We start from the raw sequence: 54,230 nt of genomic DNA, 5'->3' as shown, positions 1-54,230 counted from the left end.
CTGGCCCAGCGTGGCCGCGAGGTGGCGGTGATCGAGGCGAAACGGGTCGGCGCGGGCACCACGGCCGCGTCGACGGCGAAAGTCTCGCTCCTGCAAGGCACCCGGGCCCAGACCATCGCCCGCAGGCACGGCATCGCGACCCTCTCGCGCTATATCGCCGCCAATCTCGACGGGTTCGACTGGTTGCTGGATTTCTGCGCCGGACGCGACCTCGCCGTCGAGCGCGTGGCCGCCTACACCTATGCCCAGAACGAATCCGAGATGTCCGCTGTCCGGGCGGAATTCGAGGCGACGCGCTCGGCCGGTCTGCCCACCGACCTCGTCGACGACGTCGACGTGCCGTTTCCGCTCCACGGTGCCGTGCGGCTGCGCGAGCAGGCCCAGCTCGACCCGATGGCCTTCCTGGCCGCCCTCGCCGCCGAAGTCGAAACCCAGGGCGGGTCGATCTTCGAATCGACGCGCGCACAGCGGCTTCGCCACCACGACGGCCGGGTGGTGATCGGTACCGAACACGGCGAGGTGGATGCGAACCACGTCGTCGTCGCGACCGGAACACCGATCTTCGATCGGGGCGGCTACTTCGCCCGCGTCACCGCCCAGCGTTCCTATCTGGCCGCGTTCAAGGTGCCGGGGCCGGTGCCGGAGGAGATGTATATCAGCGCGGGACAGCCGATTCGGTCGCTGCGCCGCTACCCGGCCGACGACGTGCTCCTGGTCGGCGGCAGCGGTCACGAGGTCGGCCGCGAGGATTCCGCGGAAGCCCACGTGCGGGACCTGCTCGACTGGACCGGCCGGTGGTTCCCCGGCGCGGAATTGCTGCACCGCTGGTCGGCGCAGGATTACCACCCCGTGGGCGAACTTCCCTACGTCGGCCCGCTCGTGCCCGGTCGGGAGGAAGTTCTCGTCGCCACCGGTTTCGCCAAGTGGGGTTTCACCAACGGTGCCGCCGCCGCCCTCGCCCTCGCGGGCCGCATCACCGGCGACGCTCCGAAATGGGCCGACACCCTCTCGGCCTGGCGGCTCGGCGAAGTCGTCTCCCTCCCGGCGGGCGCCCGCGCCAACGCGACCGTCGCCCGCTACCTGTCCACCGGCTGGCTGCACCTGCTCGGCGCCGACGAGCACAGCGTCCCTCCCGAAGGCTGCGGCCGCGTCGAACGTCACGGGCTGCATCCCACCGCCGTCTCCACCGTCGACGGCGTCACCACCGAGATCTCCGCGATCTGCCCCCACCTGGGCGGCATCCTCCATTGGAACGACGCCGAACGTACCTGGGACTGCCCCCTGCACGGCTCCCGCTTCGAACCCGACGGCGCCGTCATCGAAGGCCCGGCCACCCACCCCCTCTCCCCGCGCTGAGCTGGACACCCGATCACCACGCTCCGGCGGCGGTGTCTCGCGAGAGCGTCGCATCATCAGAGCGTGGCGCTCGGGTGTCCGGGGCGGGTATGCGCTGGTCTGGGCATTGCTCGCCCGGGGCGGAAGGAGATCTGTCCGGGTGTGCGATGAGTCACCTCGCGGCGGGTGAGCAGATCGGCAGGCGTGGGCCGCACCTGGGGTTTTACGCGGGCGTAGCGGGGGTGTGACGTCTTCGCCACAGGTCAGGGTGCCCTTGCCAAGGTGACCCTTATTAGATTTAGGGAAGTAATTCCGCCACACTGGTGTTGTGAAAACCGTGGGTTTGCGGACAGGCGTGGAAGGGACCGGTCGTAAGACGACCGGCGCCCGGTCGTCTGCCGTGCCCGCGCACGAAGGGCAGACCCGGGCCGCCATCGTCCAGTTGCTGCTCGAGCAGGGTCCGATCACCGCCACCGCCATCAGTGCCGAACTCGGGCTCGCGCCCGCGGGGGTGCGCAGGCACCTCGACGCGCTGATCGACGCAGGTCAGGCGCGCGCGAGCCGGTCGGCGCCGTGGCAGCAGAAGGGGCGCGGCAGGCCCGCCAAGCAGTACCAGCTCACCGCCGCGGGCCGTGGCAACCTCGGCCACGCCTACGACGACCTGGCAGGTGCGGCGATCCGTCAGCTCGGGGAGATCGGCGGCGACGAGGCGATCAGCGAGTTCGCCCGCAAACGGGTGCGCACGATCGTCGACGGCATCGAGCCGGTCGCCGAGCACAGTGCCCCCGTGATCGAGGCCAAGGTCGAAGAGATCGCCGAGGCGTTCGCCGACGCCGGTTTCGCCGCGACCACCCGCCAGGTGGGTGCCGGTGTGCAGATCTGCCAGCATCATTGCCCGGTGGCCCACGTGGCCGAGGAGTTCCCGCAGCTGTGCGCCGCCGAACTGGACGCTTTCCGCGACCTGCTCGGCACCCACGTACAGCGACTTGCGACGATCGCCAACGGCGATTGCGCCTGCACCACCCATGTGCCGCTGGTCGCGGTGCCGAAAATCCCATCCGCCGCACAGCCCGCGGCGGGACGAACGAACGACTCCGGAAGGAGTGCCGAATGACGACGACCACCGACCAGGTGCAACCGCTGACCCAGGACGAGACCATCGCCTCGCTGGGTAACTACGGTTACGGCTGGGCCGATTCGGATGTGGCCGGTGCCAGTGCGCAACGCGGCCTGTCGGAGGCTGTCGTTCGCGACATCTCGGCCAAGAAGAGCGAGCCCGAGTGGATGCTCGACATCCGTCTCAAGGCCCTGCGCATCTTCGACCGCAAGCCCATGCCGAACTGGGGTTCCAACCTCGACGGCATCGACTTCGACAACATCAAGTACTTCGTCCGCTCCTCGGAGAAGCAGGCCGAGAGCTGGGAAGACCTGCCCGAGGACATCAAGAACACCTACGACAAGCTGGGCATCCCCGAGGCCGAGAAGCAGCGCCTCGTGTCCGGTGTCGCCGCGCAGTACGAGTCCGAGGTCGTCTACCACTCCATCCGTGAGGACCTGGAGAAGCAGGGCGTCATCTTCCTCGACACCGACACCGCGCTCAAGGAGCACCCGGAGATCTTCCAGGAGTACTTCGGTTCGGTGATCCCCGCCGGCGACAACAAGTTCTCCGCGCTCAACACCGCCGTGTGGTCGGGTGGCTCGTTCATCTACGTGCCGCCGGGCGTGCACGTCGACATCCCGCTGCAGGCCTACTTCCGGATCAACACCGAGAACATGGGCCAGTTCGAGCGGACGCTGATCATCGTCGACGAGGACGCCTACGTCCACTACGTCGAGGGCTGCACCGCGCCGATCTACAAGTCCGACTCGCTGCACTCCGCGGTCGTCGAGATCATCGTGAAGAAGGGCGGCCGCTGCCGCTACACGACCATCCAGAACTGGTCCAACAACGTCTACAACCTGGTCACCAAGCGGGCCAAGGCCGAGGCGGGCGCCACCATGGAGTGGGTCGACGGCAACATCGGCTCCAAGGTCACCATGAAGTACCCGGCGGTCTGGATGACCGGTGAGCACGCGCACGGCGAGGTCCTCTCCGTCGCTTTCGCCGGCCCCGGCCAGCACCAGGACACCGGCGCCAAGATGCTGCACCTGGCCCCGCACACCTCCTCGACCATCGTGTCGAAGTCGGTGGCGCGTGGCGGCGGTCGCGCGTCGTACCGCGGCCTGGTCCAGGTGAACAAGGGTGCCTACGGCTCCAAGTCGACGGTGAAGTGTGACGCGCTGCTGGTCGACACGATCAGCCGCTCCGACACCTACCCCTACGTCGACATCCGCGAGGACGACGTGACCATGGGCCACGAGGCCACGGTCTCCAAGGTGTCCGAGGATCAGCTGTTCTACCTGATGAGCCGCGGTCTCACCGAGGACGAGGCGATGGCCATGGTGGTGCGCGGCTTCGTGGAGCCCATCGCCAAGGAACTGCCGATGGAATACGCACTGGAACTGAACCGGCTCATCGAGCTGCAGATGGAAGGGGCCGTGGGCTGATGTCGACGCTCGAGACGCCGACCCAGAACCCGGGCGCGGGCGCCGCGGTCAACAAGGGCGAGGTCTTCACCTCGTTCGACGTGGATCAGTTCGAGATCCCGTCGGGTCGCGACGAGGCGTGGCGGTTCACGCCGCTGCGTCGTCTGCGCGGTCTGCACGACGGTACGGCCGTGGCCGACGGTCAGGCCACCGTCGAGGTGAGCGAAGTCGCCGGTGTCACCGTGGAAACGGTCGACCGCACCGACGCCCGGCTCGGCCAGGCCGGTACCCCGGCCGATCGCGTTGCCGCCCAGGCCTATTCGGGCTTCGAGACCGCGACCGTCATCACCGTCGGCAAGGAGACCGAGGTTTCCGACCCCGTCACCGTGACCGTCACCGGTCCGGGCGAGGGCAAGACCGCCTACGGTCACCTGCAGATCCGGCTGGACAACTTCGCCGTCGCCACGATCGTGCTCGATCAGCGCGGCAGCGGAACCTACGCCGAGAACGTCGAATTCGTGCTCGGTGACAGCGCCAAGCTCACCGTCGTCGCCGTCCAGGAATGGGCCGACGACGCCGTGCACGTCACCGCGCACCACCTGAAGCTGGGTCGCGACGCGAACCTGCGGCATGTGTCGGCGACCCTCGGCGGCGACCTGGTCCGCCTGTCGGGCACCGTGCGCTACGCCGGTCCCGGCGGCGAGGCCGAGCTGTTCGGTCTGTACTTCGCCGACGCGGGCCAGCACTTCGAGCAGCGGCTGCTGGTCGATCACGCCGAGCCCAACTGCAAGTCCAACGTGCTGTACAAGGGTGCGCTGCAGGGCGATCCGTCCTCGCCGAAGGGCGACGCCCGCACGGTCTGGATCGGCGACGTGCTGATCCGCGCCGCGGCCGAGGGCACCGACACCTACGAGGCGAACCGCAACCTGGTGCTCACCGACGGCGCCCGCGCCGATTCGGTGCCGAACCTGGAGATCGAGACCGGTGAGATCGCCGGTGCCGGACACGCCAGTGCCACCGGCCGCTTCGACGACGAGCAGCTGTTCTACCTGCGCGCTCGTGGCATCCCCGAGGACGTCGCCCGCCGCCTGGTCGTGCGTGGCTTCTTCTTCGAGATCATCCAGAAGGTCACGGTCCCCGAGGTCCGGGAGCGGCTCGAGGCGGCCATCGAGGCCGAGCTCGCCACTGTCGGTATCTGACACCCACTTACTGCAACGAAGGATTCGAATTCGATGACCACCTTGGAAATCAAGGACCTGCACGCGGAGATCACCACCCCCGAGGGTGAGTCCAAGCAGATCCTCAACGGTGTGAACCTGACCGTGCGCTCGGGCGAGACGCACGCCATCATGGGCCCCAACGGGTCGGGCAAGTCCACGTTGTCCTACGTGATCGCCGGACACCCCAAGTACACCGTCACCCAGGGCACCATCACCCTCGACGGCGAGAGCGTCCTGGACATGTCGGTCGACGAGCGCGCCCGCGCCGGCCTGTTCCTGGCCATGCAGTACCCGGTCGAGGTCCCTGGTGTCTCGATGTCGAACTTCCTGCGCACCGCCGCCACCGCCGTGCGCGGTGAGGCGCCGAAGCTGCGCACCTGGGTCAAGGAGGTGAAGGAGTCGATGAAGGAACTCGACATCGACTCGGCCTTCGCCGACCGCTCGGTGAACGAGGGCTTCTCCGGTGGCGAGAAGAAGCGCCACGAGGTGCTGCAGCTGGGTCTGCTCAAGCCGAAGATCGCGATCCTCGACGAGACCGACTCCGGCCTCGACGTCGACGCGCTGCGCATCGTCTCCGACGGCGTGAACCGCTACAAGGAGCGCGAGAACGGCGGCGTCCTGCTGATCACGCACTACACCCGCATCCTGCGCTACATCAAGCCCGACTTCGTGCACGTGTTCGTCAACGGCCGCATCGTCGCCGAAGGCGGCTCCGAGCTGGCCGAGGAACTCGACGCGAACGGGTACGTGCGCTTCACCTCCGCGACCACTGGAGCCTGACAACCATGACCGCTGTGTCCGTCTCGGGGTCGGCCCTCGACGTGGCCCGCATCCGGGCCGACTTCCCTATCCTGCACCGCACGGTGCGGGACGGGAAACCGTTGGTGTACCTGGATTCCGGTGCCACCTCGCAGCGCCCGCTGCAGGTGCTCGACGCCGAGCGCGACTTCCTGCTCACCCGCAACTCGGCGGTGCACCGCGGTGCGCACCAGCTCGCCGAGGAGGCCACCGACTCCTATGAGGACGCGCGGGAGGTCATCGCGCGCTTCGTCGGTGCCGACGCGGGCGAGATCGTGTTCACCAAGAACGCGACCGAGTCGCTGAACCTGGTGGCCAACGCCTTCGGTGACGACCGGTTCCCGTACAAGGTCGGACCCGGTGACAAGATCGTCGTCACCGAGCTCGAACACCACGCGAATCTCGTTCCGTGGCAGGAACTCGCGCGTCGCACCGGTGCCACGCTCGAGTGGTACGGGGTCACCGACGACGGACGCATCGACCTGGATTCGCTCGAACTGTCGCCCGCGACAAAGGTGCTCGCGTTCACCCACCAGTCGAACGTGACCGGTGCGGTGGCTCCGGTGGCCGAATTGGTCCGGCGGGCAAAGGAAGTCGGCGCGCTGGTCGTGCTCGACGCCTGCCAGTCGGTGCCGCACCTCGGGGTCGACTTCCGTGAGCTCGGCGTCGATTTCGCCGCGTTCTCCGGTCACAAGATGTTCGGCCCGATGGGTGTGGGTGGCCTGTACGGCCGTCGGGCGCTGCTCGAGGAGACCCCGCCGTACATCACGGGTGGGTCGATGATCGAGACCGTCACCATGGAGAAGACCACCTACGCGCCGCCGCCGCAGCGTTTCGAGGCGGGCACCCCGATGACCTCGCAGGTCGTCGGTCTGGCCGCCGCGGTGCGGTATCTCGAGGATCTCGGCATGGACGCGATCGCCGCGCACGAACACGCGCTCACCGGTGCCGCGCTCGAGGGGCTGGGCGCCATCGAGGGTGTGCGGATCATCGGACCAACCGAGAACGTGGATCGTGGTGGCGCGGTGTCGTTCGTCGTCGACGGGGTACACGCTCATGACGTGGGCCAGATCCTCGACGACCAGGGTGTCGCCATCCGGGTCGGGCACCACTGCGCGTGGCCGCTGCACCGCCGCTTCGGTGTCGCCGCGACCGCGCGGGCGTCCTTCGCCGCCTACAACACCCTCGACGAGGTCGACGCACTGGTCACGGCCGTGCGGAAGGCTCAGACCTTCTTCGGAGTTGCATAGAACATGCGCATGGAGCAGATGTACCAGGAAGTGATCCTGGACCACTACAAGCACCCGCACCACCGCGGGCTGCGGGAACCGTTCGGTGCCCAGGTGCACCACGTGAACCCGACCTGCGGTGACGAGGTGACCCTGCGCGTGCACATCGACGACGCGGGCGAGGTCGCCGATGTCTCCTACGACGGTCAGGGCTGCTCGATCAGCCAGGCCGCCACCTCGATCCTCACCGATCAGGTGATCGGTCTGCCGGTGCAGCAGGCGCTGAAGGTGGTCGACTCCTACAGCGAGATGATCTCGAGCCGAGGCACCGTCGAGGGCGACGAGGACATGATCGGCGACGGTATCGCCCTCGCCGGTGTCGCCAAGTACCCCGCGCGCGTGAAGTGCGCCCTGCTGGGGTGGATGGCGTTCAAGGACGCCGTCGTGCAGATCGCCTCGGCCGAAGATGCCAAGCCTGCCATGGGGAATGGGGAAGCGTGATGAGTGAGACCAAGGCTGCCGAAGCCACGACCGAAACCGCCGCGCCCACTCCCGAAGCGGAGTTGACGCCGGAGCAGATCCAGCACATCGCCGATCTGGAAGAGGCGATGCGCGATGTGGTCGACCCCGAACTCGGGATCAATGTCGTCGACCTCGGCCTCGTCTACGGCATGTCCGTCGACGACGCCAACATCTGCACCCTCGACATGACGCTCACCTCGGCGGCCTGCCCGCTGACCGACGTCATCGAGGACCAGTCCCGCAACGCCCTGGTGCGTAGCGGCCTGGTCGAGGACCTGAAGATCAACTGGGTCTGGATGCCGCCGTGGGGTCCCGACAAGATCACCGACGACGGCCGCGAGCAGCTGCGCGCCCTCGGATTCACGGTCTAGACAACACGTTTCGCCGCAGGCCCGGACCCCGCGTGGGTGCCGGGCCTGCGGTGTCAGAGGAGAACATTCGAAATCCTCTCTCGGATCCGGTCCCGCCGTTTCTCCGTCGGTGATACGCCGAAGCCGGTGATGTGAGATTCCGCGTTTCGGTTGGCCTTCGGTGCGAATTGCATGATGATCTGGAAGGTTCCGGACTTCCGGAACAGCTTCCAGAGGAGAACATTCGAATGAGTTTCATGAGTAAGGCCGGCTTCGCCGTTGTGGCACTCGGCCTTGCGGCCGGGTCGGTGTTCGGTGCCGGTTCGGCGAGTGCGGCGGGTGACCAGTGGGGCGCCATGGCCGTGGACGCCGACTGGTCGAACTACGGCCGTTCGGTCGACTACCCCACCCGCGCCGAGGCCGAGGCCGCCGCACTGGATCAGTGCGGCGCCGACGGCTGCGCCATCGAGGTGTCCTGGGCGAACGGTTGCCTGGCCCTGGTGGAGAACGATCAGTACATCGCCTGGGGCAAGGGCGCGAACCGCGCCGAGGCCGAGCGGGAGGCCTACCTCGCGCTCACCGAGGGCACCCCGCAGAACCTGCTCGTCAACCTCGGCTCGTCGCAGCTGGCAGGCGGCACTGTGATCGAAACGATCTGCACCACCAACGCGAGCTGACCGCCCCGGCGATCGAGCCCGGATCTCCGAGTGGATCCGGGCTCGTTTGCGTCGGTGGGTCATTCGCCGTGGTCGCCGGTATGACATCTACCCGTGGAGTTGGCTATTACCGATCTTTCGATGATGATCTGGAAGGTTCCGGACTTCCGGAACAGCTTCCAGAGGAGAACATTCGAATGAGTTTCATGAGTAAGGCCGGCTTCGCCGTTGTGGCACTCGGCCTTGCGGCCGGGTCGGTGTTCGGTGCCGGTTCGGCGAGCGCCGCGGGTGACCAGTGGGCGTCGGTCGCACTGAGCGACAACGAGGCCATCTACGGCATCAGCGTGAACGAGGGCAGCGCCGAGGCCGCCATCGCCGCGGCGATCGCCGACTGCCACCTGGCCGACTGCAACGAGGTCATGACCTGGGCCAACGGCTGCGGCGTTCTGGTCCAGAGCAACGACGGCCTCGCGTGGGCGTCCGGTCCGACCCGGGCCGATGCCGAGCGCACGGCCTACGAGAGCCTCACCGAGCTGACCCCGACCGCCATGCTGGCCAACACCGGTTCGGCGAACCTGAGCGGCGCCCACGTCGTCGACGCGATCTGCACCGCCAACGCGCGCTGATCGACACCGAATACCGGGCCCGGATCCGCTCGTGGGATCCGGGCCCGTCGCGTTATCGGGCGGGTTCGGCCGCGAGCGCCGAGGCGATCCAGGCGCCGATCATGTCGGCGGTCTGGTCGATCACCACATCGCGATCCAGACCCTCGTCTTCCATTTCCACCGACCGCAGCGCCGTGGCGAAACCGGCGTTGAGCACCACGAACGCCATCGTGTCGATATCGATGGTCTTGGTGGGGCCGAGCAGGTGGATCAGATACAGCTTGATGATCATGCGCAGCCGCGGCTCGAATTCGGGGATACCGCTGCCGTAGAAGTGCAGGTCGGCGACGAGTGCCCGGACCAGAGGCCCGTTGGCGACGAGAATCTGCACGGCGGTGCGGATCACCTCGGCCACCGAATCGCGCGGTGTCTTGTCCGCGGCGACGGTGAGGAACTTGCTGTATCGGTCCTCCACCTGCAGAAACAAGCTGTCGGTCAGCTCTTTCACGATCTCGTCGCGGTCGTTGAAATACCGGTAGAGCGTGCCGATGCTGATGCCCGCCTCGCTGGCGATCCGGTTGGTCGAGGTATTGCCGATGCCCCGGGTGCCGAAAAGGTGAGCGGATACCTCCAGAATGCGTGCCCGCGTCTCCCGCGCCCGATCCTGTTTCGGACGTTTGCGCTGCTTATCGGCTTGTGGGGGCATCGGTGCACCTCGCGGGAAAGAGGAGTAGAAGGTGAGCGGTTACTCACCCTACAGTCATGTCACGAAGAAGACCTCGGTGTCGGCCATCACGTTGGGACACGTACCGGGGAAGCAGCACCGAACGGTGTGAACGAGGAGGAGTCGACGATGACGATCCCAGTGGACAGGGGGCTGACATCCACGCTGGTCACCCATTTCGTGAACAACGTGGCGACCTGCCGGACGTTGCCCGGTGACGCGATCTCCGGCGAGGTGACCTCGGTGACGAGGATGTGCCTCGAGATCTGCGCCGGGTTGCTCGACGGGCGCGACGAGGAGGCCAAGCTGCACCGGCTCGCGGTCGCGGCGTCGGGGTGGGCGCGCGAGGGCGTGCCCATCGACACGATCCTGCACGCGCTGCACGAGGGTTTCCGGATCGGTTTCGACGCGGCCTGCGCCGGAATGAGCCTGCCCGACGAGTTCCGCCGGCTGATCGCGATCTCGGATGTCTTGTGCACCACCGTGACTCGCGCCTACATCCGCGAGCACCGCGAGATCGCCGGTGAGCACCACACCGCCGTGCACACGCTCACCTCCGCCCTGCTCGCCGGGCAGCCGACCATCACGATGGCCCGCGAGTGCGGGATCGCGGTGGCCGAATCGTATGCGGTACTTGCCCTTTCGATCGGGGAGCATCCCGACGAGCACGATGCCCGGCTGAACTCCTCGGTGGTCGCGCGGCGCAAGTTGCGCCGGGTGCAGGCCGCGCTGGCACACCGGTGCGGGGAGCAGGCGTTGTCGCTGCTCTCGGTCGACGGGGGCACCCTGCTCATTCCGGCCGACCTGCTCGCCGACGATCAGCTCGACGGCCTCGTCGAGGCCCTGTCGCGGGCCGCCCGCGTGGATGTGACGGCGGCGCTGGTGACTTCGCCTGCGGCCGAGATCCCCGACGCGGCGCAGCGCGCGCACGAACTGCTCGACATGGTGGAGCGGCTCGATTGCGAACCCGGCCTGTACCGCTTCGGCGATCTGGCGCTGGAATACCAGCTCACCCGGCCCGGTCCCGGCCGCGCCCGGCTCGGTGAACTGCTCGCCCCGCTGGACAAGCACCCCGAGCTGTACGAAACGCTGCGCGTGCACATCGCCAACAACATGAACCGGCAGCGCACGGCCCGCCTGCTGCACATCCACACCAACACCGTCGACTACCGGCTGCGTCGCGTCGCCCAGCTCACCGGCCTCGACCCGGCGCAGGCCTCGGGGCTGTGGCAGTTGCGGTCGGCGATGATCGCGCGCAGTTTCCACACCGGCCCGCGAGTGCCCGCCGAGCCGGTGGGCACAACGGGATTCGGTGGCTCGGGTACCAGTGGTCCGCGCCGGGCCCGGGCCGACGCCGAGGTCTGTTCCGCACCGGGGCTCGGCGGCGCACGCTCGGCCTAGCGGCGCCCACCGGGTGGTTCAGCGCCGCAACACCTTCCGGGCCAGCCAGTTGCCGAGGAACTGGACGGCCTGGACGCCGGCGATGATGATCAGGACGGCGACGAGGGTGACCTCCCATCGGAACTGCTGGTAGCCGTAGACGATGGCGAAGTCGCCCAGTCCGCCGCCGCCGACGGTGCCCGCCATGGCGGAGATGTCGACGATCGCGATCACCACGAAGGTGTAGCCGAGGATCAGCGGGCCGAGCGCCTCCGGGATCAGCAGCGTGAGAATGATGCGCAGCGGACCCGCACCCGCCGCGCGGGCCGCTTCGATCACCCCGGGGTCGACGGTGACCAGATTCTGTTCCACGATCCGCGCGATGCCGAACGAGGCGGCCACGATCATCACGAACAGCGCGGCCTCGGAGCCGATGGTCGTGCCGACCACCTCGAGGGTGACCGGTCCGAGCGCGGCCAGCAGAATGATGAACGGAATCGGGCGCACGACGTTCACGATCACATTGAGCACCAGATGAATCGGTGTGCTGGCGAGCAGACCGCCCTTGCGGGTGGTGTAGAGCGCGGTGCCGAGTATCAGGCCGATCAGGCCCGCCACGACGAACGTCACGCCGACCAGGTAGACGGTGGTCCCGATGGACTCGAACAGGATGGGGCGCAGTTTCTCCCAGTCGGTGTCCATCTCAGCCCTTCCGTTCCAGATCGGCCACGACGCGATCCACCGCGTCGGCGGGTCCGTGCAAGGCCAGGGTGAGGCTGCCGAAGGTCTTGTCCTGCAGCGTGCTCACCCCGCCGTAGACGATCTCGAAGCGCACATCGGCGGCGGTCGCGGCGGCCAGCGCCGCACCGATGCCACTGTGGTCGTCGACGTCGACGGTGACCAGCCTGCCGCCGTGCAACTCCCGCAGCCGGCCCAGTTCGCGGACATCGGGCCGGTTGTGCAGCACGGTGCCGACGAACGAGCGCGTCGACTCGGCCCGCGGTGCCGCGAAAACATCGAAGGTGGGTGCCAATTCGACGATCCGGCCCTCGGCGAGCACCGCGACCCGGTCGGCGACCGCGCGGATCACATCCATCTCGTGGGTGATCACCACGATGGTCACCCCGAGTTCGGTATTGACCTTCTTCAGCAGCCGCAGCACCTCACCGGTGGTTTCCGGGTCGAGCGCGGACGTGGCCTCGTCGGCGAGCAACAGCGACGGGGAGGTGGCCAGCGCCCTGGCGATTCCCACGCGCTGCTTCTGCCCACCCGAGAGCTGATCGGGATACGCACGGGCCTTGTCGGTGAGGCCGACGAATTCCAGCAGTTCGGCCACCCGCGCCGTGCGTTCGGCGCGCTTCCAGCCCGCCACCTTCAGCGGGTACTCGACATTGCCCGCGGCCGTGCGCGATCGGAAGAGGTTGAACTGCTGGAACACCATGCCGATATCGCGGCGCAGCGTGCGCACGGCCGACTCCGGCACCCCGGTGATAGGGGTGCCCGAGATCGTGACGGTGCCCGACGTGGGCTTCTCCAGAGCATTGATCAACCGCACCAGGGTGGACTTGCCCGCACCGGAATAGCCGATCACCCCGAAGATCTCACCGTGCTCGATGCGCAGATCGATACCGTCGAGCGCGACGTGCTCGTCCGCGCCACTGCCGAATACCTTGGTGACCGAACGGAATTCGACAGCGGCGGCGGAACTCACCTGTTCGCCCGGATGCCCTGTTGCACCCGGTCGAGGATCTGTTCGAGCTCGGCGCCCGGTCGCGTCACGGCGACCGCGGTGTTCTTGGTGACCTCGGCATGGGCGGCGGCCACGGCCGGGTCCTTCCAGATCTCGACCAGCTTCAGATAGGTCGGGTTGGTCTTGTCCTCGGCGCGGGTGACGATCACATTGATGTAGGGCTCGGCGGCCGGATTCTTCGGATCGTCCTTGTACAGCGCCGAATGCGGGTCGATGCCGGAGCGCTCGAGGAAGGTGTTGTTGATCACCGATCCGTCGACCGAGGCCAGCGAGAGCGCGGTCTGCGCGGCGTCGACCGGGGTCACCTTCACCTTGGACGCGCCCTTGTCGATGTCGGCCGGTGTGGGCTGGGCCGAGGTGCCGGTGAGTTTCAGCAATCCGGCGGCCTGCAGTACGAACAGGGCACGGGCCTGGTTGGTCGGGTCGTTGGGGATCGCGATCTCACCGCCCTGCGGGATGTCGGCCACCGCCTTGTGCTTCTTGGAGTACAGGCCCAGCGGCACGATGTAGGTCGAACCGATCGGGGTCAGCGTGTCCGAGCTCGCCACGTTGTACTGGCCGAGGAACTGCAGGTGCTGGAAGAGATTGACGTCGATCTGCTTCTGCGACAACGCCGCGTTGGGCTGCTGGTAGTCGGAGAAGTTGGTGATCTTCAGCGTGATGCCCTGCTCCTCGGCCTTCTGCTCGAACACATCCCAGGCCTTGTCCTTGTCGGTGGTGCCGATCCGGACAACAGTGCCCGATTCCGCGTCGTCCGAGCCGCACGCCGTGAGGGTCAGGGCAGCGGTTGCCATGAGGACCGGGATCGCCAGTACCCGACGGAATTTCACTTGTACTCCCGAATTGCTCGCCATTGATGAACTCGGTGATCCAAGCCCCGCCCCACCCCCACCGACAACGGTTCGAATAGCCTTGAGCGAAACCCTCGCAAACAGTTGGACGCCCGTCTAACTTGCGGACAATGCGAATCCTGCGCCGTGCTGGCGATTCCGGTCCTGGTCGCGCTCACCGCGGGCCCGGTGGCCTGTGGTGACGACCACTCGAGTGCTGTGATGTGAAGCGGCCGCCCGCGGCCAGCGCGTCGGTGTGCGATCGCACCCTTGCATCGCAACGGATGCGGACCTGCGCGCGCCGACCGTCTTGCCACTGGCCGGGTCCAACGGCGCTTCTATCCGAGGCGGGCAGGTGTGCACCCCTGCACCACCACGCTCAGCCCCCGGCGGGTCGGGTGTTGTGGTCTTCGATGGCCGCGAGCACCGCGGTCACGTCGGCGTGCAGCTGCTCGAACTGCGCTGCCACCTCGTCGGCCTGGTCGCTGTTCACAGCTCGCCGTATCCGCGATGGGGCCGGATCTTCCCCGCGGCGACGAGCACGTTGAAGGCGGCGGCCAACCGCGGGCACACCGTCCGATCACACGCGCGGTGTTCCTGCATCACGGTGTGCGCTTCGTCCAGCGACAGCAGATGTTTCGGTGCGCTGTGGTCGAGTAGCAGACACGGCCGGCCCTGGTCTGCGTCCTCGGCCGCCAGGCGCGCGATGATGTCGTGCACGGTCGGCTGTTTGGGTACGGTGGTCGAATTCTGCAGCCCCCACATGGCGGACCCTCTCTCGCTCTTGAGGTTCCGCACAGCCGAGAGATTTGAGGTCGATCTCGGCTGCGCGGCCTTGCGATTGACGCTAGAAGCGCTGGCTGCCAAGGCGGAAGGATGTTGCGAAATGTTGCGCGCTCTCGCGCTATTGACCCGGTCGCGGTCCGCCGACCAGGATGGTTGAGCATTCGCAACTTCCCGCAACACGTTAGGTAGGGGGCCATCGTGAGCCGAAAACTCGACTTCGTCGCCAAGGATCCTGGATCGAACCCGTCCGGATCGCCGACGCTGTACAAGACCGAGAACGGATGGATCGTGCAGGGCTGGATCGTCACCGACCCCGAGATCCTCGCCAAGATGGACATCCCGGAAGGGGAATCGTGCGTCGAGATCCCGGACCGGCTCGTCCCGTTCTTCTTCGAAGGAGCCCAGTCCGCCAGTGACAACAATCAGTGACGCCGAGTTCGACCAGCTACTGACCGAATTCCGCAGCAGCGCCGTGCATCTGGAGACCCGCGACGCCTACGGCACCGAGGTCGAGCTGCCGCACATGGCGAAGTGGGCAGCCGGTGAGCACGACGACCTCGCATGGCTCGGCGACTGGTGCGAGAACCTGCGCTGCCACCGCGCGGCCGGGCGTACCGTGCGCCGGGCCCGGATCGTGTCCGAACCGCTGTCGGCCTACCAACGGTGGTCGCATTCGATCGCGCACCCGATGGTCGAGGCGGGCGAAGACATCCGTTGGGTTCCGCGCCGGCGCCTGGACTCCGTCGCGATCCCCGGTAACGACTTCTACCTGCTCGACGACGAGCTGGTGATCTTCCTGCACTACTCCGGCGACGGCCTCGGCGTCGACAAGGTCACCTCGACCGACCCCGGTGATATCGAGCTGTGCCGCACAGCGTTCGAGGCGGTGTGGCAGTGGGCAATCCCGCACCGTGACTACCAGCCCGTCTAGCTCGGCCCAGGATGCCAGGCGCGCACTCGGTCTCCGACTGCGCGACCTGCGCAACGGGGCGGGCCTGACGATCCGGGAGCTGGCCGCGGCCACCGGGCACCACTACACGCGGGTGTCGAAGATCGAGAACGGCCGCCAGGTGCCGACCCCGCGCGACATCTCCGACTGGTGCCGCCTGAGCGGCGCGACCGACCAGGAGCCCGACTTGCTCGCGACGCTGCGCGCGATCGACTCGGCCTACATGGAGCACCGGCGCGAGTCCCGCGCCGGGATGAAGCGTGTCCTCGGCGCGCACACACCACAGCGCTACCGGGCCACCAAGGTGTTCCGGATCTACGAGCACAACGTGATCCCTGGCCTGTTCCAGACCCCGGAGTACGCGCGCGCGATGCTCGAGTTCTGGATCCGGTTCCTCGGCACACCCAACGACATCGACGAGGCCATAGCGGTGCGCACCGAACGCCAGCAGATCGTGCAGCGCGGTGGCCGCCGGTTCGTCGTCGTCCTCGAGGAGCAGGCGCTGCGCACCTGGTTCGGGACCGCCGAGGTGCAGGCCGGGCAGCTCGGGCGCCTGCTGGAAGTGATGGCGCTGCCGCAGATCTCGCTCGGCATCATCCCGCTCATGCGCCAACGCGGCGGTGTCGGATCGGCCGGGTTCTGGATCTTCGACGACGAACTGGTCGCGCTGGAAACGCCGAGCGCGAGCATCCAGGTCACCGCGCCCAGCGAGATCCACTTATACGCGCGGATGTTCGAGGAGTTGAAGAACGCCGCGGTCTACGGCCGCGACGCCAGGCAGCTGATAACCGGAGTCCTCGACGAGCTACCTGGGTGATGCGCTGAAGGCTGGTGGTGCCCCGGCACGAAGGGGACGAGCCGGGCACCACGCACGCTACCTATTTGATCCGCCCCCCGTTCCCATTCCAGAGAGCGCCGAGCACCATGCCGCCGATCGTGACCGACAGGTCAGCGTCGTCGGTGAGCAGCATCGCCAGCGTCGCAACGCTGAACGCCAACGCCAGGACGGCGATCGGATCACGGCTCGGGGGAGTGGGACGAGGCTTCGGCTCGAGATTGTGGGTAGCGAGAGCTACGCTCATTAGGCCGAACCTCCTTTCGTGACTGGTTGAGGGTTTGGCTCGACCCCGCCCGTTGGCCCGGGCGGGGCACCTAACTTTGTTGCCGCTCAAGGTAAGCACACCGATCCGACGCATTGCCGCTCACGATGCGGACAGATTTTTGTCCGCATAACGGCTGCAAGTGCTGGTGCAGAGGATCCTGCGGGTGAGATGGGTCCTTGTGCCTGTGGACAACTCCGGCGTTCCTGTGGAATCCGCATCCGACAACCTGGGGATTCCACAGGCCGCCGACCTGCAGACAGCGCCGCGAGAAATATGCCCTGAGCGGTGGATTCGAGCTGGATCAGACCCTCGTTCAGCTTGTGGAAGAACTCAGCACTCCTCGCAGTACGAGGAGACCTTCTGCTGGTGTCAGGGGTCTCGATGACCACTAAATGCCCTTGTGCACCGTCAGCTCCTCGTAGAGCACATCAAGTCCGATCGAATGTGACCTTCTTGCAGAAATCGAATGTGACCTTCTTGCGGAAGGGGAGGACATTCTCTTTGGGCACGTTCTTAGGCGCGTGGGTCGTCGGTCATCGGCGCCACGACGGTGTCGAGTGGCGGCATCGTCGACCCGCACGCGCAGGTGTCGACGAGCACGGTGACTGGCAAAGTGCCGCCGTGGATTCCGCCCATTGGGCCGCGCGGTGTCCACGACCCGACGACGAACTCGCCGAGCCCCGCGCACATCACCGCGCGGTGCATTGCGGCGGCGTCGTCGAGCGCGTCGCGGGTGGCCGAGTCGAGCACACCGAGCGGCGGCATGCTGTTGTCCTCGGGTGTCAGGTAGCAGCGGTCCACGCCGAGCTCGATGGTGACCGCGAGCTGTACCTGGCTGCCGGGTTGCACGGGCGTCGACAGGATCTGCGGGAACCTCGTCGTGGGGGCGATCATCATCACCCGGGTCCACGCCGCGCCGTCGCACTCCTCCTCGCACCACCCATAGTCCGGTGTCATCTGCCCGGGGTGGACAACCGCGGTGCACACCGAACCCGCCCGCGTTCCCGCGAGTTCGAGGGCCAGGCGGTCGAGCAGGGTGCGGGCGGCGACATACACGCCGGTGTCGACCATCAGCGCATCCTCGCCGTGCGGGGGCTGTCGGGGGAGTACACACGTGACGGTGCGCGCCGGCGCCCCGGATTGATCGCGGCGAGCCAGCGGTCCACGGTCTCAACTCCGGTCAGCCCGGACTCGAACAGTGTTGTCGGGTCGATCAGTTCGATTGTCACGCCCTGGCGCGCGACCTGCTGCGCACGCGACGGGATCGAGCACTTGCCGTTGCCGTTGCGCGCCTTGACGAACTCGCACGCCAGCTCGCCGAGCGCCATTTTGCCCGCGGCCGGGATCGGGATTCCGCGTTCGTAGGTGACGGTGAACGCGCCGTCGGCGTGGTCGGGCAGGGTGAGGTCTTGGTGGCGCGGCCACACCTGGCCGTCGACGCGCAGCAGCCAGCGCCGATCCTGCACCCGGTAGGCGGTGTCGGTGAGCTGCTGCCCGTCGACCCACACCGTGGTCACCGAATGCACCGGGCCCGGCAGCGCGACCCGCAACCGGTCAGCCGAGCAGTCGCAGGCAACGGTGCATCCGCACCCGCCTGCCGCCCAGCCCGGCGTCATCTGCTGGGGCCACCATCCCGAGTGTCGTTCGCCGCCGTAGTACGTCGATGGGCGCGCCGCCGGGGCGGGGTCGGGGCGTACCGTTTCCGGGCACACCCCGAACACCCGCCCCGACAACGCCCACAGCGTCGCCGCGGCCAGCTGCTCGGCGACCGCCTTGTCCTGCGCGGTCGCCGAGTTGCACTGGGTGGTCGACCAGTCGACCACCCAGCCGCAGGCCGCCACTTAGCTCAGCACCAGAGCGGTCGCGTCGCACGCGGCGGCGGGCGGCGGCACCAACGTCAGGTGCATGTCCATGTGCTGATCGGCCGCGATCGCGGTCAGCAGCTTGCCGGGCGCCGGCGGGGCCGGGTCGACACCGGCATGCAGGTCGACGTTGTACGGGCCAGTGCCCCACTGCGATCCGGCGATCGTGCGGGCGCCCTCGATCCCGAACTCGACCGCACCGTTCTCGATGGTGAAGTTGCTGAGCTTGCCACCGTGCAGCCACGGCGCCAGGAAGTACCCGAACGGCTTGGCCGCCGTGCACGCCACACCGGGGATGTCGGTCCACGTCTCGAGGGCCCAGTCGGTCGCGATCGGCTGGCCGATGCGGATACCGACGGCGTTGCCCTCGTGGTCGAGAACGATCGGCTGACCGAGGGTCATCCCCATCAGGTCCGGATTCACACCGGTGAACTTGACGTTGATGTTGACCCACTTGATCTGGTCGTCGTCCTTGAACAGGTACGCGAACTTGCCGTCGGCCTTCTTGAGGTTCATCTCCTCGCCGTCTTCGTACTCGAACGAGTACTCGATCGAGACGAAGCCATCGGAGACGAGGGTGTTCTTCGCACCGGCGACGGGGGCGCCGCAGCTGTTGAGCTTGGTGTAGCGGGCGACCTTGCCGCGGACCGACGACCAGCATTGGGTGTTGGGCATCTCGGGACCTCCAACAACGAGCATGGAGCTCGGCCCGAGGCCAGCAGCAGCTAGTTGTAGCGTACCGAGTTCGCGCAGCGGTGCAGGGCTCGAATCGCTGCTCTCGTAGGCTTGGGCGTCGCGGCAGCGCGGCTGCTCGGTGGTGGAATTGGTGATCAGCAAGGTTTGGGAGTGTCGTGGACGATCAGGTTCGTCTTCTGGCCGATTGGTTCCGTACGAACAACTGGCCGGTTCTGCCGTGCCCAGCGTGCTCAAAGGGCCGTCTCAGGGCCGAGGACAAGAACATCCAGAGTGAGCAGAGCCCCAGCACATATGGCTGGGAGCACGCGGACGATGGTGATCCGACCGATATCCGTGGTCTCTTTCATGGGCTTCTGTACTGCAGCGACGGCTATTGCCGCGAGCAGGTTGTCGTGGTTGGCGACTACGCGGTTCAGCGCGATCTGGTGGACGACAATCTCGACAACTACTACCGGGTCAGGATGATTCATCCGCCTGTAGAAGTGGTTGAGGTTCCGGAGTCGGTGCCGACATCGATTCGACAGACCCTCGTCCGCGCCGCCGGGGTAGCGTGGCGTGATCCATCTGCCGGAATCGGGTTGTTGCGTCAGAGTGTCGAACGCTTGATGGACGAACGACAGATTTCTGCCTCGAGGCCGAGCGGGGGATTCCGCCCCCTGCACGAGCGCATCACTGAATTCCGGTCGGTTGAACCCGACGTGGCGGATCTGCTGGAAGCCGTTAAGTGGGTGGGCAACGAGGGCACGCACCCGGGCGGCCTTGAAACTTCCGATTTCGTCGAAGCCGCATTGCTCGTCGAGCTAGCGCTGAACATCCTGTACAGGACTGACACGAGCGCTCTGCAAGCACGGGCCCGACGTATCGTCGCAGCGAAACGGTGGGTCCCGTAGCCTCTGCTCACCAAATATCCTGGGCTGCCACAGCAGGATAGCCGCCCGAAACCCCGCCGGGCGGCGCTACCGGCTAGCCGCGCGTCAGTTCGAGTCGCCCGAAGACTCCCCGCGTGAACTGTTCTGCCCGAAGAAGAAACCCAAGATCAGCAGGAATCCACTGGCTAGGATCTCGGGAACCTCAGTGTGAGTGAACATGGCCACGATAAGGGCAACCGCGATGCCGAGTAGCAGCAACCCGCCGACGAGGACGGCGGCTGGTTCCCTCTCCAGCATCGCTTTTCGCGCGTCCCACCGTTGCTTCATGATGTTGATGCGCTTCTGTTCCCGGACTTCGAAGTTGTCCTGAGCCTCAATCTTGGAAGCGAGCTCGTTCTGTTGCCGTGCAAGCTCAGTCACCATCTCCGAAAGCTGCTGGCGAACAGCGGGATCAACAACGTTCTCTTCGACGACATCCTTGATGTCGTCCATTCGCTCAAGCTGTTCGAGCGCGGTGATACGGGAGGCGTATGCCCCCCGAAGCCTCCGGAGATACTGGAGGGCGACGCGCGTCGGAACGGCCCCCTTCCTGCCCTCCAGGCCGATTTCAGTATCGACAACAACATCGAGCGAGAAGATCAACTCGTTGAGCGAGTCGATGGCGGTTCGCGCGACGTCGGGATCGCTGACTGATCCCGCATCGGGATCAACGCCGAGATTCCTTACGATGTGAGCCAGTGTCGCTCGGTGTCGTCGTTCGAGGTGCGGCCGCGACGCAGGGGATGATTCGGCGTCGTGCGTCTGTACACGCCTGAGGATGATGCGGTCACTATTCGGGGCTGTACCCAAGTCGCTGTTGTCAGACGCTGACTCGTCGGTCCTCAGGCCACCCTTCCGTCTGCCTTTACCCAGTGAAGGGTACGGCGGTACTGCGTCGGGTACGAACCTGAGTCGGGGTATCTAAAGGTCCTGGGCTGTCCAGGAATCCAGTGCCCACCCGCGCGTGGTCACCGACGCGAAACTGGTGTTCGCGACGACGACGACACCGGCGAACCGGTTGTTGACCCCGATCGGGATCACGTTGCCGCTGTCGGTCCAGGTCACGGCCGGGGTGGGGGAGCCGTCGAGGTAGGCGGAGTAGACGTTGCCGATCGCGGTGGCGCGCACCGTGACCGGCGGTGTCACAGTCGCGGTGGCGCGGTTTGTGGCGGTGCCGGAGATGCGGGTGCCGATGATGATCTGGTTGTTGGTGATCGCGATCTCGACGCGGCTGCCCGCGGCGTCGCTGCGCAGGAACGCCCCACCGCCGAGCGCGGGCGTCGCCCCGGCGGTCGCGGCTACCGGGGAGAAGCTGACCTCTTGGCTATCGCCGGTCAGTGCGGTGCTGTGGCGGGCCGCGTAGTACACCGTCTGCCCGACCGCGGGTGTCGCGCCCTGGACGCGGTTCGACGCGATGACCGGCGCGGTGCCCAGCGTGGTCCAGGACGCACCGAGACCGCCGTCGGCGCGGTTGAAGTCGTCGGTGAGCAGCTGGCCGATCTTCACTGTCGGCGGAACTGCTGTCGCTGTCGCGGTCGCTGCGACTGCTTCGACGTTGGCGCTGATCGACAGGCTTGGCGCCGCACCGTGCGCGGACGCTGTCGCGGCGGGCACGTCGAGGACGACTCGCACCGTCGGGGCGAGCACATCAGCGGTGGCGGTCGCGGCCGGAACAGCAAGGACAGCACCGACTTCGACCGACGGCGGCAGTGCGACGGCGGAGGCCTGGGCCCGGACTGCGACGACACCGGTGGTCACCCGTAATTCCGGTGCCCACACGCTCGCAGATGCGGTCGCGGACGGCACGGACAGGGTTGCGCCGTTGCGGATCTTCGCGACGAGCCCGGCCGCTGTCGCGGTCGCCGGAGGAGGCAGCACCACGACCCTGCAGTCGGGGGCCACGCCCTGGGCGGTTGCGGTGGCGGGGGGAACCTGCAGGACGTGCCCGGCCGAGAGAGTCGGGGCGATCGCGGTGGCGGTGGCGCGCGCCGAGGTGGGCAGCACGACGATCGGCTGCCCCTTCTCCCAGATGAGGATGTCGCCGAGGTAGACCCGTTCGGCTTCGATGTCGCCGAGGTAGACCCCGACCGGGCTCACCCCGGACCGGATCAGGCTCATCGGTCAGGCCACGGTGACGTAGGCGATTCCGGCGGGATCCCAGACCAGCTGGAAGGTGCTCGAGGTGACGGGCTGGTCGGCGCCGAAGTCGACGTAGCAGATCAACGGCCTGGCGGCGTCGGTTGCGGGGGTGTTGTCGTAGAGCACCGCGCCGCGGGCGTTGGTCCAGGTGGCGCCGGTCCACGACAGGTCGCCGCCGTCGAAGATCAGCCGGTTCGTCGGGCCGTCGTAGGCCAGCGACGGGGTCGGCAGGACCAGGCCGCCGGCGGTGTAGCCGGTGCCGGTGATCTCGCCGGTGATCGAGGACTTGTAGCGGTGCGCGTCCTGGTCGAAGGTGTAGGACGAGCTGACCAGCATCGCCTTGATCTGGTCGCTGTCGAAGTCGAGTTCCTTATTCGCCAGGCTGGTGAAGAACTGTCTGTCCGTAGAACTTGCTGGTGACGGCCACGACGGGCTCCTATCCGGGATAGGTGATGAAGTGCGTATCGGTGTGAACGGCATCGCCCAACCGCATTGGCAGGTGTACAAGCGCATGGCGGCCGAGCGGGGCATCACGGTGGAGTTCGTCAACTTCACCGATTACCAGCAGCCCAATCCGGCGCTGTCGTAGAAGCAGGACGACCTCAACAAGTTCCAGCACGTGCGGTACCTGGCCGACTACAACGTCGCCAACAGCGACACGATCGTGCCGATCGGGGCGACGGAGATCTTCCCGCTCACCTTCTATTCGAAGAAGCACAAGGTGGTCGCCGACATCGCGCAGGGCGGCCGGATCACCCTCAGTAACAACCCGGCTCAGCGAGTGCGAACCCTGCTCGGCCTGTCCGCGGCGGGCTTGATCGTGCTGACGGGCGACGCGAGTTGGGATTCCACCATCGAGGACGTGGACGAGAACGCCTCGAAGGTGCGGCTCACCACCATCGACCCGACTCTCACCGCGCAATCCCTCGACAGCGTCGACGCGGCCTTCGTCGACGACACCTTCGCCGGCCCTGCGGGGCTCACCGACGACCAGGTGATCTACACCGACGACCCCCACGTCCCGAACTGAAGCAATACATCAACATCTTCGCGGCCCGAGCCGCCGACAAGGACAACCCCACCTACCTAGAACTTGCCCGGCTCTACCACGACCCGGAAGTCGAGGCCGCCGTGCAGGCCGAGACCGGATACGCCGGAATCTTCAAAACCAACGACCCCGCCGACCTACAGGCCACTCTCCGCGAACTCGAAACGAAGTTCCGCAAATAGCTGGCGGCCCACCCTGTTCGCGGTATATGGTTCATCTGACCAAAACGAGTGAGTGGGGTGGGTTGTGCGATCGGTCGAAGAACTGTGTGCGGCAGTCGAGCAGGGGGCTGTGCCGAAATATCTGCTGTTCTGGGGGCATCGGCCCCGCGCGGACGGGACGCTTGGCTCGGGCTGCCTGAGTCAGTGGTGGCCCGCGCCGTTCTCGGTCGACGGGACGCGGTTCGCCACCGCCGAGCACTACATGATGTGGCGCAAGGCGTTGCTGTTCGGTGATACCGAGGCGGCCGGGCGAGTGCTCGAGGTCGCTCATCCCGCCGAGGCGAAAAACGTGGGCAGGCTCGTGCGGGGGTTCGACCAAAGTGTTTGGGAGGAAGCGCGATTCGACATTGTTGTGGCGGGCAGTGTGGCGAAGTTCGGGGCGGATGCGGGGTTGCGGTCGTATTTGGCGGGCACGGGGGGCGGGTGCTTGTTGAGGCGAGTCCGGTGGATCGGGTGTGGGGGATCGGGTTGGCGGCGAACGACGAGCGGGCGGGTGATCCCACGCGATGGCGAGGGTTGAATCTGCTGGGGTTCGCGTTGATGCGGGCGCGTGCGGAACTCGGTGGGTAGATCTATTCGGGAAACGTATTTCTCGGTGCGGCTGTGGGAGTTCATGATTGGGGGTGGCCCCGGTTCGGGGCCGATCTTTCGATGGGGAGAATTCTGATGTCTGTTGTGGGCAAGTACGCCCTCGGTGTGGCCACCGTGTCCGCGGTGGCCGCGTTCACGGTGGTCGCCGCGGGTCCGGCCTCCGCCGGTGCCAGCGGTGTCGCGATCGCCGAAGCGCCCGGGTACACCGCCGTGTCACGTGATGGCGGATTCCAGGCTGCCGCCGGTGATCTCTACGGCGCGCTCGCGTTGTCGTCGGAGGAAGCCGTGGTCGCCTCCGCGGTGAACTACGGCAGCTGGGCCGACGCCCAGCACGCCGCGCTCGCCGAATGCGGTGTGTGGGACTGCCAGGTGGTCGTGTCGTTCCGCAATGCCTGCGGCGCGGTCGCCCAGGGCGCCGACTACCGTTTCGGCTGGTCGTGGGACCACACGCTGGCCGCCGCCGAGCGTTCGGCGGTGGATGTGCTCGGTCTGAGCGCCCCGCCGTTCCCGGACTTGGGATCGGCGTCGCCGCGGCCGGCGCGGGTCATCCTGTCCGCCTGCACGGCGAACGTCTGACCAGGTGAAACCGAGGGGCGCGGACCTGAACGGTTCGCGCCCCTTTCGCGTTCAGCGGCGCGGGTGGTCCAGCGACAGGCGGCCACGCCGGACGAGATCGTGCTTGGCGATCGGCGGCAACGGCTCGTCACCCGGCGTCTCCGGGTTGGTGCGAACCAGCAGGGTGACGGTCGCGGCGGGCACGAAACCACTGCGCCGCATCAACGCGGCCGAGGCACCGTTGCGTTCCTCGACATCGGTGACGATGTGCTGGGCGCCGCGCGCGAACAACGCCTCCGAGCAGACATCGACCAACCGCCGGGCAATCCCGCGGCCCTGCATATCCGGCGCCACCGCGATCCACTCGAGGTAGGCCCAGTCGTCACGGTGCTCGAACTCCATCGAACCGAGCACGAAACCGACCACCCGATCGGAGTCCAAGGCAACCCAGCAGGCGTTGTCGGGGCTGTCCAGATGCTCGGCGACGGCCGTCAGCGACCAGGACGTATACGGCTTGGTCGTCGTGTCGAAAACCTGATGTCCGAGGTCGAGAACCTGACGCAGATGCCCGAGACCCATCGGTACGACGGCGATCGCTTGGTCCATGGGGCCAGTGTGCCCTAGGCCCCCTTACGGGCCGTGGACTTGCTCGCCGTGGATTTGCTCGCCGTCTTGCGCGGTGCCGCCTTCTTGGCCGCGGCCTTCTTCGCCGGTTTCTTCTTCGGGGCGGCCGACTCGCCTTCCCGCCGCCCGCTCGCCTCGAGGCTGCGCTGCAAGGCGGCCACCAGATCGACCACCTCGGCATCGGGCTGCTCGGCCGGTTCGGCAGCGGCGGATTCGACCTTGCCGGTGCCGCTGGCGATCGCCTCGTCCAGCAATTTCTGCAATTCGATCTGGTATTCGTCGGTGTATTCGCCGGGATCGAAATCACCCGACATCGACTCGACCAGTGTTTCGGCCATCTTCAATTCCTGCGGGCGCGGGGTCGGCGCGTCCTCGAGCGACGGGAAGTCGACCGCGCGGACCTCGTCGGGCCACAGCAATGTCTGCAGCACCAGGACGCCCTCACGCACGCGCAGCGCCGCCAACCGGGTCTTCTGCCGCAACGTGAAATGCACGAGTGCCGTCTTGTCGATCCGTTCGAGTGTCGCGGCCAGCAGCTGATACGCCTTCGGTGTCGCCGAATCTGGTTCCAGGTAATAACTCTTGTCGAACAGCACAGGGTCGATCTGATCCGACGGCACGAATTCCAGCACCGGGATCTCGTGCTTCTCCGCCGCGGGCAACTTGGCGAAGTCCTCGTCGGTGAGCACGACCTGTTCGCCGTCGGGTGACACATACGCTTTGTCGATATCGGAATACTGCACCGATTTGCCGCACACCTGGCAGACCCGGTCGTATTTGATCCGGCCCCCGTCCTTGGCGTGGACCTGATGAAACCGGATGTCATGGTCCTCGGTCGCGGTATATACCTTGACCGGGACGTTGACCAGCCCGAAAGCGATCGAGCCCTTCCAGATCGACCTCATAGACCCCATCATGATCGATTCGTGCTCCCGGGGCGAGCGGGCGATGCACAACCGGTGCCCCGTCGTAATGCGCGAGCGCTTGATTCCATGAAGGGTCTGGTCAAATTGTGGGCGTGCGCGCTGAGTTGATCGTTTGTGGGTTGGGGCCCGCGGGCAGGGCCGTGGCCCACCGGGCGGCCGTGCGGGGTTTGTCGGTGGTGGCGATCGATCCTCGTCCTGAGCGGACGTGGACGGCGACGTACGCGGCGTGGGCGGACGAGCTTCCTCAGTGGGTGGGGGACGAGGTTTTCGCCGGGGACGGAGTGGAACCGACGGTGTGGGCGATGCGGGAGCACCGGATCGAGCGGGAATACCGGGTATTCGATACGCCGCGGTTGCAGAACACCCTGGCGGTGGACGGGGTGCGGGTGATCGCGGACCGGGTCACCCAGGTGGACGCGCGAGCGGGCTCGGTACGGACGGCGGGTGGGCAAGTCTTCCACGGCCGGGTGATCGACGCGCGGGGAGTCGGGCGCGCGCCGGAGCGGGCCGAGCAGACCGCCTACGGGGTGGTCGTCGAAGCGGACGTGCCCTGCGTGTTCATGGACTGGCGGCTCGACAACGGCGCCGGACCCGACGAACCCCGGTCGTTTCTCTACACGGTGCCGGTGGCGAAGGGCCGGATGTTGTTCGAGGAGACATGTCTTGCCGGGCGCCCGGCACTGACACCCGAGCTGTTGCGCACCCGACTGGAACACCGTCTCCGGCAGCGCGGCATCGAACTCGACGGCACGGAACCGGTTGAGCGCGTGCGGTTCCCGGTGGAAGGCGGCGAGCCCGGCGGCGGCCGGTTCGGAGCCGCGGGCGGTCTGATCCACCCCGCCACCGGATACAGCGTCGCCGCCTCGCTCGCCGCCGCCGACACCGTCGTCGAGGGCAACCGGTTGTGGACCGCACGCGCACGCGCGGTCGCGGCCCTGCGCCGGGCCGGGCTACGGTCCCTGCTGGCCCTACCACCCCGCGACTTACCGGTCTTCTTCGAGGCGTTCTTCGATCTCCCTGCGACCCGGCAGCGTTCGTACCTGTCCGGCCACGACGACCTGACCGGCACCCTCGCCGCGATGGCCACCCTGTTCGCAGGCCTTCCGCCTCGGGTCCGGCGCACCCTGGCGACCTCCTCGCTCGGGCTCGGCTGAGCGACAACGGTAACGGGGATATCGGAGCGACGGCGCGAACGTCGCGGGGTTGCTAACATCGCCGGGCGAACGCGCCGACCCGCCAGCAGGATCGGGCCGACGAGGCGGGCCGACCGGGTGACACCGAATACCGCACGTCGAGATGCGTGCCGCAGTGTTGCTCGACGAGACAGGGGTATACCGGTGTTCGAATTCACCAAGCGGCGTGGCCGCTGGGTGCTCGGTGTTTTCGCGGTGCTCGCGCTGGTGCTCGGAGCACTCGGCGCGACGCTGTTCGACCGGGTGGAGGGCGGCGGTTACACCGACAGCGGCAGCGAGTCCAGCCGGGCGCTCGACGTGCTGCGCGACGAATTCGGCCAGGGCCCACCGAATCTGGTGCTGCTGGTGGAAACCGAGGACTCGGTCGACGACCCCGAGTCCACGGCCGCCGCGACAGCGCTCGTCGCCAACCTGCAGGAACGCGCCGGTATCACCGACGTCTTGTCCTACTGGACGACCCACCAGCCCGCGCTGCGCAGCATCGACAACAAACAGGGCCTGATCGTGGCCACAGTCCTCGGCAGCGAACGCGAGATCGACGAACGGGTCGCCGCCGTCGGCGCCGACCTCGCGGGCACCCAGGGCGAACTGCGGGTCCGCGTGGGCGGTTTCGCGATGCTCATGCACGAGACCGTCGAACAGAGCAAGACCGACATCGTCAAGGGCGAGGCCATCGCGTTCCCGCTCACGCTGCTGGCCCTGCTGTTCGTATTCGGCGGGCTGGTCGCGGCGAGCCTGCCGCTGCTGGTCGCCGTGGTCACCGTGCTGATGACGATGGGCACGCTGTGGTTGCTCGCGGTGTTCACCCCGCTCGCGGTCACCGCGACCAATGTGGCGACCCTGCTCGGGCTCGGCCTGGCCATCGACTACAGCCTGCTGATCGTCAACCGCTACCGCGACGAACTCACCGAGGGCCGCGCCCCGGCCGACGCCGTCCGCGCCACCCTGCGCACGGCGGGCCGCACCGTCGCCTTCTCCGCGCTCACCGTCGCGGTGGCGCTGGCAGGTCTGGTGTTCTTCCCGCTGCTGGCCATCCGGTCGATGGGGTACGCGGGCGTGATCGTCGCGGGCCTGGCCGCCCTGGTCTCGCTGACCGTGCTACCCGCGATCCTGCTGCTGCTCGGCACCAACATCGACCGTGGTCAGCTCGGCTGGTGGTTCCTGCGCGCACCACGGCCCGCACCGGGCGAGGGCGCCTGGCACAAACTGGCCACCGCCGTCATGGGCAAACCGATCCCGATCGGGCTCGCCGTCGCCGCCGTGCTGTTGCTGCTCGGCACCCCGTTCCTCGGGGTGAAACTCGGCTTCCCGGACGAACGGGTACTGCCTCCGTCGATGAATTCGCGGCAGGTCGCCGAGACCGTGCAGCGCGACTTCGGCGACAGCGACCAGGACACCCTGGTCGCGGTCCTGCCCGACAGCGCCTACAGCGCCGAGGGATTGGACGCCATCGCGCGCACGATGTCGGACCTGGACAACGTGCGCCGCGTCGACACCGCGACCGGCAGCTACGCCCAGGGCGGGCGGCTGGCCGAGCCGACCCCGCTCAACGCCCGCTTCCGGGCCGAGCGGGCCGCCTACCTGTCGATCGTCCCGGCCACCGGCGACAGCCACGAACTCAGCGTCCTGGTGGAACAGCTTCGCGCCCAGGAGGTTCCGAGCGAGATCCTGATCGGCGGGGTCGCGGCGGCCAATGTGGACTCGGTGAACGCCATCGAAGACGCTCTGCCGTGGGCGCTCGGCTTCGTGGTGATCCTGATGCTGATCGTGCTGTTCCTGCTCACCGGCAGCGTGGTGCTTCCGGTGCTGGCGGTGATCCTCAGCGCGCTCAGCCTCACCGCCACCTTCGGTGCGCTGGTCTGGATCTTCCAGGACGGGCATCTGTCGGGAGTACTCGGCTTCACCGTCACCGGTGACCTCTCGGCCACCGTTCCGGTGATGCTGTTCGCCGCCGCGTTCGGCCTGGCGATGGACTACCAGGTGTTCCTGCTCTCGCGCATCCGCGAGGAGTACGACCGCACCGGCAAGAACGAGGCGGCCGTCGCGCTCGGCCTGGAACGGATCGGGCGCATCGTCACCGCGGCCGCCATCCTGATCTCGCTGGTGTTCCTCGGTTTCCTGGCCTCCGACATCACGTTCATGAAGGCGTTCGGCATCGGATTGCCGCTGGCGGTGATCGTGGACGCCACCCTGGTCCGCGGGTTCCTGCTGCCCGCCGCGATGAAGGTGCTCGGCGAGGCCAACTGGTACGCACCGGACTTCCTGCGCAGGCTGCACGACCGGTGGGGTCTCGACGAGGGTGGCTCGCGCGCGAATCACCCGGTGCCGGTGCGTGATCCGCTCGGCGTCACCGGAAAGCCGACCGTCGAGGTGATCGACCCGCTCGCCCGTGCCGAGGCCGAACGCGCCGCCGCCAAGGGCGACGAGGCGCTGGCAGGCGCGCGCGAGGACTGACACGAACGGGGCGGCCCGCACAGGCCGCCCCGTTTCCGTCTCAGATGCCGCCGGTGGCCAGCAGCCCGCCGTCGACGCGAACACAGTCGCCGGTGATCCAGGACGCCTCGTCCGACACCAGGAAGGTGATCAGGCGCGCCACGTCCTCGGGGGAGCCGAGGCGCTTCATCGGGTACACACTGGCCGCCCGTTCCTCGTCGGCGGAGAACAGGGCGTCGGCGAACTTGGTCTTCACCACACCGGGCGCCACCGCGTTCACCCGGATGTTCGGACCGAGCTGCCACGCCAGCTCCTCGGTGAGCCGGATCAGCGCCGCCTTGGAGGCGCCGTAGGCCGAGATCACCCCCGAGGAGCGGATACCGGCCACGCTCGCCACGTTCACCACGGCACCGCCGTGCTCAGCCATCCACGCTTTGTAGGCCTGCTGGACATAGCCGAGCGCGGCCACGACGTTCACGTCGAAGATCTTGCTCACCGCACCGAGATCGGCGTCCATCAGCGCACCGAACACCGGGTTGATCCCGGTGTTGTTGATCAGGATGTCGAGCGATCCGAACTCGGTGACCGCCCGGGACACGGCCTCGGCCCGCGCGTCGGCGTCACCGGAGTTGCCCGCGACGGTGCTCACCTGGCCCTTGTGCCCGAGGGCGCGCAACTCCCGCGCGGCGGCTTCCAGTGGTTCGGGTTTGCGGGCGGTGATCAGCACATTCGCGCCCGCGCGCAGCAGTTCGGCGGCCGTCGCCAAGCCGATGCCCCGGCTGGCGCCGGTGACGAGAGCGGTACGGCCAACTAGATCGGTAGTCATGCGACGAGAGTAACCACGCTCACATCCGTCGGCGCCAGGTTCGAGGCGCCGGCGGCAGGGCGGTAAAATAAGTGGTTCTTGCCGGAACCGTCGGTGCACCATGGAGGCGGTTCGGCGACCATCTGCTTTCGGCATCTGTTTTCGACATCAAGGAGAAGCTCTGTGATCACGGCGACCGACCTGGAGGTCCGGGCCGGAGTCCGCACCCTGCTCTCGGCCCCCGGGCCGGCGCTGCGGGTGCAGTCCGGCGACCGGATCGGACTGGTCGGGCGCAACGGCGCGGGCAAGACCACCACCCTGCGCATCCTCGCGGGTGAGGGCGAGCCCTACGCCGGGAAGATCACGCGCTCCAGCGAGATCGGTTACCTGCCGCAGGATCCCAAGGAAGGCGATCTCGACGTGATCGCCCGCGACCGCGTGCTGTCGGCCCGCGGTCTCGACGCACTGATCCGCGACATGGAAAAGCAGCAGCTGCGCATGGCCGAGGTCGCCGACGACGCCGAACGCGAGAAGGCCATCCGCAAGTACGGGCGCCTGGAAGATCAGTTCTCCTCCCTCGGCGGCTACGTCGCCGAGAGCGAGGCCGCGCGCATCTGCAACAGCCTCGGCCTGCCCGACCGGATCCTCGACCAGCAGCTGCGCACCCTGTCCGGTGGTCAGCGCCGCCGCATCGAGCTGGCCCGCATCCTGTTCTCCGCCTCCGACGGCAGCGGCGGGCGCTCCGACCGCATCCTGCTGCTCGACGAGCCGACCAACCACCTCGACGCCGACTCCATCACCTGGCTGCGCGGGTTCCTGCAGAACCACGACGGCGGCCTCATCGTCATCAGCCACGACGTGGACCTGCTCGACGCCGTGGTGAACAAGGTGTGGTTCCTCGACGCCGTGCGCGGTGAGCCCGACGTGTACAACATGGGCTGGAAGAAGTACCTCGACGCTCGCGCCACCGACGAGCAGCGTCGCGTGCGCGAGCGCGCCAACGCGGAGAAGAAGGCGAGCGCGCTGCGTCAGCAGGCCGCCAAGCTCGGCGCCAAGGCCACCAAAGCCGCTGCGGCACACCAGATGGTGCGTCGCGCCGAGCGGTTGATCTCCGAACTCGACGACGTGCGGGTGGCCGACAAGGTGGCCCGCATCCGGTTCCCCGAACCCGCGCCGTGCAGCAAGACCCCGCTCATGGTCAAGGACCTGACCAAGCTCTACGGTTCGCTCGAGATCTTCACCGGTGTGAACTTCGCCGTGGACAAGGGATCTCGCGTGGTGGTGCTCGGCCTCAACGGTGCCGGTAAGACGACCATGCTGAAGCTGCTCGCCGGGGTGGAGACACCGACCGCCGGTGGTGTCGAACAGGGCCGTGGTCTCAAGGTCGGCTACTTCGCCCAGGAACACGACACCCTCGACGACCAGGCGACGGTGTGGGAGAACATCCGCCACGCCTCCCCGGACGCGGGCGAACAGGAACTGCGAAGTCTGCTCGGTGCCTTCATGTTCAGCGGTCCGCAGCTCGAGCAGCCGGCGGGCACCCTGTCCGGTGGTGAGAAGACCCGTCTCGCACTGGCCGGTCTCGTCTCCTCGGCGGCGAATGTGCTGCTGCTCGACGAGCCGACCAACAACCTCGACCCGGTCTCGCGCGAACAGGTCCTCGACGCGCTGCGCACCTACGCGGGCGCGGTGGTGCTGGTGACCCACGACCCGGGCGCGGCCGAGGCGCTGAACCCGGAACGGGTGATCCTGCTGCCCGACGGCACCGAGGACCACTGGTCGGCCGAGTACGCCGAACTCATCGATCTCGCCTGAGCAGGACCCGGCTTCGGCACGGAGATCGGTGTGTCGCGAGGGAACTCGCGGGGTTTTCGTGAGGTTCGTCACTGTTTTCCGTTGATCACCGGGTGCGGAGTGTCTAGCCTGGAATGAGCTGCTCGGCGACTCGGAGGAAGCCATGAGCGACAGTGCGAGACAGGCCGCTCGATCGGCCAAGGCAACATCGACAGGCAAGGCCGCGCTGGGGAAGGGCACCCGGGTCACGGGCAAGTCCCGTGACAGGTTGCAGTCCCAGCTGAAGAAGCAGTACGAGGCGGGTGCCAGCATCCGCTCCCTGGCCAGGGCGACCGGCCGCTCGTACGGCTTCATTCACAATGTGCTGGTCGAATCGCATGTCGAGCTGCGCGGGCGCGGCGGCGCCAACCGCCGCAAGAACCCTGAGACATAGCGGCTGGCGCCGCGGGTGATCACCAGCCGGGTACCGCCCCGTCACCCTGCACCAGCAGATTCGCCAGGCTGGTGAACAGGGGCAGTCCCGTCTTGATCTCCAGGTAGGCGAACTGGCCCTGCGGATTCACCTCGAGGAAGTAGTACTCGCCGTCGACGCCCAAGCGCAGGTCGACCACGCCGAAACTCAAGCCGAGCGCGCCCATCAGCGTGGCCAGCGACTTGCTCACCGAGGCGGGCAGCCGGTCGGGGGCGAACGCCACCGAGGTGTCGAGCCGCGAATCGACCCGGCCGACACCCGCCTGTGAATCGATGCGCACCGCCCATTCGACGCCGTCGACCCACACCACCCGCAGATCGCAGGCGGCGTCCACGTAATCCTGGAAGGTCGTCGGCGCCGACCGGATCGATGTGAGCCGGCCCAGCTCGGGCCGGGTGATGATGCGGGTCTCGGAGAACTCACCACGGCCCGTGCCGGTGCGTTTGTAAACCACGGGCACCGAACGGGATTCGACGAAACTGCGCGCCTCGTCCGGGTCGTTGGTGACGAGTGTTTCCGGGACGGCGAAACCGGCCCGGTGTGCCGTTTCGAGCTGTACGATCTTGCGGCTCGCGGTGCGTTCGGCGGCCGGGTCGTTCACCCAGTACGCCGGGATCGACCACAGCATCCCCTGCAGGAAACCGTCGCATTCGGCCTGGCGGAATTCGTCGTCGGCGGCGCGCACGCCGTGTGGGACGCGGCACGGGTGCGGCCTGCGCCACCACACCGCGCGCACGTCGTCCAGGCCGTGCACATGCGACAACGCCCGATTCGTTCCGGCCTTGTCGAGACGGAAACTGCCTGTCTCGGAAGGGAAGTCGCGCAGGTCGAGCCGGATGGGATCGAGGCGGTGGTGCTCGCGCAACGTGACGGCAAGTGCGTCGGCGTGCAGGTCGTCGGTTTCGGAGACGATGAGCACCGCGTCGCTCGCGCGTTCCATGACTGTGTCGGCCGTTTCAGTCGAGACTGTCGCAGTTGATGCCGTCGTGGAAGGTGAACGTCGCCCCTGAGGTGCCGCCTCGCTCGGCGATCCGCAGTTTCGCCGCCCACCTGCGGGTGGCTTCGGCGAGCTGCTCGTCGCCGAGGGCCTCCGACGGTGCGGGGGCCAGCGTGATGGGTCGTTCGACGAGTTCCACGCGCATCCGGCGGGTGAAATCCGCGGTGGCGCCGGGCCGGATGTCGACCTGCACCTGCCGTCCCTCCGCCGCGCGCTCCTCGGTGAGCCGCAGGATGTCGCGGCGATCGAAGGTCCAGGTCCCGCCGTCGACGCGGACCGAGACATCGCGCTCGGACTCGGCCACCAGCTGTCCGCGCAAGGCGGGGCCCCGGTTTCGGGACGACGCGGTAGCGGGGAGGTGGATGGCGTCGGTCATGGGCACTCACTCCGATCTTCTCGTCTGCTCGCGATTTGCCAGAACCCCTCTAGGCGCTTCGGATCATAACGTGAGCGAACCTTTCACCGAGGGTGTTCGCGAGATTTACGGAGCGCCGGGCAAACCGCCGAGCGGCGCGTGATCGCCTAGCGGGACGAGAATTTCGGGCAACCGCAGTGCGCGCGGGTATCCGGCGCGGGCAATCGATCAGCAAACGAAAGCAGCGACGGCGCGACAGGCACCTCGGCGAAGTTGCCGGTCGATACCTACCGCGCCGTCCGCAGTCGATCACGCAACCCGCGGCGCCAGCCGCCGTGTTACAGCCCGAGGATTTCGGGGTTCTCGGCGAGGGAGCGGAAGTGGCCTGCGGGGTCGGCGACGAGCCGGCGGGTGGTCAGGTCCATCGCGCCCGCGGTGACGGTGATCTCGGCGGCGACGGTGCCGTCGAGTTTGAGGATCCGGTGGTGGAAGCGGAACACCTTCTCGCCGTCGCGCCAGTCGAAGGCGCAGGTCACGGTGACTTCGTCGCCGCCGCGCAGTTCACGCTTGTACTTGATCGTCGACTCGAGCACCACCGCGCCGATGCCGCTGGCGATGAACTTGTCCTGCGGGATGCCTGCCGCGCGCAGCAGTTCCCAGCGCGCGTGCTCACCGTACTGGTGGTAGACGGCGTGGTTCAGGTGGCCTTGGGTGTCGAGCTCGTAGCCGCGGACGAGGACCGGTACCGAGAACGTCATACAGCGTACAACCGGCGCCTTCGCGCGGAATGTTCCCGATCCCGGTGCAACCTCGGCCACATTCGCGTCACCCGCGTATAGGTCAGCGGCGCTGGGCGTTTCGTTCGGCTGTCCACGCGGGCGCGTCGATGAAGTAGTTGTCGAATTCCGCTTGGGCGGCGAGGAATTCGGCGTGCTCCGCTGCGCCCTTCGCGAGCCGGTCGAGCAGGCGGAAGTACTCGAATCGCTGCACGCCCGGCATCAGCGCGATGAGGATGCGGGCCCCGCTGTCGGGGGTGGCGCCGAAGGCGTGCGGCATCCGGCGGGGGACGACGAGCGATCCGCCCGCGCCGACGGTGAGGATGCGCTCGCCCGCCATCACCTGCAGTTCGCCGTCGGCGACGTAGAACAGCTCGTCGGAGCGGGTGTGATAGTGCGGCGCGGCCCCGTCGGCGCCCTGGTCGAGGGTCACTTCCACGGTGCTCACCGTGCCGTCGCTGGCCTCGGAATCGGTGAGCAGTCGCACGCGGACACGGTCGGTGCCCAGTGTCTCGGCGTCTTCGGGCAGGCAGAGCGCGATATCGCGGGTGTCCATGACGATTCCATTCGTTGGTTTATAATTCGCTAACGAACTATATCCCGTCGAATAGAATGCTGTCCATGGATGAATCGACGGCCGACGCCGTGGACGCGATCGCCGCTCAGTGGCGCCGCGAACGCCCCGACCTCGACCTGGCGGCGATGGCGGTGTTCGGCAGGCTCGGCCGACTGCTGAACGTCGCCACGATCCGCATCGAATCCGTGTTCACCGCGCACGGACTGCAGCGCGGGGAGTTCGATGTGCTTGCCGCACTTCGCCGTTCGGGTGCGCCGTACGAACTCAACCCCTCGGTGCTCGCGGACACCCTGATGCTGTCGCGCGCGGGCATGACCGGGCGGATCGACCGGCTGGAGGCGGCGGGGCTGGTGCGGCGCATCGCGGATCGGGTGGATCGGCGGGCCGTGCGGGTAGCGCTCACCGAGGAGGGGCGGGCGCTGGTCGACGAGGTCGTGGTCGCGCACACCGAGAACGAGACGGCGATGCTGTCGGTGCTCGACCCCGCCGATCAGGCGGCGCTGGACCGGATCACGCGAAAATTGTTGGGAGAGTGGGAGAAGCGTCCGGATCCCGGTCGGCGGGATTGAGGCGTGAAGTCTTCCCGGTGGGGTGGCGGTAGGCGGCCATGGAGGCGGGAATCGAACCCGCGGCATCCGTCCTGCGGAAGTCGGCGCTCTACCGACTGAGCTACTCCATGGCCGGGACGAGCCTACCTCAGCCCTCCTTGCGGCGTACCGACGCTTCGACGAGATCCAGTACGGCGGAAAGGTTTTCGTCGGTGTGGCCCGAGGCGATGCGGGCGATGAGGCCGTCGAGGACCAGGTCGAGGTAGCCGAGCAGGACATCGGTCGGCACGTCGTCGCGCAGGGCGCCCGCGGCTTTGCGGCGCTCGAGGCGGGCCAGCGTCGCGGCGGTGAGTTCGGCGGAGCGCTGGGTCCAGCCCGCGCGGAAATCGGGATCGGTGCGCACGCGACGCGCGATCTCGAGGCGGGTGCCCAGCCAGTTGAATTCCTCGGGGCGGGCGAGCATATCGCGCATCACCTGCACGATGCCCTGGTTGGCGGCGACCTCGGCCATCCGTTCGGCGTCGTCCTTGGCCAGGGCGAAGAACAGGGCGTCCTTGTCCCGGAAGTGGTGGAAGATGGCGCCACGGGACATGCCGATGGCCTCTTCCAGGCGGCGCACAGTGGCGCCCTCGTAGCCGTATTCGGCGAAGCAGCGCCGGGCACCGTCGAGGATCTGGCTGCGGCGGGCGGCGAGGTGGTCGTCGCTGACCTTGGGCATGATTCCTCCAGTGACGGATACGCCGACCCCCGCCCCGGAACACCGAGGCGGGGGAGGACGACACGACGGGCACCCGTGCGGATGCCCGTGTGGCGCAGCATCATTCGATGCCGCGCCACCGGGTGGGGCAATTAACCGCGGATCATGTTGCGCAGCACGTACTGCAGGATGCCGCCGTTGCGGTAGTAGTCGGCCTCACCGGGGGTGTCGATGCGGACGACCGCGTCGAAAGTGGTGACCTTGCCGTCTTCGGCGGTGGCGGTGACCTTGACGGTCTTGGGGGTGACACCCTCGTTGAGGGCGGTGATGCCCTCGATGTCGAAGGTCTCGGTGCCGGTCAGGCCCAGCGACTGAGCCGACTCGCCCTGCGGGAACTGCAGCGGCACAACGCCCATACCGATGAGGTTGGAGCGGTGGATGCGCTCGAACGACTCGGTGATGACGGCCTTCACGCCAAGCAGGCTGGTGCCCTTGGCGGCCCAGTCACGCGAGGAGCCCGAACCGTATTCCTTGCCACCGAGCACGACCAGCGGGATGCCCGCGGCCTGGTAGTTCTGCGAGGCGTCGTAGATGAACGCCTGCGGGCCACCTTCCTGGGTGAAGTCACGGGTGTAACCACCCGAGACGTCGTCGAGCAGCTGGTTGCGCAGTCGGATGTTGGCGAAGGTGCCACGGATCATGACCTCGTGGTTACCGCGCCGCGAGCCCAGCGAGTTGTAGTCCTTGCGGGCCACACCGTGCGAGTCCAGGTACTGCGCGGCCGGGGTGCCCGGCTTGATCGGACCGGCCGGGGAGATGTGGTCGGTGGTGACCGAGTCGCCCAGCAGTGCCAGGACGCGGGCGCCCTTGATGTCGGTGACCGGGCTCGGCTCCATCTGCATGCCGTCGAAGTACGGCGCCTTGCGGACGTAGGTCGAGTTCTCGTCCCACGCGAAGGTGTCGCCCTCCGGGGTGGACAGGTTCTTCCAGCGCTCGTCGCCGTCGAAGACGGTGGCGTAGGAGTTGCGGAACATGTCCTGGTTGATCGAGGACTTGATGGTGTCGTCGATCTCCTGGGCCGAGGGCCAGATGTCCTTCAGGAAGACGTCGTTGCCGTCTTTGTCCTGGCCGAGGGCGTCGGTCTCGAAGTCGAAGTCCATGGTGCCCGCGAGCGCGTAGGCGATGACCAGCGGCGGGGAGGCCAGGTAGTTCATCTTCACGTCGGGGGAGATGCGGCCCTCGAAGTTGCGGTTACCCGACAGCACGGCGGTCACCGACAGGTCGTTGTCGTTGATCGCGGCCGAGATCTCCTCGGGCAGCGGGCCGGTGTTACCGATGCAGGTGGTGCAGCCGTAACCACCGACGTAGAAGCCGAGCTTCTCGAGGTAGGGCCACAGACCGGCCTTCTCGTAGTAGTCGGAGACGACCTGCGAACCCGGCGCCATGTTGGTCTTCACCCACGGCTTGGTCGACAGGCCCTTCTCGACGGCGTTGCGGGCGAGCAGCGCGGCGCCGAGCATGACCGACGGGTTGGAGGTGTTGGTGCAGGAGGTGATGCCCGCGACCACGACGGCGCCGTGATCGAGCACGAAGTCGCCACGCTCGGCCGAGCGCACGGTGACCGGCTTGGACGGGCGGCCCTTGGCGCCGTTGGCGGCCGAGTGCGCGGGGGTGTAGGCGTCACCGGCGTGACCGGCCGACACCGAGACCGGATCCGAGGCCGGGAAGGTCTCGTCGACGCCCTCGTCGAGCGCGGTGTAGTCGCCCACGTAGTCGACGATGTCGGAGCGGAACGCCGACTTCGACTCGCTGAGCAGGATGCGGTCCTGCGGGCGCTTGGGACCGGCGATGGACGGCACCACGGTGCTCAGGTCCAGCTCCAGGTACTCCGAGTACGCAGGCTCGGAGTCGGCGTCGTGCCACATGCCCTGTTCCTTGGCGTAGGCCTCGACGAGCGCGAGCTGCTCGTCGGACCGGCCGGTCAGGCGCAGGTACTTGATGGTCTCCTCGTCGATCGGGAAGATCGCCGCGGTGGAACCGAACTCGGGGCTCATGTTGCCCAGGGTGGCGCGGTTGGCCAGGGGCACCTCGGAGACGCCCTTGCCGTAGAACTCGACGAACTTACCGACCACACCGTGCTTGCGCAGCATGTCGGTGACGGTGAGCACCACGTCGGTGGCGGTGACGCCCGGCTTGATCTCACCGCTGAGCTTGAAGCCGACGACGCGCGGGATGAGCATGGAGACCGGCTGACCCAGCATCGCGGCCTCGGCCTCGATGCCGCCGACGCCCCAGCCCAGCACGCCGAGGCCGTTGACCATGGTGGTGTGCGAGTCGGTGCCGACACAGGTGTCGGGGTAGGCCTGGCCGTTGCGGACCATGACGGTGGGCGCCAGGTACTCGATGTTCACCTGGTGCACGATGCCCATGCCCGGGGGGACGACCTTGAAGTCGTCGAAGGCGCCCTGGCCCCAGCGCAGGAACTGGTAACGCTCGCTGTTGCGCTCGTACTCCAGGTCGACGTTGCGCTCGAGGGCGTCGGCGCGGCCGAAGACGTCGAGGATCACCGAGTGGTCGATGACCATGTCGGCGGGCGAGAGCGGGTTGACCTTGCTCGGGTCGCCACCGAGGGTGGTGACGGCCTCACGCATGGTGGCCAGGTCGACGATGCAGGGCACGCCGGTGAAGTCCTGCATGATCACGCGCGCGGGGGTGAACTGGATCTCCACGCTCGGCTGCGCCGAGGGATCCCAGTTCGCGATCGCGCGGATGTGATCGGCGGTGATGTTGGCGCCGTCTTCGGTGCGCAGCAGGTTCTCCGCCAGCACCTTCAGGGCGTAGGGCAGCTTCTCGGTGCCGGGAACAGCCGAGAGACGGAAGATCTCGTAGGAGTTGCTTCCGACCTCGAGCGTGCCTTTGGCGCCGAAGGTATCGATACTCTTCGTCACGTCAGCTCCACTCATTGGTGAGGGTGTGCCGCCGGCGGGGCTGTGCCGGCGGCTCGCGTCTTCGGAGGGGATCCGGCGCCGTGAGATGCCGGTTTTCCTCGCCGTACGAGCCTAACAGTACGCTTGTCCTATGAAATAATCGGGGCGCCGCGTCAGCGCCCGGCGTGCCGTGGCGACCGGCTTCCGCGCGTCGTCGCGTACTGTGCCTGTCGAGCGAGTCGGGGACTGACGCAGTGACGCTCACCTTGGCAGTGTTGGATGCCCGTCGCAACGCGACCGGGGCTCGACAGACCGGATGGAAAATGACCGTCTTGCACACCTTTGCGCCGATGGCCGTCGAACTGCCGCCGAACACGGATCTGGGCAGTCTCCGCTCCGACCTCGCCGACAACCATGTGGCCGCGCCCAAGGGCAAGGATCAGCAGGAACTGGCCGCGATCGTCGCCGAGGCGCGTGCGGACGGCATTCCGCTCAGTGTTGTCGTTGTTCCCGGTAATCCCGGCCACGATTCGAGCCTACGTGACCTGGCCACCGAGCTGGGCAAGAACACCGAGGGCACGATCGCGGTGCTCAGCGACGACTGGATCGGTACCTACAGCGACGACATCAGCCGCGTCCGGCTCGAGTGGGCCGAGGACGTGGCCAAGTACCGGGGCAACCACCCCGAGGAGGCCGTGTCGGCGTTCGTCGGCCGCCTCGAGCAGCCCGAGGGCGTGTCGTGGGGCGCCATCACCGGCGTGATGCTGGCGCTGACCGTCCTGGTGATCGCGGGGCTCTACTTCGTGAAGGCCCGGCGTGGTCCGGAGGACGACGCGGTAGTTGTCGCGGGCGACGATGCGGGTTCTCTCCGTTAACTGGTTTCTCTCCAGTCACATTCCCAGACCTCCGGTCTGTTTCTTTGCGTCGAAACATGGCGCACCTCAGGCTAATGCCGGGCAATCGCCGAATTGATCTCCCGTCGTGCCGTGGCAGTTGTTTCCTTTGTGAACTATGTGTCGTACGGTAGCGGTGATCGCGATCGGGAAAGCAGTGGTACAGGGGGCATTGGTCGACCCTTGGGGTCGCTGAGTCGGCTGATGCGCCAGTGGCGTATGTCGAGTCGAGTCACTCGGAGGTGCCGTGCGCGGTGCGAGCGGGCAGGATCAACCAGGGCGGTTACGGGTAGCGATCGGATTGCTGGCGGTGCTCGCTGTCGTCGTCACCGCGGGTCCGACGGCGGCCGTGCCGCCGCCACCCCCGAACCCGTCCGACAGCGAGATCGCGGGTGCGGACGCGGAGGTCGACGCGCGTGTCGGCGAGATCGGCGCCCTCATCAACCGGGTCGCTGCCGCCGACCAGCAATTGCGTGCCCTCGACGACGCTCTGGCGGGCAAGCGCGAGGCCGTCAACCAGGCGCTCGTCGATCTGCAGACGGCCCGCGACGCCGCCGGCGCGGCCGCTGCCGCCGTGGCCGACAGTCAGGCCCAGCTCGCCGACGTCGGTGCGAAAGTCGTTGCCGCCCGAGGCGATTTCGATCAGCTCGCCACCCAGGCCTATGTGCGTCCGTCGTCCAGTTCGGTGGTCACCTATTTCGCATCGTCCACGCCGGACGCGGCGATGGATCGCGCGCAGGTGCTGAGCATGGTGTCGAAGAATCAGCGCCAGGTGCTCGACGATCTGCGACGCGCCCAGATCGCCCAGGCCAACCAGAACGCCGCCGCCCGCCAGGCCAAGGCCGACGCCGACGCGGCCGCGAGCGCGGCCGAACAGAAGAAGCACGCCGCCCAGGCCGCCGTCGACGTCGCCAAGGCCGAGTTCGACAACCAGGCGGCCGCCCGCGACACCCTCCAACGCGACCGCGCCGCCGCCCAGATCGCCCTCGACACCGCCCGCTCGACGGTGGCAGGCCTGCAGAGCCAGCGCGAGATCTTCCTCGACTGGGACGATCAGCAGAAGGCTCAGCTCTCCGCCCTGCTCGCCGCCGCCAACGCGGCCGCCGCCCGCGCCGCCGCCGATCAGGCCGCCCGCGACCGCGCCGCCCGCCTCGGCGAGGACCAGCGTCCGCACACCGACCTGGAATCGACACCGACCGCACCGCGAAAATCCCAACCCAGATCGACGACGCCGCAGGTCACCGGCTCGGCCGCGATCGAGACCGTGATCGACCGCGCTATGTCACAGCTCGGCGTGAGCTACGCCTGGGGCGGTGGCGACGAGGAAGGACCGACCCTCGGCATCCGCGACGGCGGCGTCGGCGACTCGCACGGCGACTACAACAAGGTCGGCTTCGACTGCTCGGGCCTGATGCTCTACGCCTTCGCGGGCATCGGTGTCTCGCTGCCGCACTACAGCGGCTACCAGTACAACGCGGGCACCCGAATCCCCGTCGAGGAACGCGAACGCGGGGACATGCTGTTCTGGGGTCCCGGCGGCAGCCAGCACGTCGCGCTCTACCTCGGCGACGGGACGATGATCGAAGCCCCCGAATCCGGTGACGTGGTGAAGATTTCGCCCGTGCGCGAAGGCGGCATCATGCCGTACGCGGTGCGCATCGTCACCGAGTGAGCAGCGGCGGGCTCGGCGCGCGGTGATCGCGGCCGAGCCCGCCGTACTCAGTGACCGATCGCGGCGGGAGGGCGGACGACTTCGGTCATCGTCGCGGAGACGATCACGTTCGACAGGTACCGCCGTTCGTCTCGGTCGAACGACCCGCCACAGGTGATCAGCCGCAGGTGTGCGGCATCGTCGGCGGCGAACACCCGCTCGGTGGGGAATCGGTCCTTGGCCACGACCTCCGTGCGGTCGACGACGAAACGGGTGACGCTGCCGTCCTGTCTGGTCACCAGGATTTCGGCACCGGCGGTCAGCTCACCGAGGCGGAAAAAGACCGCGGGACCGTCCGCCGAGTCGACGTGACCGAGGATCACCGCGGCACCGGCCTCACCCGGGCTGGCACCGGGCGAGAACCACGACGCGTGGTCGAAATATCCCGGTGCCGCGAGAGCTCCAGTCGCGGTGGTGCCGCTGGTGCCCAGTGGCGTGTCCGTTCCGAGCTCGGGAATGCGTAGTCGCACCGGTGCCGATCTGCCCAGCGGCTGCGCGGCGGGCACGGCGACGGCGGCTGTGGTCGCCGTGCCCGCCGGAGGCGATGCTGCCTGTCGCGGCTCCCTGGTCGCGGCGAGGACGAACAGCGCCGCCGCCACCGCGACCAGGGCGACCGCGACCAGCGCGGCCACCGAGGACCTGGACCACGTCGAGGTCGTCGGGTCGGCCGTCATGCCAGGCTGCCTCGTTGTCCGGAACGTCGGCTCCACACGGCCGCGACGGCCGCGCCGAGCAGTGCCAGCAGCCCGAGTCCCGCCAGCGGCAACCGCTCGTCGAGCATCCGTCCACCCGCGCCGGTCTCCGGAGCACCCGACGCCGACGCGTAACCGTTCGTCACCTGTGAGCCACCGCCTGCGGTCGGCAGGTTTCGCGGCGAGCCGTCGGCTCCGGCGCTCGCCCCGGGTACCGAGCCACCGTCGCCCGGCGCCGCATGCCCGGGCAGCGCGGGCACGGCCGGAGTTCCGGGGCCACCCGGAGCCACGGGCTCACCCTCTCCCGGCGCCGTCTGCGTCCCTCCACCGGAGCCTGCCCCCAGTAGCGCGCCCCCGGCCCCCAGGCTCCCGAGCGCCGCGCTGCCGACTGCCGCGCTGCCGACTGCGGCGCTGCCGACTGCCGCGCTGCCGACTGCGGCGCTGCCGACTGCCGCGCTGCCGGTGGCCGCGCTTCCCGCCGCCAGCGCGCTCCCTGTTGCCGCACTGCCCACTCCGAGTGCGCTGCCTGCGCCGAGTGCTGCGCTGCCGGTGGCCGCGCTGCCTGTGCCGAGTGCTGTGCTGCCGGTAGCGGCGCTGCCCGCGCCGAGTGCTGTGCTGCCGGTGGCGGCGCTGCCTGTGCCGAGTGCTGCGCTGCCGGTGGCCGCGCTTCCCGCCGCCAGCGCGCTCCCTGTTGCCGCACTGCCCACTCCGAGTGCGCTGCCTGTGCCGAGTGCTGCGCTGCCGGTGGCCGCGCTGTCTGCGCCGAGTGCCGCGCTGCCGGTGGCCGCGCTGCCGACGCCTGCGCTGCCTACTCCGAGGACCAGTGCGAGCGTTTCCAAGCTGCTGCCGAGCCCGAGGGCGCCGACCGCGCTTCCTGTGCCCACAAGGGTGCCGAGGGCGAGCCCACCGCTGCCGGTCGCCGCCGCGCTGCCGCTGTCGAGCAGAGCCATCAGGACCCCGAGGCCAAATGCTGCGCTACTGCCCGTGGCGGCACTGCCCGAGGCGAGAAGGCTCGCCGCGGATCCCGCGCCGAGCGCGCTGCCCGCACCCAGTGCTTCCGTGCTGCCCGCGGCCAGACCGCTACCGGCCCCGAGTGTTTCGCCGCTGCCTGCCCCGAGTGTGCTGCCGGTGCCCAGCGCTCCGGCGGTACCGGAGCCGAGTGCGCTCCCGGTTCCGAGGAATTCCGTGCCGCCGGTACCCAGTGCACTACCGGCCCCGGGTGCGCTACCGGTGTCGAAGGCATCGGCGCTGCCCGCACCGACCGTGCTGCCCGTGCCGAGTGCTTCGGCGCTGCCGATAGCCGGTGCGCCACCGTCAGCCGGCGCAGAGCTGCCCGTTCCGAGAGTGCCGCCGGTGGTCGGCGCATCAGCTTCTCCTCCCGCGCTGCCCGAGCCGAGACCGAGAGGTTCGGAACTACCCGTGGCTGAGCCGAGTTGGGCGCCCACACCGGGGTTTACGGAGCCGCGACCGGCCGAGCCGGTGTCGAGCCCGATGATGCCGGGCAAGTTCAGGGGGTCGGCGCCTGCGGGAGGTGCCGCGGCGAGCCCGATGGTAGTGGCAGTGGCCAGAACCGCTAAAGACAGCAAACTTCTGGGGAACCTGAGGTGGGAGTACAGCTGCATGAGGTCACCTTCTTGGCTAAGAACAATCTGCCAGACCGGAACTGGCCCGGTATCCGAAACAAGTTCCGGATACAAGCCATAGAACTCGCACCGAAGGTAGTGAAATACCAGGTAGCGGTGTGTTTGAGAACACTGCTGGTCGCGACCGCGGCGCGACCTGCGGTTTCCATGGCAACCTAACGCAAACCGTTACCTGGGTTAACGAATGCGAGCCGAATCATGTTGCCGACTATTTGCAGCCGTGATCCGTCCGCTCTTCCATACAGCCGGTCCGCTCGCGTCGGACGGGCGAGCGGTGACCCCTGTGCGTAGGGTGGCGGGCATATCGAGCCGGGCCGGGTAGTACGACGAATTCGCGTTCACTCCTGGCCGGTTGCGGCGCACCGGGCGATTCAATGGAATAGTTGGGGCCGCACGCACAGGACCAAAGCGAAAGCGGGGATGTTGGTGACTTCGACGGAAGGTGTGAGCGGGCCGAAGCTGGCGAAGGACGCCGGTACGGCAACGCCGAGCACCCTGGAGCGTGACGTCCAGACTCTCGAGAAGGCGATCTACGAGGTCAAGCGGGTCATCGTCGGCCAGGATCGGCTCGTCGAGCGGTTGCTCGTCGGTGTGCTCGCCCGTGGCCACGTCCTGCTCGAGGGTGTGCCCGGCGTCGCGAAGACCCTTGCCGTGGAAACGTTCGCCAAGGTCGTCGGTGGTTCGTTCTCGCGGGTGCAGTTCACCCCCGACCTCGTGCCGACCGACCTCATCGGTACCCGCATCTACCGGCAGGGCCGCGAGGAGTTCGACACCGAGCTCGGCCCGGTGGTCGCCAACTTCGTGCTCGCCGACGAGATCAACCGCGCGCCCGCCAAGGTGCAGTCGGCCCTGCTCGAGGTGATGGCCGAGCGCAAGCTGTCCATCGGCGGCAAGACCTACCCGATGCCCGATCCGTTCCTGGTCATGGCGACCCAGAACCCGATCGAGAGCGAAGGCGTGTACCCGCTGCCCGAGGCCCAGCGCGACCGCTTCCTGTTCAAGGTCGTCGTGGACTACCCCTCCGTGGAGGAGGAGCGCGAGATCATCTACCGGATGGGTGTGAGCGCGCCGGAACCCAAGCAGATCCTCGAGCCCGAGGACATCATCCGGCTGCAGAAGGTGGCCGCCAACGTCTTCGTGCACCACGCGCTCGTCGACTACGTGGTCCGCGTCATCAGCGCCACCCGCACCCCGGCCGAGTTCGGCATGCCCGACGTGGCGAGCTGGATCTCCTACGGTGCCTCCCCGCGTGCCAGCCTCGGGATCATCGCCGCCGCCCGCGCGGTCGCGCTGATCCGTGGCCGCGACTACGTGGTGCCCCAGGACGTGGTCGAGGTGATCCCGGACGTGCTGCGCCACCGTCTGGTGCTGTCCTACGACGCACTGGCCGACGAGGTTTCGCCCGAGGACGTCATCAAGCGGGTGCTGCAGACCGTCGGTCTGCCGCAGGTCGCGCCGCAGGCCGTCGGCGGCCCGCAGAACGCGCAGCCGCCGGTGCCCCAGCCGCCCGCTCCCCAGTCCCAGCCCGCGCCGCAGCCGGTGAACGGGCAGCAGTCCCAGCCCGCCGGCCACGTCGCGCCCCAGTGAGTGCGCCGGAACCCGTTGCCCGCGTGCCCGAGCCGTCTCACGTACCGCCGTCGTTCCGGGCGGGTGAGCTGACCGATCCGAAACTGTCGGCCGCGCTGAAAACGCTCGAGCTGACGGTGCGCCGCCGCCTCGACGGTGTGCTGCACGGCGACCACCAGGGCCTGATCCCCGGCCCGGGTTCGGAGCCGGGGGAGGCGCGGCTGTACCAGCCGGGTGACGATGTGCGCCAGATGGATTGGTCGGTCACCGCCCGCACCACCCATCCGCACGTGCGGCAGATGATCGCCGACCGCGAGCTCGAGACCTGGCTGGTGGTCGACCTGTCGTCGAGTCTGGACTTCGGCACCGGGCGGGTGCAGAAGCGCGACCTGGCGATCGCGGCGGCCGCGGCCATCACCCACCTCACCTCCGGCGGCGGCAACCGCATCGGCGCGGTCGTCGCGACCGGTCAGGATCTGGTCCGGATTCCCGCGCGCGCCGGGCGCCTGCACGCCCAGACCATGCTGCGCGGCGTCGCGACCACCCCGCACGCGCGCGACGGTGTGCGCGGTGACCTGAAGGCGGGCATCGAATCGTTGCGCCGCCCGCAGCGCAAACGTGGTCTCGCCGTGGTGATCAGCGACTTCCTCGGTGACGTGGACTGGCAGCGTTCGCTGCGCGCGATCTCGGCCCGCCACGACCTGCTCGCGGTGGAGGTGCTCGACCCGCTCGACATCGCCCTGCCCGACGGCGGCGATGTCGTGCTGCACGACCCCGAGACCGGGCACACCCGCGAGTTCAGCGTCACCCCCACGCTGCGCGCGGATTTCGCCGCCGCGGCCAACGCGCAGCGCGAACAGGTGCATCAGGCACTGCGCAGTTGTGGTGCGCCGGTGCTCACCCTGCAGACCGATCGGGACTGGATCGCCGACGTGGTCCGGTTCGTGTCCACCCGGCGCCACAATCTCGGCGCCCCGAGCGGGCGGGTGCCTCGCCAGTGAGTATTTCGCATTTCACCGCCGCCGCCTGGCTCGGTTTCCTCCTCGTCGTCGCGCTGCTCGTTCTCGGCTACGTGCTCGTGCAGCGCGCCCGCCACAAGCGGATGCTGCAGTTCGGCAACATGACCGTGCTCGAGCGGGTCGCGCCGTCGCGGCCGAGCCCGATGCGGCACGTGCCGATCGCGCTGATCCTGGTCGGGCTGATCCTGCTCACCATCGCCGCCGCGGGGCCGACCGCCGTGCAAAAGGTGCCGCGCAACCGCGCGACCGTCGTGCTGGTGATGGACGTGTCGCTGTCGATGGAGGCCACCGACGTGCAGCCGAACCGACTGCAGGTGGCGCAGGAAGCGGGTAAGGACTTCGTCGAGGGGCTCACACCCGGAATCAACCTCGGATTCGTCACGTTCGCCGGTACCGCGTCGGTGATGGTGTCGCCCACCACGAATCGCGAAGCGGTCAAGCACGCGATCGACAACATCAAGCTCGCCGAACGCACCGCCACCGGTGAGGGCATCCTGACGGCGCTGCAGTCCATCGACACCCTCGCCGCCGTGCTCGGTGGCGCCGAGACCCCGCCGCCCGCGCGCGTGGTGCTCATGTCAGACGGCAAGCAGACCGTGCCCGACGACAAGGACATCGACAACCCGCGCCACGGTTTCACCGCCGCGCGCCTGGCCAAGAACAAGGGCATCCCGGTGTCGACCATCTCCTTCGGTACCGAGTGGGGCACCGTCGAGATCCCCGATTCCGACGGCGGCGGCTCGCAGCGGGTGAAGGTTCCCGTGGACAACGACTCGCTGCGCGAGATCGCCGAGCTGTCCGGCGGCGACTTCTACACCGCCTCCTCACTCGCCGAGCTCACCGCCGTCTACGACACCCTCGAAGAGCAGATCGGTTACGAGACCACCCGAGGCGATGCCAGCAGGCCGTGGCTGCTCGGCGGCATGCTGTTCGTCGCCGCGGGCGTGCTCGTCAGCTTGCTCTATCGTCAACGCCTGCCCTAGCTTGCCGTACTCGGCGTTGTGAGCAGTCGCAACGGTGCGACCCTGACGCCGGGCCCACGAACCAGAACAGATAGGTTGGTCCCTATGTCGAACGTCACATCCCGGTCGGTGCTGGTCACCGGCGGTAATCGCGGAATCGGTCTCGCGGTGGCCCAGCGCCTGCTCGCCGACGGGCACAAGGTCGCCGTCACCCATCGCGGCTCGGGCGTGCCCGAGGGACTGTTCGGGGTGAAATGCGATGTCACCGACAGCGAATCGGTCGATCGGGCGTTCACCGAGGTCGAAGAACACCAGGGTCCGGTGGAGGTGCTGGTCGCCAACGCGGGCATCACCGACGACACGCTGCTCATGCGCATGACCGAGGAACAGTTCACCAAGGTCATCGACGCGAACCTCACCGGTGCGTTCCGCTGTGCCAAGCGCGCCAACCGCGCCATGCTGCGTGGCCGCTGGGGCCGGATGATCTTCCTCGGTTCGGTGGTGGGTATGAGCGGTCAGGCCGGTCAGATCAACTACGCGTCCTCGAAGGCCGGTGTCATCGGCCTCGCGCGTTCGGTGACCCGAGAGCTGGGTTCGCGGTCCATCACCGCCAACGTCGTCGCCCCCGGTTTCATCGAGACCGACATGACCGCGGATCTTCCCGAGGACATGAAGGAGATGGCGAAGAAGTTCATCCCGCTGCAGCGGCTCGGTCAGCCCGAAGACATCGCCGCTGTCGTCAGCTTCCTCGCCTCCGAGGACTCCCGCTACGTCTCCGGCGCCGTCATCCCGGTCGACGGCGGCATGGGCATGGGCCACTGACCCGCTGACCGACTCCCCGTGGCGGGCGATCAGCGCGCCGCATCCGACGAATCGCAGGAGAACCGAAAACCCATGGGCGGACTGCTCGAAGGCAAGACCATCCTGATCACCGGCATCATCACCGATTCCTCGATCGCGTTCAGCGCGGCGGCGGTCGCGCAGGAGCAGGGCGCGAAGGTGATCATCACCGGCATCCCCGAGCGGCTGCGTCTCATCGACCGCATCGCCAAGCGGCTGCCGCAGGAGGTGCCCCCGGCCATTCCGCTGGACGTCACCAACGAGGAGAACCTCGGCGCGCTGGCCGATGCCATCCGTGAACTGGCGCCCGAGGGCGTCGACGGTGTGCTGCACTCGATCGCGTTCGCGCCCAAGACCCTGATGGGTCCCGACGCGGTGCCGTTCCTCGAGGGCCCCGGCCCCGATGTGGCCAAGTCCTTCGAGATCTCCGCCTGGAGCTACGCCTCGCTGGCCCGCGCCGTGCTGCCGGTGATGAACGAGGGCGGCTCGATCGTCGGCATGGATTTCGATCCGCGCGTGGCGATGCCGTACTACAACTGGATGGGCGTGTCCAAGGCCGCGCTCGAGTCGGTGAACCGGTACGTGGCCCGGGAAGTGGGCTACGCCAAGAAGATCCGCTCCAATCTGATCGCCGCCGGTCCGGTGAAGACCCTGGCCGCCAAGGCCATCGCCGGTACGGCCACCGACGACGCCAAGCAGCTGCGTCAGCTCGACGAGTACTGGGACGGCGCGTCGCCGATCGGCTGGGACGGCGCCGACGCGCGCGCGGTCGGCAAGTCGATCGTGGCCCTGCTCTCGGATTGGCTGCCCGCCACCACCGGCTCGATCATCTACGTGGACGGCGGCGCGAGCCACAACATGTGGTTCCCGGAGAACTTCACCGCCAACTGATGGCCGACGCGCTGCTGCTGCTGTCGTTCGGCGGCCCCGAGGGCCCCGAGGACGTACTCCCGTTCCTGGAGAACGTCACCCGGGGCCGCGGGGTGCCGCCGGAACGGCTTGCCGAGGTCGCCGAGCACTACCTGCATTTCGGCGGGGTCTCGCCGATCAATGCCCTCAACCGGCAGATCATCACCGCGCTCGAGGCCGACCTGGCCGACGTCGGACTCGACCTGCCGGTGTATTTCGGCAACCGGAACTGGCATCCGATGGTGGAGGACACCGTCGCCACGATGACGGCCGACGGTGTCCGCTCGGCGCTGGTCTTCCCCACCTCCGCGTGGGGTGGGTATTCCGGCTGCCGCCAATACGACGAGGACATCGCCCGTGCCCGCGCCGCCCTGGGTGACCGCGCACCCGAACTGGTGAAGCTGCGCCAGTATTTCGATCATCCGCTGCTGATCGCATCTTTCGCCGACGCGATCACCGCTGCGGTGCAACAGCTTCCGGCCGACCACCGCGAGGGCGCGCGCCTGGTGTTCACCGCGCACTCCATCCCCGTCGCCGCCGACAATGTCGCGGGACCGCCGGCCGATGGTGGCCGCCTCTACAGCAGGCAGGTGGCCGAAGCCGCCCGATTGTGTGCCGCCGCAGCCGATTTCGCCGAATACGACGTGGTGTGGCAGTCGCGGTCCGGCCCGCCGCAGGTGCCGTGGCTCGAACCGGACATCGTCGATCACCTGGATGTGCTGCACGGCAAGGGAATCGAGGCCGTCGTCGTGTGCCCGGTGGGATTCGTCTCCGATCATCTCGAGGTGATCTGGGATCTCGACAACGAGGCGGCCACCCGGGCCGGTGAACTCGGGATGGCCTTCGCACGCGCCGCCACACCCGGTACCGATCCTCGTTTCGCCCGGATGATCGTGGAGCTGATCCAGGAGCGTCTCAACGCGGGCGAGGTGCGTGAGCTGGGCGAAGTCCCCGGTTACGGCTGCACCGTCGACGGCGCGCTGTGCGCTCCCGGCTGCTGCGAGCTGCCCCCACGCCCGCGCGTGCGGTGAGCACAACCGCATAACCATTCACCGCCCGCGCCTCGTACGCGGGTAGGCTGGGCGGTTGTTGTGATCGACAGATCGGAGGCATCCGATGCGCTCGACCAAGCGCCGTCACGCGGCCGCGCTGCTCCTGCTGCCCGTCGCCGGGACGTTCGCCTTGGCCGGCTGCGGCGGTGATTCCGGGTACGAGACCGGCCCCGAACCGACCGAGCCGACCATTTCCCAACCGACCGTCGACAGCCTGTGCAGCATCCTCGACTCCCAGCAGGGCACCTGGAAGGCGCTCGGCCCGGAGGTCGGGCGGGTGGCGTTCAACGGAGCCATGCGCCTGTGGGCACTGCGCGACACCACCGCCAATGCCGCCGTCTCCTACGACCGCTCCGTGGTCGACGAGGTCACCAACCGCGACTGCCCCGAGGTTCGCGCCGACACCCTCACCGTCCTCGACTACCCGGATATGAGGACCGCGCTGAACGGATTCTGAAGCGGCGGTTCCCCGTTGGTGAATCAGGTGGTCAGCGTCGCCGGTGTTTGTCGCCGGGAGGGCCGAGATCACCCGGATCACGCCGCTCGTCGGATCAGCAGCCGGGCAACCTTTTCCGGTGTCAGGCCGTCGGTCGTGCGGCCGCGTGGATCGCGACCAGCCGGGCCTGACGAATCGTATTCCACAGCGGCCGCAGCAGTGATTCGTGGGCGCCGATGGCCGTGGCCGAGGTCGGTGACGACGCCGGTTCGTGTTCGGCGACCGTGAGAATCGCCGCGACATGGTCGGCCGTGTCGAGAATGCGCTTGGCGCGCAACGGGATCGAGTCGGGGTACGCGTGCTTGGCGTAGGCGGCGAGCTGGGCTTCGATCTGCTCGCGTGGGTCGGCGTCGGACGGGCCGATCGAGGTGGTGTGCAGTTGCATGAGCGCGTCGGCGGCGTCGCGGACCGCTTCGCGCATCGTGTACTCGGCGGCGCCGAGGGTCATGTCCGGGTCACCGACGGGCGGGACGATCACGCTGTAGACGGTCCACTGCAAGGTGTCGTCGTCGTCCCAGTGCGGGATCAGGCCGGTGCCCTCCTGGCCGGGGACGCCGATCAGGATGCCTTCCTCCGCGTCGATCGCGTCCGCGGCGAAGGCGGTGCCGACCGGTAGACCGCGCACATCGCCCGGTGCGGGCAGGACCAGGCGCAGGTGCGCGCCCGAAGGCGCCATCGCCTCGCGGATCACCTTGAGCAGCGGCATGGCGCCGGTGCCGGGAAGCTCGCCGCGGGAGGTCCACGGTAAGTCGGTGCGGCCACCGGTGGCCGGGTCGCCCGCGGCGATGGTGTGGCGTGGCGCCCAGGCGTGCAGCGACTCCAGCACGTCGTCGGGCGCGCTGGTACCGGCCAGCCAGGAGCCGGCCCAGACCGTCAGCGTGGCACTGGGAGAGCACATAATCATCGAGCATAAAGGTTCGCCCGGATCCGTGTGCCGGGTCTGACCTGCGGTCGAGCTACGCGGGCTCGGTGACGAAGTCGATCAGCCGTTCCACCGCGCCGATCAGCGGTGCCTCGAGATCGCGGAACGAGTCGACCGCGTTGTACACCCGGCGCCACCCCTCCTGCGGGGTGCCCCAGCCGAGCCTGCGGCAGATGCCGGTCTTCCAGTCCTCACCGCGCGGCACCGTCGGCCAGGCCTCGATCCCGACGGCGGCCGGGCGTACCGCCTGCCACACATCGATGAAGGGGTGCCCGGTGACCAGGACGTGCGGGCCGAGCCCGGTGGTGAGCTGAGACTCCTTGGAACCGGTCACCAGGTGGTCGACGAGCACCCCGACCCGCGCCCCCGGGCCGGGCCCGAACTCGGTGAGCCGGGCGCCGAGATTGTCGAGCCCCTCGAGATGTTCGACGACCACGCCCTCGACCCGCAGGTCGTGGCCCCACACCCGCTCGACGAGTGCGGCGTCGTGCACGCCCTCCACCCAGATGCGGCTGCCGCGGGCCACTCGCGCGCGCAATCCCTCTACCCGTGTCGAGCCGGATGCGGAGCGGGCCGGTTGCTTCGGTGCGCTGACCTTCGGGCGGACGAGCGTCACCGGTTTGCCGTCGATCAGGAACGCCGCCTCGCGCAGCGCGAACAGCCGGACCGCCCCGCGCCCGTCCTCGAGTTTCACGAACTCGCCGTCGTAGCTGCGGTCGAAACCGACTACGGCACCGCAGAATCCGCTCGCCGCGTCCTCGACCACCAGATCTCGTTCGGCCGCCACCTGCGGTACCGGCGTTTTCTTCGCCCGGTTGTGGCCTGCGTAGATATCGCCGCCGTACATGTCACGCGCACTCACCCGCCCGAGCTTAGAGCCGCCGGCGCCGGGGCAGCGGGAGCGGCACGCGAAAACCGTTGGACCACAAGATCGGCTCCGGGGGCGGGCGACCCCGCCCGCGACGGGCCGATCGGGGCTAGGCTTGGGTGGTGGCCGCAATAGTCTGGCTGATCGCGGGCCTCGTGCTGGCGGCGGCCGAAATGCTCACCGGGGATCTCACGCTGCTCATGCTCGGCGTGGCGGCGTTGGCCACCGCGGGCGTCAGCGCCGCCGCGGGGCTGCCGTTGTGGGGTGACGCGCTCGTCTTCGGCGCGATGGCCGGGGTGTTGTTCCTCGGGGTTCGCCCGGCGCTGCGCCGCAGGTTCGGTACCCCACCGCCCACCCCGACGAATGTCGATGCGCTGACCGGGAAGTCGGCACTCGTTCTCGAGGACGTCGCCGAGTATTCGGGCCGGGTCAAACTCGGTGGCGAAGTGTGGACGGCGCGTCCGCTCGATCCGAGCGAAGTCTACGAAGCCGGTGTGACCGTCTATGTGATGAAGATCGACGGCGCCACCGCCGTCGTCTGGAAGGGTCCTTAGAGTCCATGGTTGCCTTGATCGTGGCCGCCGTCCTCGTCCTGCTGGTCGTGGTGGTGGTCTTCAAATCTATTGCGCTCGTTCCCCAGGCCGAGGCGGCGGTGATCGAACGGCTCGGCCGGTACTCGCGCACGGTGTCGGGTCAGCTCACGTTCCTCGTCCCGTTCGCCGACCGCGTGCGCGCCAAAGTCGACCTGCG

At 68.0% G+C, this 54,230-nt stretch carries 59 protein-coding genes, 1 tRNA gene and 1 pseudogene (2 of these 61 running past the window's edge); 35 read left to right on the top strand and 26 right to left on the bottom strand.

Features of this window, described 5'->3' with window-relative positions:
- From AB0I35_RS05005 to AB0I35_RS04960, 10 genes are all read left to right on the top strand, one after another.
- Positions 1–1,356: the 3' portion of an FAD-dependent oxidoreductase gene (locus AB0I35_RS05005; protein ID WP_357394451.1), read on the top strand. It extends 120 nt beyond the left edge of the window; the window shows 1,356 of its 1,476 coding nt (coding positions 121–1,476); its start codon lies off the left edge, out of view; the stop codon is at positions 1,354–1,356.
- A gap of 334 nt (positions 1,357–1,690) precedes the next feature.
- Positions 1,691–2,449: a metalloregulator ArsR/SmtB family transcription factor gene (locus AB0I35_RS05000; RefSeq protein ID WP_357394989.1), complete on the top strand. Its 759-nt coding sequence runs from the start codon at positions 1,691–1,693 to the stop codon at positions 2,447–2,449.
- The gene (sufB, locus tag AB0I35_RS04995; protein WP_357394450.1) at positions 2,446–3,882 is read left to right on the top strand and encodes a Fe-S cluster assembly protein SufB; all 1,437 of its coding nucleotides are present in this window, start codon (positions 2,446–2,448) and stop codon (positions 3,880–3,882) included. Before AB0I35_RS05000 ends, sufB begins: the two co-directional genes overlap by 4 nt.
- Positions 3,882–5,060, top strand: coding sequence for a Fe-S cluster assembly protein SufD (gene sufD, locus AB0I35_RS04990; RefSeq protein ID WP_357394448.1), 1,179 nt, complete (start codon positions 3,882–3,884; stop codon positions 5,058–5,060). Before sufB ends, sufD begins: the two co-directional genes overlap by 1 nt.
- 33 nt (positions 5,061–5,093) lie before the next feature.
- On the top strand, positions 5,094–5,861 hold the full coding sequence (sufC, locus tag AB0I35_RS04985) for a Fe-S cluster assembly ATPase SufC (protein WP_357394447.1): 768 nt from the start codon (positions 5,094–5,096) through the stop codon (positions 5,859–5,861).
- 5 nt (positions 5,862–5,866) lie between these two features.
- Positions 5,867–7,129, top strand: coding sequence for a cysteine desulfurase (locus AB0I35_RS04980; RefSeq protein WP_357394446.1), 1,263 nt, complete (start codon positions 5,867–5,869; stop codon positions 7,127–7,129).
- A gap of 3 nt (positions 7,130–7,132) precedes the next feature.
- Complete coding sequence (sufU, locus tag AB0I35_RS04975; RefSeq protein WP_357394445.1) at positions 7,133–7,609, top strand: Fe-S cluster assembly sulfur transfer protein SufU; 477 nt, start codon at positions 7,133–7,135, stop codon at positions 7,607–7,609.
- Entirely contained in the window at positions 7,609–8,001 is a 393-nt protein-coding gene (locus tag AB0I35_RS04970) for a metal-sulfur cluster assembly factor (RefSeq protein WP_357146118.1), read from the top strand. The genes sufU and AB0I35_RS04970 overlap by 1 nt, the downstream gene beginning before the upstream one ends.
- A gap of 227 nt (positions 8,002–8,228) precedes the next feature.
- Entirely contained in the window at positions 8,229–8,657 is a 429-nt protein-coding gene (locus AB0I35_RS04965) for a DUF4189 domain-containing protein (protein WP_357394443.1), read from the top strand.
- Between the two features lie 176 nt (positions 8,658–8,833).
- Entirely contained in the window at positions 8,834–9,262 is a 429-nt protein-coding gene (locus AB0I35_RS04960) for a DUF4189 domain-containing protein (RefSeq protein ID WP_357394442.1), read from the top strand.
- 52 nt (positions 9,263–9,314) lie between these two features.
- Here the strand turns inward: AB0I35_RS04960 and AB0I35_RS04955 are convergent, their stop codons facing one another.
- The gene (locus AB0I35_RS04955; protein WP_357394440.1) at positions 9,315–9,947 is read right to left on the bottom strand and encodes a TetR/AcrR family transcriptional regulator; all 633 of its coding nucleotides are present in this window, start codon (positions 9,945–9,947) and stop codon (positions 9,315–9,317) included.
- Between the two features lie 147 nt (positions 9,948–10,094).
- Here AB0I35_RS04955 and AB0I35_RS04950 point away from each other — a divergent pair, with 147 nt between their 5' ends.
- The gene (locus AB0I35_RS04950; protein WP_357394439.1) at positions 10,095–11,366 is read left to right on the top strand and encodes a helix-turn-helix domain-containing protein; all 1,272 of its coding nucleotides are present in this window, start codon (positions 10,095–10,097) and stop codon (positions 11,364–11,366) included.
- Positions 11,367–11,384: 18 nt separating this feature from the next.
- Here the strand turns inward: AB0I35_RS04950 and AB0I35_RS04945 are convergent, their stop codons facing one another.
- From AB0I35_RS04945 to AB0I35_RS04930, 4 genes are all read right to left on the bottom strand, one after another.
- Positions 11,385–12,047, bottom strand: a complete 663-nt coding sequence (locus AB0I35_RS04945) for a methionine ABC transporter permease (RefSeq protein ID WP_357394438.1) — start codon at positions 12,045–12,047, stop codon at positions 11,385–11,387.
- Position 12,048: 1 nt separating this feature from the next.
- A complete protein-coding gene (locus tag AB0I35_RS04940) occupies positions 12,049–13,056 on the bottom strand; it encodes a methionine ABC transporter ATP-binding protein (protein ID WP_357394437.1) in 1,008 nt (335 codons plus the stop codon).
- On the bottom strand, positions 13,053–13,889 hold the full coding sequence (locus tag AB0I35_RS04935; protein WP_357394987.1) for a MetQ/NlpA family ABC transporter substrate-binding protein: 837 nt from the start codon (positions 13,887–13,889) through the stop codon (positions 13,053–13,055). The genes AB0I35_RS04940 and AB0I35_RS04935 overlap by 4 nt, the downstream gene beginning before the upstream one ends.
- Before the next feature lie 525 nt (positions 13,890–14,414).
- Positions 14,415–14,690 (bottom strand): hypothetical protein, encoded by a 276-nt coding sequence (locus AB0I35_RS04930; protein WP_357394436.1) that lies wholly within the window; start codon positions 14,688–14,690, stop codon positions 14,415–14,417.
- A 219-nt stretch (positions 14,691–14,909) separates the two neighbouring features.
- Between AB0I35_RS04930 and AB0I35_RS04925 the strand changes: the two genes are divergently transcribed.
- The 3 genes from AB0I35_RS04925 to AB0I35_RS04915 are packed head-to-tail and all read left to right on the top strand — an operon-like array spanning position 14,910 to position 16,477.
- A complete protein-coding gene (locus AB0I35_RS04925; protein ID WP_357394435.1) occupies positions 14,910–15,140 on the top strand; it encodes a hypothetical protein in 231 nt (76 codons plus the stop codon).
- Entirely contained in the window at positions 15,124–15,642 is a 519-nt protein-coding gene (locus AB0I35_RS04920; protein WP_357394434.1) for a DUF6879 family protein, read from the top strand. The genes AB0I35_RS04925 and AB0I35_RS04920 overlap by 17 nt, the downstream gene beginning before the upstream one ends.
- The gene (locus tag AB0I35_RS04915; RefSeq protein ID WP_357394433.1) at positions 15,623–16,477 is read left to right on the top strand and encodes a helix-turn-helix transcriptional regulator; all 855 of its coding nucleotides are present in this window, start codon (positions 15,623–15,625) and stop codon (positions 16,475–16,477) included. Before AB0I35_RS04920 ends, AB0I35_RS04915 begins: the two co-directional genes overlap by 20 nt.
- Before the next feature lie 61 nt (positions 16,478–16,538).
- On the opposite strand, the gene AB0I35_RS04910 is transcribed toward AB0I35_RS04915, so the two are convergent.
- From AB0I35_RS04910 to AB0I35_RS04895, 4 genes are all read right to left on the bottom strand, one after another.
- Complete coding sequence (locus tag AB0I35_RS04910; protein ID WP_357394432.1) at positions 16,539–16,742, bottom strand: hypothetical protein; 204 nt, start codon at positions 16,740–16,742, stop codon at positions 16,539–16,541.
- Between the two features lie 534 nt (positions 16,743–17,276).
- A complete protein-coding gene (locus AB0I35_RS04905; RefSeq protein WP_357394431.1) occupies positions 17,277–17,834 on the bottom strand; it encodes a hypothetical protein in 558 nt (185 codons plus the stop codon).
- Positions 17,834–18,586 (bottom strand): hypothetical protein, encoded by a 753-nt coding sequence (locus AB0I35_RS04900; protein WP_357394430.1) that lies wholly within the window; start codon positions 18,584–18,586, stop codon positions 17,834–17,836. Before AB0I35_RS04900 ends, AB0I35_RS04905 begins: the two co-directional genes overlap by 1 nt.
- Before the next feature lie 18 nt (positions 18,587–18,604).
- A complete protein-coding gene (locus AB0I35_RS04895) occupies positions 18,605–19,300 on the bottom strand; it encodes a hypothetical protein (protein WP_357394429.1) in 696 nt (231 codons plus the stop codon).
- A 176-nt stretch (positions 19,301–19,476) separates the two neighbouring features.
- On the opposite strand from AB0I35_RS04895, the gene AB0I35_RS04890 reads away from it, so the two are divergent.
- Positions 19,477–20,211 carry a DUF4145 domain-containing protein gene (locus AB0I35_RS04890; protein ID WP_357394428.1) on the top strand — a complete coding sequence of 245 codons (735 nt, stop codon included), beginning with the start codon at positions 19,477–19,479 and terminating at the stop codon, positions 20,209–20,211.
- An 84-nt stretch (positions 20,212–20,295) separates the two neighbouring features.
- Here AB0I35_RS04890 and AB0I35_RS04885 read toward each other — a convergent pair whose 3' ends face one another.
- The 3 genes from AB0I35_RS04885 to AB0I35_RS04875 all read right to left on the bottom strand — a co-directional run bounded on the left by AB0I35_RS04885 (position 20,296) and on the right by AB0I35_RS04875 (position 22,704).
- Complete coding sequence (locus AB0I35_RS04885) at positions 20,296–21,039, bottom strand: hypothetical protein (RefSeq protein WP_357394427.1); 744 nt, start codon at positions 21,037–21,039, stop codon at positions 20,296–20,298.
- A gap of 111 nt (positions 21,040–21,150) precedes the next feature.
- Positions 21,151–22,347, bottom strand: coding sequence for a hypothetical protein (locus tag AB0I35_RS04880; protein ID WP_357394426.1), 1,197 nt, complete (start codon positions 22,345–22,347; stop codon positions 21,151–21,153).
- 3 nt (positions 22,348–22,350) lie between these two features.
- Positions 22,351–22,704 carry a hypothetical protein gene (locus tag AB0I35_RS04875; protein ID WP_357394425.1) on the bottom strand — a complete coding sequence of 118 codons (354 nt, stop codon included), beginning with the start codon at positions 22,702–22,704 and terminating at the stop codon, positions 22,351–22,353.
- Positions 22,705–22,825: 121 nt separating this feature from the next.
- Between AB0I35_RS04875 and AB0I35_RS04870 the strand changes: the two genes are divergently transcribed.
- The 4 genes and pseudogenes from AB0I35_RS04870 to AB0I35_RS04855 all read left to right on the top strand — a co-directional run bounded on the left by AB0I35_RS04870 (position 22,826) and on the right by AB0I35_RS04855 (position 24,804).
- The gene (locus tag AB0I35_RS04870) at positions 22,826–22,957 is read left to right on the top strand and encodes a MetQ/NlpA family ABC transporter substrate-binding protein (RefSeq protein ID WP_357394424.1); all 132 of its coding nucleotides are present in this window, start codon (positions 22,826–22,828) and stop codon (positions 22,955–22,957) included.
- Positions 22,958–22,987: 30 nt separating this feature from the next.
- Positions 22,988–23,398 (top strand): MetQ/NlpA family ABC transporter substrate-binding protein, encoded by a 411-nt coding sequence (locus AB0I35_RS04865; RefSeq protein WP_357394423.1) that lies wholly within the window; start codon positions 22,988–22,990, stop codon positions 23,396–23,398.
- A 252-nt stretch (positions 23,399–23,650) separates the two neighbouring features.
- A pseudogene (locus AB0I35_RS04860) lies at positions 23,651–24,207 on the top strand (NADAR family protein).
- Positions 24,208–24,303: 96 nt separating this feature from the next.
- On the top strand, positions 24,304–24,804 hold the full coding sequence (locus tag AB0I35_RS04855; RefSeq protein WP_357394422.1) for a DUF4189 domain-containing protein: 501 nt from the start codon (positions 24,304–24,306) through the stop codon (positions 24,802–24,804).
- Between the two features lie 51 nt (positions 24,805–24,855).
- Here AB0I35_RS04855 and AB0I35_RS04850 read toward each other — a convergent pair whose 3' ends face one another.
- On the bottom strand, positions 24,856–25,389 hold the full coding sequence (locus AB0I35_RS04850; protein ID WP_357394421.1) for a GNAT family N-acetyltransferase: 534 nt from the start codon (positions 25,387–25,389) through the stop codon (positions 24,856–24,858).
- 14 nt (positions 25,390–25,403) lie between these two features.
- Positions 25,404–26,312 carry a Ku protein gene (locus tag AB0I35_RS04845; protein ID WP_357394420.1) on the bottom strand — a complete coding sequence of 303 codons (909 nt, stop codon included), beginning with the start codon at positions 26,310–26,312 and terminating at the stop codon, positions 25,404–25,406.
- A 125-nt stretch (positions 26,313–26,437) separates the two neighbouring features.
- Between AB0I35_RS04845 and AB0I35_RS04840 the strand changes: the two genes are divergently transcribed.
- Positions 26,438–27,487, top strand: coding sequence for a lycopene cyclase family protein (locus AB0I35_RS04840; protein WP_357394986.1), 1,050 nt, complete (start codon positions 26,438–26,440; stop codon positions 27,485–27,487).
- A gap of 183 nt (positions 27,488–27,670) precedes the next feature.
- Positions 27,671–29,980, top strand: a complete 2,310-nt coding sequence (locus AB0I35_RS04835; protein ID WP_357394419.1) for an MMPL family transporter — start codon at positions 27,671–27,673, stop codon at positions 29,978–29,980.
- 40 nt (positions 29,981–30,020) lie between these two features.
- Here AB0I35_RS04835 and AB0I35_RS04830 read toward each other — a convergent pair whose 3' ends face one another.
- A complete protein-coding gene (locus AB0I35_RS04830; RefSeq protein ID WP_357394418.1) occupies positions 30,021–30,785 on the bottom strand; it encodes an SDR family oxidoreductase in 765 nt (254 codons plus the stop codon).
- A 162-nt stretch (positions 30,786–30,947) separates the two neighbouring features.
- On the opposite strand from AB0I35_RS04830, the gene AB0I35_RS04825 reads away from it, so the two are divergent.
- Both AB0I35_RS04825 and AB0I35_RS04820 read left to right on the top strand, forming a co-directional pair.
- Positions 30,948–32,579, top strand: a complete 1,632-nt coding sequence (locus AB0I35_RS04825) for an ABC-F family ATP-binding cassette domain-containing protein (protein WP_067493732.1) — start codon at positions 30,948–30,950, stop codon at positions 32,577–32,579.
- A gap of 142 nt (positions 32,580–32,721) precedes the next feature.
- Entirely contained in the window at positions 32,722–32,991 is a 270-nt protein-coding gene (locus AB0I35_RS04820; RefSeq protein ID WP_181698073.1) for a helix-turn-helix domain-containing protein, read from the top strand.
- 19 nt (positions 32,992–33,010) lie between these two features.
- Here AB0I35_RS04820 and AB0I35_RS04815 read toward each other — a convergent pair whose 3' ends face one another.
- The 4 genes from AB0I35_RS04815 to AB0I35_RS04800 all read right to left on the bottom strand — a co-directional run bounded on the left by AB0I35_RS04815 (position 33,011) and on the right by AB0I35_RS04800 (position 35,714).
- Entirely contained in the window at positions 33,011–33,970 is a 960-nt protein-coding gene (locus AB0I35_RS04815; RefSeq protein ID WP_357394417.1) for a hypothetical protein, read from the bottom strand.
- A gap of 16 nt (positions 33,971–33,986) precedes the next feature.
- A complete protein-coding gene (locus tag AB0I35_RS04810) occupies positions 33,987–34,403 on the bottom strand; it encodes a hypothetical protein (RefSeq protein ID WP_357394416.1) in 417 nt (138 codons plus the stop codon).
- 317 nt (positions 34,404–34,720) lie between these two features.
- Complete coding sequence (locus AB0I35_RS04805; protein WP_357394415.1) at positions 34,721–35,140, bottom strand: acyl-CoA thioesterase; 420 nt, start codon at positions 35,138–35,140, stop codon at positions 34,721–34,723.
- An 82-nt stretch (positions 35,141–35,222) separates the two neighbouring features.
- On the bottom strand, positions 35,223–35,714 hold the full coding sequence (locus AB0I35_RS04800) for a cupin domain-containing protein (protein WP_357394414.1): 492 nt from the start codon (positions 35,712–35,714) through the stop codon (positions 35,223–35,225).
- Positions 35,715–35,779: 65 nt separating this feature from the next.
- Here AB0I35_RS04800 and AB0I35_RS04795 point away from each other — a divergent pair, with 65 nt between their 5' ends.
- Complete coding sequence (locus AB0I35_RS04795) at positions 35,780–36,304, top strand: MarR family transcriptional regulator (protein WP_357394413.1); 525 nt, start codon at positions 35,780–35,782, stop codon at positions 36,302–36,304.
- A 36-nt stretch (positions 36,305–36,340) separates the two neighbouring features.
- Here AB0I35_RS04795 and AB0I35_RS04790 read toward each other — a convergent pair.
- From AB0I35_RS04790 to acnA, 3 genes are all read right to left on the bottom strand, one after another.
- Positions 36,341–36,414, bottom strand: a tRNA-OTHER gene (locus AB0I35_RS04790).
- A 17-nt stretch (positions 36,415–36,431) separates the two neighbouring features.
- Positions 36,432–37,001: a helix-turn-helix domain-containing protein gene (locus AB0I35_RS04785; protein WP_357394412.1), complete on the bottom strand. Its 570-nt coding sequence runs from the start codon at positions 36,999–37,001 to the stop codon at positions 36,432–36,434.
- Between the two features lie 131 nt (positions 37,002–37,132).
- Entirely contained in the window at positions 37,133–39,928 is a 2,796-nt protein-coding gene (gene acnA / locus AB0I35_RS04780) for an aconitate hydratase AcnA (RefSeq protein ID WP_357394411.1), read from the bottom strand.
- Between the two features lie 302 nt (positions 39,929–40,230).
- Here acnA and AB0I35_RS04775 point away from each other — a divergent pair, with 302 nt between their 5' ends.
- Entirely contained in the window at positions 40,231–40,782 is a 552-nt protein-coding gene (locus AB0I35_RS04775; RefSeq protein WP_357394410.1) for a DUF6676 family protein, read from the top strand.
- A gap of 265 nt (positions 40,783–41,047) precedes the next feature.
- Entirely contained in the window at positions 41,048–42,472 is a 1,425-nt protein-coding gene (locus AB0I35_RS04770) for an NlpC/P60 family protein (RefSeq protein WP_357394409.1), read from the top strand.
- 47 nt (positions 42,473–42,519) lie between these two features.
- On the opposite strand, the gene AB0I35_RS04765 is transcribed toward AB0I35_RS04770, so the two are convergent.
- On the bottom strand, positions 42,520–43,185 hold the full coding sequence (locus tag AB0I35_RS04765; RefSeq protein WP_357394408.1) for a class F sortase: 666 nt from the start codon (positions 43,183–43,185) through the stop codon (positions 42,520–42,522).
- Complete coding sequence (locus AB0I35_RS04760) at positions 43,182–44,825, bottom strand: hypothetical protein (protein WP_357394407.1); 1,644 nt, start codon at positions 44,823–44,825, stop codon at positions 43,182–43,184. The genes AB0I35_RS04765 and AB0I35_RS04760 overlap by 4 nt, the downstream gene beginning before the upstream one ends.
- 441 nt (positions 44,826–45,266) lie before the next feature.
- Here AB0I35_RS04760 and AB0I35_RS04755 point away from each other — a divergent pair, with 441 nt between their 5' ends.
- From AB0I35_RS04755 to AB0I35_RS04725, 7 genes are all read left to right on the top strand, one after another.
- Positions 45,267–46,433, top strand: coding sequence for a MoxR family ATPase (locus tag AB0I35_RS04755; protein WP_357394406.1), 1,167 nt, complete (start codon positions 45,267–45,269; stop codon positions 46,431–46,433).
- A 23-nt stretch (positions 46,434–46,456) separates the two neighbouring features.
- Positions 46,457–47,413: a DUF58 domain-containing protein gene (locus AB0I35_RS04750; protein WP_357394405.1), complete on the top strand. Its 957-nt coding sequence runs from the start codon at positions 46,457–46,459 to the stop codon at positions 47,411–47,413.
- On the top strand, positions 47,410–48,414 hold the full coding sequence (locus tag AB0I35_RS04745; protein WP_357394404.1) for a VWA domain-containing protein: 1,005 nt from the start codon (positions 47,410–47,412) through the stop codon (positions 48,412–48,414). The genes AB0I35_RS04750 and AB0I35_RS04745 overlap by 4 nt, the downstream gene beginning before the upstream one ends.
- A gap of 84 nt (positions 48,415–48,498) precedes the next feature.
- Positions 48,499–49,215, top strand: coding sequence for a 3-oxoacyl-ACP reductase FabG1 (gene fabG1 / locus AB0I35_RS04740; protein ID WP_067493761.1), 717 nt, complete (start codon positions 48,499–48,501; stop codon positions 49,213–49,215).
- A 72-nt stretch (positions 49,216–49,287) separates the two neighbouring features.
- Positions 49,288–50,124 (top strand): NADH-dependent enoyl-ACP reductase InhA, encoded by an 837-nt coding sequence (inhA, locus tag AB0I35_RS04735; RefSeq protein ID WP_067635958.1) that lies wholly within the window; start codon positions 49,288–49,290, stop codon positions 50,122–50,124.
- Entirely contained in the window at positions 50,124–51,173 is a 1,050-nt protein-coding gene (locus AB0I35_RS04730; protein WP_357394403.1) for a ferrochelatase, read from the top strand. The genes inhA and AB0I35_RS04730 overlap by 1 nt, the downstream gene beginning before the upstream one ends.
- 85 nt (positions 51,174–51,258) lie before the next feature.
- On the top strand, positions 51,259–51,651 hold the full coding sequence (locus AB0I35_RS04725; protein ID WP_357394402.1) for a hypothetical protein: 393 nt from the start codon (positions 51,259–51,261) through the stop codon (positions 51,649–51,651).
- A gap of 121 nt (positions 51,652–51,772) precedes the next feature.
- On the opposite strand, the gene AB0I35_RS04720 is transcribed toward AB0I35_RS04725, so the two are convergent.
- Positions 51,773–52,588, bottom strand: a complete 816-nt coding sequence (locus AB0I35_RS04720; RefSeq protein ID WP_357394401.1) for a hypothetical protein — start codon at positions 52,586–52,588, stop codon at positions 51,773–51,775.
- A 58-nt stretch (positions 52,589–52,646) separates the two neighbouring features.
- A complete protein-coding gene (locus AB0I35_RS04715) occupies positions 52,647–53,459 on the bottom strand; it encodes a DUF3097 domain-containing protein (RefSeq protein WP_357394984.1) in 813 nt (270 codons plus the stop codon).
- Positions 53,460–53,602: 143 nt separating this feature from the next.
- Here AB0I35_RS04715 and AB0I35_RS04710 point away from each other — a divergent pair, with 143 nt between their 5' ends.
- Together AB0I35_RS04710 and AB0I35_RS04705 are read left to right on the top strand one after the other, a co-directional pair.
- Complete coding sequence (locus AB0I35_RS04710) at positions 53,603–54,034, top strand: NfeD family protein (RefSeq protein ID WP_067636570.1); 432 nt, start codon at positions 53,603–53,605, stop codon at positions 54,032–54,034.
- 5 nt (positions 54,035–54,039) lie between these two features.
- Positions 54,040–54,230 carry the 5' portion of an SPFH domain-containing protein gene (locus AB0I35_RS04705; protein ID WP_357394399.1) on the top strand. Its footprint extends 1,039 nt past the window's final position, so only the first 191 of its 1,230 coding nucleotides appear in the window; it begins with the start codon at positions 54,040–54,042; its stop codon lies beyond the right edge, outside the window.

Source organism: Nocardia sp. NPDC050378 (genome assembly GCF_040655675.1).
Taxonomy (GTDB): domain Bacteria; phylum Actinomycetota; class Actinomycetes; order Mycobacteriales; family Mycobacteriaceae; genus Nocardia; species Nocardia coubleae.
Note: the sequence above shows the minus strand (reverse complement) of the source record. Positions and strands in the feature narration are given on the sequence as shown.

What these genes read in the sequence shown, in the direction of transcription:
- AB0I35_RS04765 (WP_357394408.1), bottom strand. Translation starts at nt 43,185, where the DNA reads ATGACGGCCGACCCGACGACCTCGACGTGGTCCAGGTCCTCGGTGGCC.
- AB0I35_RS04880 (WP_357394426.1), bottom strand. Translation starts at nt 22,347, where the DNA reads ATGAGCCTGATCCGGTCCGGGGTGAGCCCGGTCGGGGTCTACCTCGGC.
- AB0I35_RS04905 (WP_357394431.1), bottom strand. Translation starts at nt 17,834, where the DNA reads ATGGTCGACACCGGCGTGTATGTCGCCGCCCGCACCCTGCTCGACCGC.
- inhA (WP_067635958.1), top strand. Translation starts at nt 49,288, where the DNA reads ATGGGCGGACTGCTCGAAGGCAAGACCATCCTGATCACCGGCATCATC.
- AB0I35_RS04725 (WP_357394402.1), top strand. Translation starts at nt 51,259, where the DNA reads ATGCGCTCGACCAAGCGCCGTCACGCGGCCGCGCTGCTCCTGCTGCCC.
- AB0I35_RS04935 (WP_357394987.1), bottom strand. Translation starts at nt 13,889, where the DNA reads ATGGCAACCGCTGCCCTGACCCTCACGGCGTGCGGCTCGGACGACGCG.
- AB0I35_RS04810 (WP_357394416.1), bottom strand. Translation starts at nt 34,403, where the DNA reads ATGACCGACGCCATCCACCTCCCCGCTACCGCGTCGTCCCGAAACCGG.
- AB0I35_RS04830 (WP_357394418.1), bottom strand. Translation starts at nt 30,785, where the DNA reads ATGACTACCGATCTAGTTGGCCGTACCGCTCTCGTCACCGGCGCCAGC.
- AB0I35_RS04950 (WP_357394439.1), top strand. Translation starts at nt 10,095, where the DNA reads ATGACGATCCCAGTGGACAGGGGGCTGACATCCACGCTGGTCACCCAT.
- AB0I35_RS04845 (WP_357394420.1), bottom strand. Translation starts at nt 26,312, where the DNA reads ATGAGGTCGATCTGGAAGGGCTCGATCGCTTTCGGGCTGGTCAACGTC.
- AB0I35_RS04815 (WP_357394417.1), bottom strand. Translation starts at nt 33,970, where the DNA reads ATGGAACGCGCGAGCGACGCGGTGCTCATCGTCTCCGAAACCGACGAC.
- sufB (WP_357394450.1), top strand. Translation starts at nt 2,446, where the DNA reads ATGACGACGACCACCGACCAGGTGCAACCGCTGACCCAGGACGAGACC.
- AB0I35_RS04980 (WP_357394446.1), top strand. Translation starts at nt 5,867, where the DNA reads ATGACCGCTGTGTCCGTCTCGGGGTCGGCCCTCGACGTGGCCCGCATC.
- fabG1 (WP_067493761.1), top strand. Translation starts at nt 48,499, where the DNA reads ATGTCGAACGTCACATCCCGGTCGGTGCTGGTCACCGGCGGTAATCGC.
- sufD (WP_357394448.1), top strand. Translation starts at nt 3,882, where the DNA reads ATGTCGACGCTCGAGACGCCGACCCAGAACCCGGGCGCGGGCGCCGCG.
- AB0I35_RS04875 (WP_357394425.1), bottom strand. Translation starts at nt 22,704, where the DNA reads ATGCTGGTCAGCTCGTCCTACACCTTCGACCAGGACGCGCACCGCTAC.
- AB0I35_RS04970 (WP_357146118.1), top strand. Translation starts at nt 7,609, where the DNA reads ATGAGTGAGACCAAGGCTGCCGAAGCCACGACCGAAACCGCCGCGCCC.
- AB0I35_RS04730 (WP_357394403.1), top strand. Translation starts at nt 50,124, where the DNA reads ATGGCCGACGCGCTGCTGCTGCTGTCGTTCGGCGGCCCCGAGGGCCCC.
- AB0I35_RS04945 (WP_357394438.1), bottom strand. Translation starts at nt 12,047, where the DNA reads ATGGACACCGACTGGGAGAAACTGCGCCCCATCCTGTTCGAGTCCATC.
- sufC (WP_357394447.1), top strand. Translation starts at nt 5,094, where the DNA reads ATGACCACCTTGGAAATCAAGGACCTGCACGCGGAGATCACCACCCCC.
- AB0I35_RS04775 (WP_357394410.1), top strand. Translation starts at nt 40,231, where the DNA reads ATGACCGTCTTGCACACCTTTGCGCCGATGGCCGTCGAACTGCCGCCG.
- AB0I35_RS04850 (WP_357394421.1), bottom strand. Translation starts at nt 25,389, where the DNA reads ATGGACCAAGCGATCGCCGTCGTACCGATGGGTCTCGGGCATCTGCGT.
- AB0I35_RS04930 (WP_357394436.1), bottom strand. Translation starts at nt 14,690, where the DNA reads ATGTGGGGGCTGCAGAATTCGACCACCGTACCCAAACAGCCGACCGTG.
- AB0I35_RS04785 (WP_357394412.1), bottom strand. Translation starts at nt 37,001, where the DNA reads ATGCCCAAGGTCAGCGACGACCACCTCGCCGCCCGCCGCAGCCAGATC.
- AB0I35_RS04760 (WP_357394407.1), bottom strand. Translation starts at nt 44,825, where the DNA reads ATGCAGCTGTACTCCCACCTCAGGTTCCCCAGAAGTTTGCTGTCTTTA.
- AB0I35_RS04720 (WP_357394401.1), bottom strand. Translation starts at nt 52,588, where the DNA reads ATGTGCTCTCCCAGTGCCACGCTGACGGTCTGGGCCGGCTCCTGGCTG.
- AB0I35_RS04805 (WP_357394415.1), bottom strand. Translation starts at nt 35,140, where the DNA reads ATGACGTTCTCGGTACCGGTCCTCGTCCGCGGCTACGAGCTCGACACC.
- AB0I35_RS04715 (WP_357394984.1), bottom strand. Translation starts at nt 53,459, where the DNA reads ATGTACGGCGGCGATATCTACGCAGGCCACAACCGGGCGAAGAAAACG.
- AB0I35_RS04895 (WP_357394429.1), bottom strand. Translation starts at nt 19,300, where the DNA reads ATGCCCAACACCCAATGCTGGTCGTCGGTCCGCGGCAAGGTCGCCCGC.
- AB0I35_RS04855 (WP_357394422.1), top strand. Translation starts at nt 24,304, where the DNA reads ATGTCTGTTGTGGGCAAGTACGCCCTCGGTGTGGCCACCGTGTCCGCG.
- sufU (WP_357394445.1), top strand. Translation starts at nt 7,133, where the DNA reads ATGCGCATGGAGCAGATGTACCAGGAAGTGATCCTGGACCACTACAAG.
- AB0I35_RS04800 (WP_357394414.1), bottom strand. Translation starts at nt 35,714, where the DNA reads ATGGACACCCGCGATATCGCGCTCTGCCTGCCCGAAGACGCCGAGACA.
- AB0I35_RS04955 (WP_357394440.1), bottom strand. Translation starts at nt 9,947, where the DNA reads ATGCCCCCACAAGCCGATAAGCAGCGCAAACGTCCGAAACAGGATCGG.
- AB0I35_RS04910 (WP_357394432.1), bottom strand. Translation starts at nt 16,742, where the DNA reads ATGAGCGTAGCTCTCGCTACCCACAATCTCGAGCCGAAGCCTCGTCCC.
- AB0I35_RS04960 (WP_357394442.1), top strand. Translation starts at nt 8,834, where the DNA reads ATGAGTTTCATGAGTAAGGCCGGCTTCGCCGTTGTGGCACTCGGCCTT.
- AB0I35_RS04795 (WP_357394413.1), top strand. Translation starts at nt 35,780, where the DNA reads ATGGATGAATCGACGGCCGACGCCGTGGACGCGATCGCCGCTCAGTGG.
- AB0I35_RS04755 (WP_357394406.1), top strand. Translation starts at nt 45,267, where the DNA reads ATGTTGGTGACTTCGACGGAAGGTGTGAGCGGGCCGAAGCTGGCGAAG.
- AB0I35_RS04965 (WP_357394443.1), top strand. Translation starts at nt 8,229, where the DNA reads ATGAGTTTCATGAGTAAGGCCGGCTTCGCCGTTGTGGCACTCGGCCTT.
- AB0I35_RS04820 (WP_181698073.1), top strand. Translation starts at nt 32,722, where the DNA reads ATGAGCGACAGTGCGAGACAGGCCGCTCGATCGGCCAAGGCAACATCG.